The sequence below is a fragment of the Methylomicrobium album BG8 genome (assembly GCF_000214275.2).
Taxonomy (GTDB): Bacteria; Pseudomonadota; Gammaproteobacteria; order Methylococcales; family Methylomonadaceae; genus Methylomicrobium; species Methylomicrobium agile.
The window spans coordinates 1,087,844-1,144,087 of sequence record NZ_CM001475.1 but is presented as its reverse complement, the minus strand read 5'-3'; the positions used below and the strand labels follow the sequence as shown (position 1 = coordinate 1,144,087).

Here is a 56,244-nt window from a genome sequence, read left to right as displayed (position 1 = left end):
TTTAGTTCGGCCGTGATATGAGGGCTTAACTCCATGCTTCCGGCCTCTTCTTCATCGGTCATTGCCAAATGGATTACGTCCTGCTCTGGAAAATAGGTCATTTTGGGATTATTCATAAGTCAGCCTACCCGTTGTCAATCTGAATTTTATCTGCTGCCGCGTCGTTGCATGGATCGTAATAGGGATGATTTCAGCTTCATTTTCTTCATAAGGAATCATGACCAGCTTGTCACCCTGTTCACCTACCACAATCGGGCGTTGTGTTTCGGTATCGAAATACCGTTCGGACGAATAACGAAGGATATGCTCAATCCGAGTTAAATCGAAGCCGCGCAGCTCCGCCCTATACTGCAGATAATCGGTAAAAACACACGTTTTCATCGGAATTTTTCCGATATGTTTTATTTATTTTCACTAGGTATTTCCTGATTTTTCAGGCTCGCTTTCACTTCCGGCGGCATGTAATTCTCATCATGCTTGGCCAGCACTTCCTCAGCCACAAAAACACCCTGCCCGTTCAACTTGCCGTGCGCAACGATGCCCTGCCCTTCCCGGAACAGGTCGGGCAGAATGCCGGTATATTCGACCGGCACTTCCTTGCTGAAATCGGTCAGCGTGAATCGAACCGTCATGCCGTCGCCGGGCCGCGACACCGAGCCTTTGACCACCATCCCGCCCAGGCGGAACAAGGCGTCTTTGGGCGCCTTGCCGGCTACCACGTCGGTCGTCGAGAAAAAATACATCAGATTGTCGTTGAATGATTTCAGCGCGAAAAATGTCGCCGCGCCGATGCCGACGACCATCAGGCCGATCAGCAGCAATCGCTGTTTTCTGGCGGGGTTCATCCTTCCTTCCGTTTGTGCTTTGACAGTTGCCGGCGCAGCCATTGTTTGCGCTGCATCACCGGGATCAGGATATTGGCGGCGAGCACCGCCAGAGTAATCCCGTAAGCGGCCCAGACATAAAAGGCATAGCCTCCCATCGCGAAAAATTCTTGCAAACTCATGACGCCGTTCCAAAAAATTTGTTCCGTACCCACTGCGCGGACCTTTCGCGCTGCAAGACTTCAACGCGCGCCCGCTGCAGCATCGCGATCAGGTAATACGCCTTGAACGCCAGCGCCATCAACAGCAGCGGGATCAACATGCTGACATGGATCGACGGCTTGTCCAGCTTGGTGACCGTCGGTCCCTGATGCAGCGTATTCCACCATTCGACCGAATAATGGATGATCGGAATATTGACCACGCCGACCAGCGCCAGAATCGCAACGGCCTTGGAAGCGACGCGCTTGTCGTCGATCGCCCCATACAGCCCGATCACGCCGAGATACAGGAACAGCAGGATCAGTTCGGAAGTCAGCCGCGCGTCCCAGACCCACCAGGTCCCCCACATCGGCTTGCCCCACAACGAGCCGGTCACCAGGGCGATAAAGGTAAAACCGGCACCGACCGGCGCGCTGCTGATAGCGACCACCTCGGCCAGCTTGATCCGCCAGACCAGGCCGATCGCGCCGGCCGCGGCCATTACGGTATAAATGAACAAAGACATCCACGCGCTCGGCACATGGATATAGATGATCCGGTAACTGTCGCCCTGCTGGTAATCCGGCGGCGCGAGATACAAACCGCCGTACAGGCCGGATGCGGCCAGCAGAACGAAAAGGGCCGTCAGCCAGGGCATCAGGCGCTCGGTCAGCGCATAGAAATGCGGCGGTGAGGCCATGCGGTGAAAAAATCGGACGAATGAATCGGGAATCAGAAACATACAGGAAAAAGACTCAAGGCAAAGAGATCACAGCCAAAGCACAAACCGGATTCTCGGCTTGCGCTTCGTGATTCGTGCCCGGTTTCATAGTTTACAATACGAAGGCACCCAACTGCGCTCGATCAGGTGAGCGGATATGCCATTATAATCGAAAGACTCGCCGTCTTTAATCATCTGAGAGACATCAAACAACCGGCCTATTTCGGGAATATCTCTAAAAAACATCGTATAGAACGGCCTGACCAAGCGCTTCGATATTTTCACGCCTATCGGACCGATAAAATTCCTGCGCTGCCCGACATGCGCGATTTCGTCTATGGTAATCTCATCCAGCAGATCCTTTAAACGATCGCGGACTTCAGGCTCGTCGGCCAATACGTCGTCGAATAGGCGATTCAAATGGCAATAAAAAGTCACGCCCATCAATTCGGTGACAAACGCGGGCGTGTCCATTAAGAAACCGGGGAGTTTCGGAAACAGCTCGTAAACCCTTTCTTTAAAAGGGCTCAAAGGCACCCATTCCACCCGGTCCAGCCCGCAAGTACGCAGCATTTCGTCAAAAAGACGGACATGGCAAAATTCTTCGGCCAGATGCACGCGGCTGATTTTATCCTCGACCGTATGGGAATTGGCCATATCGGGCACTACATCCCACGCCCCCTTGATGCCGACCCATTCATGCCGGGCGAATTTATAAATACCGGTCAGCATCAAAGTCCTGCGATCCAGCGACCAGGGGTCGTCCCGCATATCGACATAATTGCGGTAAAACGCATCCGGATCGGCCAGCGGCTTGCGCAATTTGACGGGATTGTCCTGAAAATGTTCAAGCCGGGCCCGTTTTCTGGCCAAATCTCTATCCTGCTCGAACAATTCACCGCCGTGATGCTGGCTAAACTGCCAATAATCATCGAAATTTTCTTTTCTTTCCTGCCGAGTTGCGGGTGAAAAAACGGAACGGTACTTCACTGAACCCATATCCTTGTGCTCTAGATTGATGGTAGGAATTTCATTTTACGGGATACTGCTAATTAATACTCATCTTTAATGCCGCCGCGGCCGGCCAGGGCGCCAGCACCAGCGCCAGCAGCAGCATCGAGGTCAATATGCCGATCTGCGCATCGACGGGCAAGCCGCCGGCGGCCATCTGCACCGCATTGCCGGCGAAGATCAACACCGGCACATAGAGCGGCAACACCAGCAGCGACAGAATCATCCCTCCGCGCCGAAGTCCTACCGTCAACGCGACCCCGATCGCACCGATCAGGCTCAGCACCGGCGTGCCGAGCAGCAAAGTCAGCAGCAGCACGCCGAGCGCTTGGGTCGGCAGGCCCAAAAACACCGCCAGCAGCGGCGCGACCAATAATAGCGGCAGCCCCGTCACCAACCAGTGCGCGATCACTTTCGCCAGCACCAGCAACGAGGCCGGGTACGGGCTGAGCAGCATCTGTTCGAGCGAGCCGTCGTCGAAATCGGAGCGGAACAAACTGTCCAGCGACAGCATCGCCGCGAGCAATGCCGCGACCCAGATCACGCCCGGCGCGATCGCCTGCAGCAGGTTCGGCTGCGCGCCGATGCCGAGCGGGAACAGCGTAATCACCAGGATGAAAAACAGCAGCGGATTGATCATCTCCGCGCGCCGTCGGAACGCCAGCACCAGGTCGCGGCGGATGATCGCCAGAAAAGCTCGGGATAGAGTCATCAGGATAAATGAATGCGCTGCACGAGCGCATCGTGCAGGTCGATGTCATGGTGCGAAGTCAAAACGATCATCCCGCCGGCGGCGCAATGCTCGCGCATCAACGATTCGATCAGCGCGATGCCGGCCTTGTCGAGTGAAGTGAACGGTTCGTCCAGAATCCACAACGGATTGTGGGTGATCAACAGGCGCGCCAGCGACAGCCGCCGTTTCTGTCCGGCGGACAGACTTTGCGCCGGCACATCGTCATAGCCCGCCAGACGCACCTTCTCCAGCGCCTCGCCGATCGAAAAATACCCCGGACGTCCCAGCGCCAGCGACACGGCCAGATTTTCGAGCACGGTCAGTTCCTTCTTGATCCCGTCCAGATGGCCGACATAGGCCATGTCCGCATAATAACGACTGTCGTCGATTTCTTCGCCGCACCACAGCACGCGGCCCGCATCGGCCTCGCGAAAACCGCACAAAATCCTGAGCAGCGAGGTCTTGCCGCTGCCGTTCTTGCCTTCGAGCAATAAAACTTGCCCTTCAGTCAAGGTAAAACTGAGCGCTTCGAACAGCACGCGGTCGTCGCGGATACAGCTCAGCCGTTCGCCCGTCAGCGTGACCGGTTTTGCCGTCATCCCTGCATCCGCTGACGCAGCACTTCGTACAACAGCACCCCGGTCGCGACCGACAGATTCAGGCTTTCGACGCTGCCCCGCATCGGCAGCGCGACCAGCAGGTCGCAGGCTTCCTGGGTCAAGCGCCGGAGCCCCTTGCCTTCCGCGCCGACCACCAGCGCCATCGGTACGGTGAAATCGGATCGATAGGCGCTCTGCGCGGTATCGCCGGCCGCGCCGAACACCCAGATGCCCTGTTCCTTCAGCCAGCGCAGCGTGCGGGCCAGATTGGTCACCTGATAGACCGGCACCGTTTCGGCCGCGCCGCTCGCCACCTTGCAGACGGTCGGGGTAATCCCGGCCGCATTGTCCTTGGCGACGATCACGCCGTGCACGCCGGCGGCGTCGGCGGTGCGCAGGCAGGCGCCGAGATTGTGCGGGTCCTGCACCTGGTCGAGAACCAGGAACAGCGCCGGCGCACCGAGATTCTGCACCGCATTCTTCAATTCATGCTCCGGCAGTTCGCCCGGCAATTCGACTTCGACCACGATACCCTGATGCTGCCCGCCTTCGGCGAAGCGGTCGAGCCGCTTGCGGTCGGTTTTCTCGGGCCGGATGCCGAGCGCTTCCAGTTCGCCGAGCGCCCGCGCCAGTCGCTGGTCCTGCCGTTGCCCGTCGATCCAGGCCTGGGTGATTTTGTCCGGCGAATACTGTAAAGCCGACTGCACGGCATGCAGGCCGAAGATTTTGCTTAATTTCATCAAGTCGCGTAGGGTACGCTGTGCGTACCTTTTCAATGATTAAAGGGTCAAAGGCTGGAAAGGTACGCACTCGGCAATTGCTTCCCTGCATTACTCTCGATCGCGTGTTCCCAACGCGATCTACCTCCCGCATCCCTGCAGTCGTCGGCAATTGCTCCTGCATTGCCCTACCTCCTGCATCCCTGCAGTCGAGCATACTCTACCCGAAAATCGTGTAATTATACCAGTATGGCTTCGATTCGGGCGACTGTTCTACGCTTTCGGCCCGATCGACGGTAAAATAAGCCTTTTTGAAAACACGCGGATGCGCATTCATTTACTCCCAACCCAACTCGTCAACCAGATCGCGGCGGGCGAAGTGGTCGAAAGGCCCTCCTCGGTGGTCAAGGAACTGGTCGAAAACAGTTTCGACGCGGGCGCGCGGCAAATCCGAATCGACATCGAACAGGGCGGCGCGCGGCTGATCCGGGTTCGCGACGACGGCGGCGGGATCGACAAAGAGGACCTGCCGCTCGCCCTGTCCCGCCATGCGACCAGCAAAATCGCGACGCTCGCAGACCTCGAACACGTCGCCAGCATGGGCTTTCGCGGCGAAGCGCTGCCGAGCATCAGTTCGGTCGCGCGCCTGACGCTGATTTCCCGCACCGAAGGCAGCGATTGCGCTTGGCGGGTCGCCGCCGACGGCACCGAGCGCGACTTCGATCCGCAGCCCGACCCGCACCCTCGGGGCACCACGGTCGAGGTGCGCGATTTGTTTTACAACACACCGGCGCGCCGCAAATTCCTGAAATCCGAGAAAACCGAATTCGAGCACATCCAGACGCTGGTCGAACGGATGGCGCTGAGCCGTTTCGACATCGGCTTCCGGCTCACGCACAACCAGAAAGAAATCCTGAACCTGAAACCGGCCGAAACGCCGGCCGAACAGGAAAAGCGGATCGCCGGCATCTGCGGTTCGGCCTTCATCGACAATTGCGTAAAGATCGATTTCGCTTCTTCCGGGCTGGAACTGACCGGCTGGGTGGGGCTTCCGACCTTTTCGCGCAGCCAGCCGGACATGCAGTTTTTCTATGTGAACGGCCGCCTGATCAAGGACAAGCTGGTCGCGCACGCGGTCAAACAGGCTTATCAGGATGTGCTCTACCACGGCCGCCAGCCGGTGTTCGTGCTGTACCTGGCGCTCGATCCGGCGCTGGTCGACGTGAACGCGCACCCGGCCAAACTCGAAGTGCGTTTCCGGGAAGGCCGGCTGGTGCACGACTTCCTGTTCAGCGCGCTGCACCGCTCGCTGGCCGAAGTCCGTCCGGGCCAGCAGCAAAACGTGGTTACCCTCTCTGCCGTTGACTCGCCGCCCGCAGCGCCCGCCCAAACCCAACCAATGCCCGAACGCCGGCCGCCGGCATTTCAGCCGCGTCCACCGGAGCAGGCGATGCTGCCGCTGTCGGTGCAGGAAGAAATCCAGGCTTACGGGGCGCTGCACCCTGCCCCGACATTACAATCCCCTCCGGCCACACCATTGCCGCCGAGAACCGGACCGGAAAAAACCGGCATTCCGCCGCTGGGCTACGCGGTCGCGCATCTGCACAACATCTATATCCTGTCCGAAACTCCGAACGGGGTGATCTTGGTCGATGCGCACGCCGCGCACGAACGGGTCAGTTACGAACGGTTGAAAAAGCAATATGAACAAGGGGCGGTCGCGCAACAGCCGCTGCTGTTGCCGATCAAGATCGTGGTTACCTCGCGCGAGGCGGACATCGCCGAACAAGCGCACGAGTATTTCGCCGAATTGGGGCTGGAAGTAAACCGTTCAGGCCCCGAAACGCTGGTGTTGCGCTCGGTACCCGCCCTGTTGGCCGGATGCGATGCCGAAACGCTGCTGCGCGACGTGCTGGCCGATCTCTCCGAGCATGGAACAAGCCAACGGGTACAGCAGCGCACGAACGCGCTCCTGGCGACCATGGCCTGCCACGGTTCGGTCAGGGCGCACCGGCGGCTGACCGTGGGCGAGATGAATGCGTTGCTCAGGGATATGGAAGAAACCGAACGCAGCGGCCAGTGCAATCACGGCCGTCCGACCTGGATCGAATTGTCGACCCAGGAACTGGACAAGTTTTTCATGCGCGGTCAATAGCTAGGTAGGTTGGGTTGGAGCGGTAGCGGAAACCCGGCATTCAAGGTAAAAATGCGCTGGGTTTCCGCTACCGCTCCAACCCAGCCTACAACATCAACTTCTGAGCGCCTTCAGCACCGCCTGCAGCCTGTCGTTCGCATCGCCGAACAGCATCCGCGTATTCTCCATCACGAACAGCGGATTGCCGACGCCGGCATAGCCGGACGCCATGCTGCGCTTCATCGCGATCGTCATCCCTCCCTTCCAGCATTCCAGCACCGGCATCCCGGCGATCGGGCTGTTCGGATCGTCGAGCGCGGACGGATTGACGATGTCGTTCGCGCCGATCACCATCGTGATGTCGACGTTCGGAAAGTCCTCGTTGATTTCGTCCATTTCGTAGACGATGTCGTACGGCACCTTCGCTTCGGCCAGCAGTACGTTCATATGGCCGGGCATCCGCCCCGCAACCGGGTGAATTCCGAAGCGGACCTTCTTGCCTTTTTCGCGCAGCAGCTTGGTGATTTCGTTGACCGTATGCTGGGCCTGCGCGACCGCCATTCCGTAGCCCGGAATGATCATGATGTTTTTCGCGGCCAGGAGTTGCTGCGCGGTTTCTTCGGCGTCGATCGGCTGCACGTCGCCTTCGATGACCGCCGCCGGCCCGCCCGTACCGGTGCCGAAGCCGCCCGCGATCACGCTGACGAAGTTGCGGTTCATCGCCCGGCACATGATATAGCTCAGGATCGCGCCGCTGCTGCCGACCAGCGCCCCGGTCACGATCAACAGATCATTGCTCAGCATGAAACCGGTTGCGGCAGCGGCCCATCCGGAATAGCTGTTCAACATCGACACCACGACCGGCATGTCCGCGCCGCCGATCGCCATCACCATATGCACGCCGAACGCGAGCGAGATCGCGGTCATCACCGCCAGCGGCATCGTACCGCCGCCAGTTTCGGCTTGCTGCAGGAACAGGTAGCCGAAATAGGTCACCACGACCAACAGCCCCAGGTTCAGCCAGTGGCGGGCCGGCAACAGCATCGGCTTGCCGTCGATCCGGCCGCTCAGTTTGCCGAACGCGATCACCGACCCCGAAAAAGTTACCGCGCCGATCAGAATGCCGATATAGATTTCCACTTCATGGATGGTCTTTTCGATGCCGGTCAAGGTGCCGCTTTCGTCCATGAAATTCGCATAACCGACCAGCACCGCGGCCATCCCGACCAAGCTGTGCATGATCGCGACCAGCTCGGGCATTTGCGTCATCTCGACCTCTTTCGCGGCTTTATAGCCGATCGCGCCGCCGAACAGCAGGGCGGCGATCAGGATCGTATAAGCCGTGACCGAACCGCTCAGCACGGTCGCGACGATCGCGATCGCCATCCCGAGCATGCCGTAATAGTTGCCGCGCCGCGCGGTTTCCTGATTACTGAGGCCGCTCAAGCTCAAAATGAACAGTACCGTCGCGGCAATGTAAGACATTGTGACTAAACTTTGGGACATGGTTTTTCCTTTCTTCTTATTTTCTGAACATTTCGAGCATGCGTCGGGTGACCAAAAAGCCGCCCGCGATATTGATCGAGGCGATCAGGATCGCAAGGCCGGCCAGCACGCCGATCGTGATCGCCGGCGCGGAAACCTGCACCAGCGCACCGATCACGATGATGCCGCTGATCGCATTGGTCACGCTCATCAGCGGCGTATGCAGGGCCGGCGTCACGTTCCAGATCACCTGGTAGCCGATGAAGCAGGCCAGCACGAACACGGTGAAATGCGACATGAACGAGACCGGCGCGACGCTGCCGAGTCCGTAAAGCGCCAGCCCGCCCAGCACCAGTGGAATGAACGGCCTGACCGCCGCCGGAATCAGGCGGTGATTGGTCTTGGCTTTTTCCGTAACGCCCGGATTGGCAGGCGCTTCGGTCTGCGGCGCGGGCGCGGCCGACAGTTTCGGTGCCGGCGGCGGCCAAGTAATCTTGCCTTCCTTGATTACGGTCGCGCCGCGGATCACTTCGTCGTCCATGTTCACGTCGATTTCGCCGTTCTTTTCCGGGCTCAGTTCGGTCAGCAAATGCCGGAGATTCGTCGCATACAGCTGGCTGGACTGGTTCGCCAGCCGGCTCGGCAGATTGGTGTAACCGATGATCGTAACACCATGCTTGACCACCACTTCGTCCTTTTCGGTCAGCGCGCAGTTACCGCCCTGCTCGGCGGCCAGGTCGACGATCACGCTGCCCGGCTTCATCGATTCGACCATGCCCCGGGTAATCAACTCCGGCGCGGGTTTGCCCGGAATCAACGCGGTCGTGATGATAATGTCGACTTCCATCGCCTGGCGGGCGAACAAGGCCATTTCGGCCTCGATGAATTCCTTCGACATCGTTTTCGCATAGCCTCCGACGCCGCTGCCTTCTTCCTTGAAATCGAGCATCAGGAACTCGGCATCCATGCTCTCGATCTGCTCTTTCACTTCAGGACGCGTATCGAAGGCGCGGACAATGGCGCCCATGCTCTTCGCCGCACCGATCGCGGCCAGGCCGGCGACACCGGCGCCGATCACCAGCACTTTCGCGGGCGGAATCTTGCCGGCCGCGGTAATCTGGCCGGTGAAGAAGCGGCCGAAATGCTGCGCGGCCTCGATCACGGCCCGATAGCCCGCGATATTCGCCATCGAACTCAACGCATCGAGCTTTTGCGCGCGGGAAATTCGCGGCACACTGTCCATCGCCAGCACGGTCACGCCTCTGGCCGCCAGCTTCTGCATCAGCGCCTCGTTTTGCGCCGGCCAGATAAAGCTGATCAGGCGGCCGCCTTCCGGCAGCAAATCGGTTTCGTCTATCGCCAATTCAGGGTGGCGCTCCGGCGCCCTGACCTTCATCACAATGTCGGACTGCTTCCACAACGATTTCGCGTCGTCGACGATTTCGACCCCGGCTTCCTTGTAAGCCTCGTCCGAAATATTCGCCCCTTGTCCCGCCCCTTTTTCGATACAGACCGAAAAACCCAGCTTCATGATTTGTTCGGCGGTTTCGGGCGTCAGCGCGACGCGCTTCTCGCCTTGATGAATTTCTTTCGGTACACCAATCTTCATAGAGTCTCCTGTATCTGGAACGGGCATAAACAATCGAGTTTCATGGAACGGCTTCAACTCGAAGCCGGGTCAGCATAGAAGATTAGCTTATCCATTTCAATAAAAAACCGAAATTCCTCTCAACGGACCACAACGCCTGCTTGCAGCCTTTCCGCAATCAAGGCGGTCAACCGGTCGGCCAAGCGTTTTTTTCCGGTCATCGCCAGCGCTTCGCGGCCGCCTTTCCAGAAGACCTCCAGCGCGTTCCGGTCGCTGTCGAAGCCGCCTTCTGCCTGCCCGACCCAATTCGCCGCGATCATGTCGAGATTTTTGCGCGCCAGTTTGTCCAGCGCGTAAGCTTCCAGATCGACCGTTTCGGCCGCAAAGCCGACCGTAAAGGGGCGTTTCTCCAGGGCGGCCACTTCGGCCAGGATGTCCCGGGTTTTGCGCAGCACCAGGGTGGCCGTGTCGCCCCGTTTCTTGATCTTTTCGGACTGCGTTTCGGCAGGAGTGTAATCGGCGACCGCCGCAGCGCCGATATAAATATCCGAGGCTTCGGCGCGGGCGATGACCGCCTCGTACATCTCGGCGGCCGTTTCGACGCGCACCAGGTCGACCTGTGCCGGCGGCGGCAACTGCGTCGGCCCGGAAACGAGTATGACGCTTGCGCCCATGTCTCTCGCCGCCTCGGCCAGCGCATAGCCCATCTTGCCCGAACTGCGGTTGGTGAGGTAGCGCACCGGATCCAGGGGTTCGCGCGTCGGTCCGGCGCTGATCAGAACTTTCATGCCTTGCAGGGGCCGTTCGGCCGGCTCGCCCAACAGCGCAGCGCAGATAGCCTGCGGTTCCGACATCCGTCCGAAACCGGTTTCGCCGCAGGCCTGCTCGCCCTGGACGGGACCGATCAGGCGCACGCCGTGCCGCTGCAACGCCGCAACATTCTCCCGAGTCGCAGACTTGCCCCACATCGCCTGATTCATCGCCGGAGCGACATACACGGGGCAAGTCGCGGCCAGATACAGCGTCGTCAGCAGGTCGTCGGCCAGGCCGTGGCTCAGCTTCGCGATCAGGTTGGCCGTCGCCGGCGCGATGACGATGAGGTCAGCCCAGCGCGCCAAGCTGATATGGTCCATCGCATTTTCACTTTCGGCATCCAGCAGCTCGGTATGTACCGGATTGCCGGACAAGGCCTGAAACGTCAGCGGCGTGACGAACCGGGAAGCCGCCCGCGTCATCGCAACCCGCACTTCCGCCCCTTCTTTGCGCAGCAATCGCACCAGTTCCGCCGCTTTGTAGACGGCAATGCCGCCGCTGACGCCCAATAAAATTCGTTTCGCTTCGCTCATACCGCACAGAGTTGAAAAAAGCCGCATTATGGCAAGGATGAATGAATTCTTCTATGCTTAACATCCAAGCTTAATCGCTTTTTACCGAAAAGAGGAATACGCCATGGGAATCAAAGACTGGGCGGCGGAAGACCGGCCGCGGGAAAAATTGCTGCAGCGCGGCGCCGGCGCGCTGACCGATGCCGAACTGCTGGCGATTTTCCTGCGCACCGGCACGCCCGGCAAATCGGCGGTGGATCTGGCTCGCGAACTGCTGGCCGATTTCGGCTCGCTGAAAGCCCTGCTCGATGCGGACCAACAACGCTTTTGCCGGGCGAACGGGCTCGGCGACGCCAAATATGCACAAATGCAGGCGGTCATGGAAATGGCGCGGCGGCATTTCCGGGAAGTGCTGCAGCGCGGCAGCGCCCTGACCAGTCCGGAAGCGACCCGCGCTTATCTGAGCGCGCAACTGCGCGGCTACAGTTACGAAGTCTTCGCCTGCCTGTTTCTGGACAACCAGCACCGGGTAATTCAATTGGAAGAACTGTTCAAGGGCACGATCGACGGCGCGGCGGTGTATCCGCGCGAAGTCGCGAAAAAAGCGCTGTACCATAACGCGGCAGCGGTGATTTTCGCGCACAATCATCCCTCGGGCATCACCGAACCCAGCCACGCCGACCGGCAAATCACCGAAAAATTGAAGCAGTCCCTGTCGCTGTTCGATATCCGGGTGCTGGATCATTTCATCATCGGCGACGGAATGCCTTATTCGTTTGCGGAGCATGGATTGATTTGAGACGGCCCACAAAAGGCACGCGCAGCGTAACTCTACGGTTTTACAGTACTTCTACAGCCCGGTAGGGTACGCTGCGCGTGCCTTTCAAACTTCATCTTAAAGCTTCTGGAAAAGGTACGCACAGCGTACCCTACGGATTTACAGTCGCCGGCGGTGTTTTAGACGATACATCGCCGAGATGTCCTCATCGCCGTGCCCTTCGGCCATCAACCGTTCGTAATCCCTGACCGCCATCTCGCCGACCGGTATCTCGACGCCGGCTTCGGCCGCCATCGTTTGGCAGATTTTCAGATCCTTGTGGTGCAGCGCGAGCCGGAAGCCCGGCTTGAAAACGCCTTGCGTCATCGTCAGGCCGCGCTTTTCGAGAAACCAGTTGCCGGCCGCGCCGCCGGCGATCACTTCGATCACTTTGTCCATCGGCAGCTGCTGCGCTTCGGCGAAGGCCAGCGCTTCGGTGACCGCCTCGTTGATGCCCGCGCACATGATTTGGTTGACCGCCTTGGTGGCTTGTCCCGCGCCGGTCTGCCCCATGTATAAAATCCGTGTCGCCATCGCCGAAAGCACCGGCGCTGCACGCTCGAATACCGCCTCGCCGCCGCCGACCATCATCGCCAGTGTGCCGTTTTTTGCGCCTTCGACGCCGCCCGATACCGGCGCATCGAGAAAGAATGCGCGCTTTCCGGCCAATCGGCGGGCGGCTTCTTGTGCGGTCGCGCGGCTGACGGTGGACATGTCGACCACGATGGTGCCGGGCCTGGCCGTTGCCAGTATCGAGTCCACGACGGCCAGTACGTCCCGGTCGGCCGAGACGCAGATCAGCACGATATCGACCGCTTCGGCCAGGTCTTCGATGCGTTTGAAGGCGGTGACACGAAGATCTTCCGCGAGCGCTTCGGCGGTTGCGGCGGTACGGTTGTAGACGCCTTCCAACACATTCGCTTTTGCGAGATTCCGCGCCATCCCGGCGCCCATGCCGCCGAGCCCGATCATGCCCGCCTTCATGCTTTCTCCAGGTAAGTGTAAGAAGTCAAGCCGGCGCCGAGTTCCTGTTCGTACGCGTGCCGTTCCCGTTCGCTAAGGCCGCTCGCGGCCAGTTTTTCCCGGTAGGCGGCTTTCAGTTCTTCGGCGCGGATGTGTACATAATCGAGCAAGTCGGACACATGTTCGCCCTCCTGAAAGTCGTAGAAATGATAGCCGTGCTCGTCCAGTTCGATATTGATCGCATGGGTGTCGCCGAACAGGTTGTGCATGTCGCCGAGGATTTCCTGGTAGGCGCCGACCATGAAGAAGCCGATCAGGTACGGCTCGCGGCTGTCGATCGGATGCACCGGCAGCGTTTTTTCGATGTTCTGGCCGTCGATGTACTGATCGATCCGTCCGTCCGAATCGCAGGTCAAATCCTGCAGTACCGCGCGCCGGCCGGGGTATTCGTCCAGGCGGTGGATCGGCATGATCGGGAAGATTTGGTCGATGCCCCAGATGTCCGGCATCGACTGGAACAGCGAAAAATTGCAGAACACCTTATCGGCCAGTTTTTCGTTCAGCTCCTGCAGAATTGCCGCCTCGCTTTGGTAAGCCGGATTCAGCCGGCGCTGCAGCTGCCGGCACAGCAGCGCATAGGCGTTTTCGGCCCGTGCCAGCCCTTCGATATCGAGCGTGTCCTGCGCAAATTGGGCGCGCGCTTCCGCGAGCGCAAACTGGGCGTCATGGTACAGTTCGACCGGATTACAGCGCTCCGGCAAAGCGGGCGGCTCGCCGTCCTGGCAGGGCGATTCGATGTCGGTCACATTGGTGATCAAGACCGCATGGTGCGCGGTGATCGCCCGGCCCGATTCGGTAATGATGTCCGGTTCGGGCGCTTCCTTTTCGGCGCAGATTTCGGCAAAGCTGCGCACGATGTTCTGCGCGTATTCGTCGACGCTGTAATTCATCGACGATTCGCGCCGCGAACGGCTGCCGTCGTAATCGACGCCGAGGCCGCCGCCTGCGTCGACGATCCTGATCGGCGCGCCGAGCCGGCGCAGTTCGACGTAGAACTGGCCGGCTTCCTTCAGCGCGACCTTGATGTCGTGAATGTTGGCGATCTGCGAGCCCATGTGGAAATGCATCAGTTTCAGCGCGTCGAGCAGGTGTGTGTCTTTGAGGCGTTTGACCAGTTGCAGCAGTTCGTTGGCGTGTAGGCCGAATTTGGACTTTTCGCCGCCGCTGTTTTGCCATTTCCCGGCGCTGATGCTGGACAGGCGCACGCGCACGCCGATGTTCGGCCGGATGCCCAGTTTGCGGGATTCTTCGATGATCAGCTCCAGTTCGACCGGCTTTTCGATCACCAGATACAGGTCGAGTCCCATTTTCTGGCCGATCAGCGCGAGCCGGATGTAGGCCCGGTCCTTGTAGCCGTTGCAGATGACCACCTGTTGATCGGACAGGGCCATGATCGCCAGCAGTTCCGGCTTGCTGCCGGCTTCAAGCCCGATCGGGTTCGCTTTCAGAATGCCTTCGACGACCTGGCGCTGCTGGTTGACCTTGATCGGATACACCGGCGTGTAGCGGCCCGTATAACCGTATTTCGCGCAGGCGTTCCCGAATGCCCGGTTCAGCCGGTTGACCTTGTCCTTCAATATGTCGGTGAATCGCACCAGCACCGGCAGCGACAGGTTTCTTTCGTGCAGCGACCGGGCAATTTCGTAAAGATCCAGTTCGGCCGTTTGCTCCGAACGGGGCTTGACCGAGACATGGCCGGCCGCATTGATCCCGAAATAACCGTCTCCCCAGCTTTCGATCGCATAGGTTTCCGCGGCGTCTCGGAGGCTCCAATCGGGGTATTCAGTCGCATTCAAAGTTGATCTCCATGGTGTCGTATGTCCGGAATTCTAATATATAATGCGCCCTATTTTACCCGTTTATTCTTACAGGAACGCAAATGATGAATCCTTCCGAATGGTTTACCGAAGAAGCGCCCGGCGTCGCTTCGGCCTTTTCGCTGAAAGTCACGAAAAAGCTGCACGAAGAGCAGTCGCCGTTTCAGCATTTGGAAATTTACGAAACGGAGAGTTTCGGCAATCTGATGGTGATCGACGGCTGCACGATGGTGTCGACGCGCGATAATTTCTTCTATCACGAGATGATCAGCCATCCGGCGCTCTATACCCATCCCGACCCGAAGCGGGTCTGGATCATCGGCGGCGGCGATTGCGGGACATTGAAGGAAGTGCTGAAGCATCCGACGGTCGAAAAGGCGGTGCAGATCGACATCGACGAACGGGTTACGCGGCTGGCCGAAATTTATTTTCCGGAACTGTGCGAATCGAACGGCGATCCGCGCGCGGACCTGAAATTCATCGATGGGATCAAATGGGTCAAGGATGCGGAGCCGAATTCGGTCGATATCATCCTCGTCGACAGCACCGATCCGGCGGGTCCTGCCGAAGGCCTGTTCAGCGAGGCGTTTTACCGCGACTGCTTCAATTGCCTGTCCGAAAACGGCATGGTCGTGCAGCAAAGCGAATCGGCGCTGTTCTACATGAAGCTGATCGGCGAGATGCGCGGCGCGATGCAGGCGGCAGGCTTTCCGCATCTGCAGACGCTGTTCTTCCCGCAGTGCATTTACCCGTCCGGCTGGTGGAGCGCGACGATCGCGGGCAAACAGAGCCTGAAACAGTTCCGTGAACGGGACGCGGCGAATAAACCGTTCGACACGAATTTTTATAACGTCGACATCCACAAGGCGGCGCTGGCGCAGCCGGAATTCTTTAAAAAAGCGTTCGGCGGCTGACGGCCGGACTTAATCGCCTGCAACGGCGTCTATACTTGACACGACAGTCCGGAGCGGCTTGAGCCGCTCCATTCACCCCGGACGCCTTATGCCGTCCGCTTTCGCTACGGCGATATTCCTACGGAGCTTACCGATGTTTTTTGATGCCAAATCGATCGACGAAATCGCCAGCAAGCTGGCCAATACCATCCCGCCGGGCCTGAACCATTTGAAGGAAGACCTCGAAAAAAATTTTCACGCGGTGCTGCAAGGCGCCTTGAGCCGGCTGGATCTGGTCACCCGCGAAGAATTCGAAGTGCAGAAGCTGGTGCTGGCGAAAACCCGCGCGAACCTGGAAGCGCTGGAAAAACGCGTCGCCGCGCTCGAACGGCAGGCGCTGAGCAAGGAAGAGCTGTAGGCGCGGGCTTGGCTTGACGATGGCGCTGGCGATTGTTTACAGCCGGGGGCGCACCGGGATCGATGCGCCGCTGGTGACGGTCGAGGTCGATGTCGCCAACGGGCTGCCTTCGCTGAATATCGTCGGCTTGCCGGAGGCGGCGGTCAAGGAAAGCAAGGACCGGGTGCGCGGCGCGATTCAGAACTCGCGTTTCGAATTCCCGGCACAGCGGATTACGGTCAATCTGGCGCCGGCCGATCTGCCGAAGGAAGGCGGCCGCTTCGACCTTGCGATCGCGCTCGGGATTCTGGCCGGCTCGGGACAAATCCCGTTGTCGCTGCTTTCCGAAGTCGAATGCATCGGCGAGCTTTCGTTGGGCGGCGACCTGCGTTCGGTCGACGGCGTGCTGCCGGTCGCGATCCAGGCGCGCAACAACCGGCGAAAGTTGATTCTGCCCAAGGACAATACTGCCGAAGCGGCATTGATCAAAGGCATCGAAATCATTCCGGCGGTTCATCTGCTGGATGTCTGCGCGTTTCTTTCCGGGCAGAAATCGTTGGCGGCCGAATGCGCATACCACCCGCCGGACCGGCAGGCCGACGAGCTGGATTTTGCCGACGTGCACGGCCAATACCATGTGAAGCGGGCCTTCGAAATCGCCGCGGCCGGGGCGCACAATATTCTGATGCTGGGGCCGCCGGGCACCGGCAAATCGATGCTGGCCTCACGGCTGCCCACCATTTTGCCGCTGTTGACCGAACGGCAGGCCCAGGAAACCGCCGCCATCGCCTCGGTCAGCGACCAGGGGCTCGATGTGGCGAACTGGCTTCGGCCGCCTTTTCGGGCCCCGCATCATAGCGCGTCGGCTGCGGCGTTGGTTGGCGGCGGCAGCAATCCCCGTCCCGGCGAAATCTCGCTCGCGCATAACGGCACGCTATTTTTAGACGAATTGCCGGAGTTCGACCGGAAAGTGCTCGAAGTGCTGCGCGAGCCGCTCGAAACCGGCCACATCACCATTTCGCGCGCGAACCGCCAGGCCGATTTTCCGGCTCGCTTCCAACTGGTCGCGGCGATGAATCCATGCCCCTGCGGCTATCTGGGCGACGCCTCGGGCCGCTGCCATTGCACCTCGGAGCAGGTGATGCGTTACCGGGCACGCATTTCGGGGCCGCTGCTGGATAGGATCGACATGCATCTGGAAGTGCCGCGGGTGCCGCACGAAGTGTTGCGCAAGGGTTCGCCCGAAGGGGAAGAGAGCAGCGCCGCCATCAGGGCGCGAGTCGAGGCGGCCCGCCAACGGGCGGTTGCGCGTACCGGCAAGGCCAATTCGGCGATGACGGCGAAGGAAGTCAAACAGTTCTGCGCCTTGTCCGAGCCCGGCCACCGCTTGCTGGAGCAGGCGATGGACAAATTCGGCCTGTCGAATCGCGCGTATCACCGGATATTGAAGCTGGCGCGCACGATCGCGGATTTGGGGGAGTCCGAAACGATAGAGATAGCGCACTTGAGCGAGGCCATCGGCTACCGCAAGCTGGATCGGCGGTCCTGAGAGCGCCGCCGATCGAGCACAGACAGAGAGATTATTTAATCTTGACCAATTCCTTGCCGTCGCTGGAGAAATGGCAGATGCCCGCCGCAAAATGGCCGCAGTCGGTCGATTGTTCGATTTTCGCACCGTTCGGGCTCAATTTGATTTTGAGTTCGCAATAATCGGCCTGCCCTTCGATATGCTTTCTCATCAGCAATTCGTTCTCGCCGGTGACCTTGGCTTCGCCCGAAACGCCGGCCGAACAGGCATGCGCGTCCTTTTCATCGGCATTCGGTTCGAAATCGACGTCGGTGCTGACTTTGATTTCGTCGTTCAGTTTGGTGATTTTCAAATGGTGGACGTGGTTGCCTTCGCGCAGCAAATAATGATCGGTGGCCGCGAACGCAGAGCCGGAAGCCAGCAAGGCTGCCGCCAGAAACACATTTTTTTTCATCGGGTTATCTCGTATTGAGTGGTTGAAATCGGGGGTTGAAGGCCGGCAGGAATGCGATCTTGCCGGCCTTGCCGCTGTTGTAGCTCATTCGACCGAAGCGTGCAGCCTTACATTTTACCTCATCCCGCGGATTTGCCCAAAGCCGGGGCGGCCGCCGTTTTATCGGAAACCGTTTCACCGGGGTCCGTAGGGGGGGCAGCAGCCATATTCGGTCGGCGTATCGGTGTAAAATTCGACATGGCCCGTTTCGACATCGTACATGCCGCCGACGATGTCGATTTGTCCCGCCTTTTCCATTGCCTCCAGCAGCGGGCTTTGCTTCCGGATTTGCTCGACGGTCAACTGCACGTTGCGTTCGGCAACCCTTTGCACGAGCAGGATCTTATCCGCCGCCGTCTCTTCGCCCAGCTCCTCGCGCGCGGCGTGCACTGCCGGTTTGATCTTTTGCAGCAGGCCGGTCAAATGGTCCAGTTCCACATCGGCGCAGGCGCCCTTGATCGCGCCGCAAAGGCTGTGGCCGAGCACGACGATCAATTTCGAACCGGCCAGCTTGCAGGCGAATTCCATGCTGCCGAGAATGTCGTCATTGACGATGTTGCCGGCGACCCTGGCGCTGAATACGTCGCCCAGCCCCAGGTCGAAGATCAGTTCGACCGAGGTTCTGGAATCGATGCAGCTTAAAATGATCGCGATCGGGAACTGGCCTTTCCGGGTGTCGTTGACCTGTTCGAGCAGGTTGCGGTTCGATTTCAGATTGTTGACGAAGCGCTCGTTGCCTTCTTTCAGGATTGTCAACACCTCGGCCGGGGTCAGCGACTGCTGGGAGTCGTAGGTTTGTGCGCGAACCGTTTCGGGCGGCGGCAACGTGCCGAATCCGCGCAGGTTTTCGATGGTCAGCTTGATGTTCTTGATTTGGGCTTCCGAGCGGAAGTTCTGGATGATTTCGTAAATATCGTAGTCGATGAATTTCGAGCGCGTCGCATCGATCACGATTTCCGAGCCCGGCGGCAATTGTTTCAGAGTCCGCTGCACATTGGCCTTGTTCAAAAACGAAACCTGTTCGGAAAGGCGCAGCACGGTCTTGTTGCCGAGGTGCGTTTCGCGCATATAGAACGAGCCGCGGTAATTTTCGATCAGAATCGCCAACAACGCGATCGTCATGCCGATCGCGATGCCGGTCAGCAGGTCGGTCAATACGAGACCGAGCACCGTCGCGCAGAACGGGATGAAATGGTAGCGGCCGGCCAAGTACATGTTTTCGAATTTTTGAGGCCGCGCCAGCCGGTAGCCGGCCAGCAGCAGGACGCTGGCCAAGCTCGCCAGCGGCACGAGATTGAACACGGCCGGGATGAAAAGCACGGTAAACAGCAATAACAGCCCGTGAATGAAGGACGAGGCCCGGGTTTTTGCTCCGGACTCGATGTTGACCGAACTGCGGATGATCAGTTGCGTCATCGGCAAACCGCCGATAAAACCGGCGCAGATATTGCCGATGCCCTGCACGATCAGTTCGCGGCTGGTCGGGGTAATCCGTTTGTACGGGTCGAGCTTGTCTACGGCTTCCACCGCCAGCAGGGTTTCCAGGCTCGCAACCAGCGCGATCGTCAGCGCAAACCAGTAGATTTTCGGGTCGAGTAATCGGCTGTAGTCGGGAAAATAAATCTGGCGGAGGATGTCCGCCGGATGTTCGAAGATCGGAATCGTCACCAGGTGGGAACCGCTCAGTGCCCAGTCCGGATAAAATTTTCCGAGCAGAAAATTGCTCAGCACGCCGACCAGCAGGGCGACCAGGCCGCCCTGCATCAAGCGCAGCCCCGGATATTTTTTCTTGATCCAGAACTCCCAGGCCAGCAGGCTTGCCAGCGAGAGCGAAGAAATCAGCACCGCACCCGGCGAAATGCTGCCGAACAGGTGGAACAGTTCAGAAAACGAGGAATATTGGTCGTTCTGAAAAAAAGTCTCGTCGCCTTCGTAGTCCCGGTCGTAGCCGACCGCATGCGGAAGCTGTTTCAGGAACAGGATGATGCCGATACCGAACAGCATGCCGTTGACCACCGAGGAGGGAAAATAATAGGCGATCACCCCGGCTCTCAAAATGCCCATTGCGACCTGGATCATGCCGGCCAGCACCACGGTCAAAAGAAAGGCATTGAACCCCAGTTGTTGAATCGCCGCGAGAATGATCACGGTCAGCCCCGCCGCCGTGCCGCTGATTCCCAGGGTCGAACCGCTGATCTGCGAGATGAGCAGGCCGCCGATGATGCCGGTGATCAGGCCGGACAAGGGAGGCGCCCCGGAGGCCATCGCAATGCCCAGTGAAAGCGGAACGGTGACCAGAAAAACGGCAATGCCGGCGGAAATATCGTCTTTTAAATTTTTGGATAACGAGCTGAACATTGTTTTTCGTCCCGATGATCGGTTGAAAGCAGATGGATGTCGAGTAAAAAGGCGTTAAGATAGTTTTGAATCGAAACTATATTGCCCGATATCTTGGTTTTGTCAACACGAGCTTAAGATAAAACGCTCAAGGTCGAGCGTTGCCCGGCATGGGCGCCGGAATTAGAGGTTCGCGGCCCGGAGGTTTGGCGATGGATCCTGTCCGGGCGGCTTGAATGTGTTCCGAAATGGCTAGAGCATTTTCGCTTGGGTATATGGCCTTCGTAAGGAAAGCACGTCATTCCGGCAGAGCCCGCCCCGGCCAGGACTGCCAGACGACTGCCCCCGTAGGGTACGCTGTGCGTACCTTTCGACATTGAGGGTACGCACAGCGTACCCTACGGGGCTTGAATGTGTTCTGAAACGGCTAGCGGTTGCCGGGCATGCCTTTTATCAGCCAGGACAGAAAGGTTTCGCGGTTGCGCGAGCAGATGACGACCTTGCCTTCGCCGGAAAATCTGAGCACTATCCCTTCGCCGCTGGCGACGCTGTTGACCAGTTGACCCAGCAGGCCGCCGCTCCGCTGGGTGGCGACCGAAATCTCGTGACGCAGACGGCTGTCCCAGGCGACTACGTGCGCATTGTCGATCACGACATCCTTGCCGGGCTCGACGTCGAGTATGAAACTGGAACCGAAGCCCGATACGGCCACTTTGCCGCGGCCCGACGCCTCGCAGATGAAAAAACCGCCGGTCTGCCCGAACAGCGCCGATCCGACGCCCTGGGTGCGCACGTTCAGGTTCACGTTGTAATCGGCCGCGACGAAGGCGCCGTCGCTGATCAGGTAATTGGCCTCGCCGACGTCCAGTATCTGAATCGCGCCCGGCAGGGTCGGCGAGAGCAGGCAATCGCCGGCGCCGCGGACCGCTTCGATATGCTGCTGGAAAAACGACTCGTCATTGGCCAGCCGCCGCATGAGCGCGCCTCCGAGCCCGCCGGTCATCTTGCCCTTCAGCTCCAGCGTATCTTCCATCATCACCATCGCGTTCGATTCGCAATAGATCTTTTCGCCGCCGGCCAGGCTGACATGCAGGAAGGGATCGACATCCCCGGTGACGGTGAATTGAGCCATACGGTCCTATCTCATCTCAGATCATTTTTTCGCGATCGCATTCCATGCGGCCAGCCAGGTTTGCGACTGGTAGGCGTCGGCTTTCCGGTCGAGCGCCCCGAGCAATACCATCCGCAAGGTATGATTGACGATCCCGAAAAAATAGGCAAAGCATAATGGCGGCGCCAGATTCCGGATTTCCCCGCTTTTTACGCCGGCCTGGAAAATTTTGAGGATTTTTGCGAACGGTGCGGTGTCGAGCAGCGGTTTCTCGTCCGGCAATATCTCGTTCATGTTCAGCACCAACAGCAACTGCATCACATCCGGCGCATCGTCGGCCAGCCTGAACAACAGATCGACGATGCTGCGCAACTGTTCGGAAGGCTTCGGGTTCTTACGGCGAATATCGTCGATCGACACGTTCAAACTGTCGAAGATGCTCGCATAAAGCGCCGCGGCGATCATCTGCTTGTTTTTGAAATGGTGGTAAATGCCGCTGGTGCCCTTGACGCCGGCCGCCTCGGCGATGTCGGTCAGCGAGGTGTTGAAATAGCCCTTTTCGGCGAACAGTTTCAGCGCTGCGAGCAGAATCTCGTCCTGCGTGTCGGCTTTGGTCTGGGTATCTTCTTTTTCCTGGTCCATTGTTATTCTTTCACAGCCGATTCAATGGGCTGTATCTTAGGTTGATTGGCGTCCCGGAACGAAAAGGCGTTCGGAACTTAAACATTCAGCTTTCCCTGATCGCGGTAATCGCCGCGGCCAGATAGTTGATCATCGACCACAACGTCAATACCGCGGCAATGTACAGCAAGACATAGCCGATCGCATTGACCGGAATGCCGAACAGATCCTCGCGGTAAAGCAGCATCCCGATCGCCACCATCTGCGCCGTCGTTTTCCATTTGCCGAGCAGGGAAACCTTGACTTTCGCGCGCTGGCCGATTTCGGCCATCCATTCCCGGAGCGAGGCGATGGTAATCTCGCGGCCGATGATGATCGCGGCCGGTACCGCCAGATAGGGGTTGGCTTGTTGCTGTACGATCAACACCAGTACGAAGGCCACCATCAATTTGTCGGCGACCGGGTCCAGAAACGCGCCGAACGGCGTCTCCAACTGCATTTTTCTGGCCAGATAGCCGTCCAGCCAGTCGGTAATGCCCGCCGCGATGAAGATGGCGGTGCAGGCGATATTCGTATAAGGCCAGGGCAGATAAAATACGACCATCAACAAGGGAATCAGCGCGATCCGCAGCAAGGTCAGGTTCGTCGGTATGTTGAATTCAATGGTCATCTGGTTGATGAAAGCTGTCGTATATTCGTTGCGCCAATTGACGGCTGATGCCGTCTATGCTGGAAAGCGCGTCCACACCCGCCTGGGTTACGCCTTGCAGCCCCCCGAATTGTTTTAGTAATGATTGCCGCCGTTTGGGTCCCAGTCCCTCGATCGATTCCAATACCGAGCGTTTTTTGACCTTGCCCAGCCTTTGCCGATGCCCAGTGATCGCAAAACGGTGCGCCTCGTCGCGAATATGCTGGATCAGCAGCAGGCCACCTGCGCCCGGATTGACCGCAAGCGGTTGATTCTGGTCGGCAAGGATCAGTTTTTCCATGCCGGGCTTCCGGTCCGGGCCTTTTGAAACGCCGACTATCATAACACTGTTTATGTCCAATTCCGCCAGTGCCTTTTGCGCTTCGCGCACCTGCCCTTTGCCGCCGTCGATGAAGAGAATGTCCGGCGCTTCGTGTTCGCCCTGCTTCAGACGCTTGAAACGCCGCATGACGGCCTGATGGATCGCCGCATAATCGTCGCCCGGCGTGACGCCCTCGATATTGAAACGCCGGTAGGCCGATTTGACCGGGCCGTCCCGGTCGAACACCACGCAGGAGGCGACCGTTTGCTCGCCCTGGTGGTGGCTGATGTCGAAACATTCGAGCCGTTTCGGCAATTCCACGAGGCTAAGTTCGTCCTGAAGGCTCAGGAAACGCGCGTACAGGCCCTGTTTGTCGGCCAGCTTGTTCCGCAGCGAGGTTTCCGCATTCTCCACGGCCATTTGCAGCCATTTCAGCCGTTCGCCGCGGACGTTCGCGCTGATCGCGACCTGATGCTTGGCCTGATTGGCCAACACCTCGGCGATCAGCTCGCTCTCTTCGAGCGCATGGCTGACGATCAATTCGTGCGGCGGCGGCCGCTCCAGATAATATTGCGCAATGAACGCCTGCAGGATCGCGGCCGGATCGTGTTCGTCCGACATCTTCGGAAAGAATGGCTTGTTGCCCAGATGCTGGCCGCCCCGGATGAAAAACACCTGAATGCAGGCCATGTTCGCTTTTGCCGCGCAGGCGATGATGTCGACATCGCCGCGTTCCCCGTGCACGAAATTCCTTTCGAGAATCGCGCGCAATTTGACGATCTGGTCGCGGTATTGCGCCGCCCGTTCGAATTCCAGCGCGGACGCCGCCTGTTCCATTTTCGCGATCAATCGCTCGATCAGCAATTCGCCCTTGCCTTCGAGAAACAGGATCGTGCCTTCGACATCCTGCGCATAGCCGGGTTTGTCGATCAGGCCGACGCAAGGCGCGGTGCAGCGTTCGATCTGATGCTGCAGGCAGGGCCGGGCGCGGTTTTGAAAGACCGAATCCTCGCATTGCCGCACCGGAAAGATTTTCTGCAGCAGTTTCAGGCACTCCCGGACCGCGCCGACGCTCGGATACGGCCCGAAATATTTGCCCGGCCGCTTTTTGGCCCCGCGGTGAAAAGTCAACTGCGGAAAAGCGTGTTCGCTGGAGAGATAAATATAAGGATAGGACTTGTCGTCGCGCAGGCAAATGTTGTAACGCGGCTTGTAGCGTTTGATCAGTTGCGATTCGAGCAGCAAGGCCTCGCCTTCGGTATGGGTGACGGTCACTTCGACCGCGGCGACTTTCGCCACCATCGTCTGCTGCTTGATGGAGGCCGTTTTGTTGTTGAAATAAGTCGAGACGCGGTTTTTGAGATTCTTGGCCTTGCCGATATAGAGGATTTCGCCGTCGGCGTCGAGCATGCAATAAACGCCGGGACGCGTGGTCAGGTTTTTAACGAAGAATTTGGCGTCGAAAGCCGTTTCAGTCGGTTTGAGATTCATAAAGTAAACGAGTGCCGGCCCGTTATTTTAAGAAAGGTGCCGGACAAGGCCGGTTGAAATACTCCGACAGGCTTTCGACTTCGGCATTGCAGATATTGCGGTTCTGTTTGAAAAAACCGTCTCGTACGAATGAAGGCTGCGGCCGCCAAAGTCGAAGCCGGTATTGGGGCGCTCGATCACGCGGACATTGGGTTGCGAAGGAAATTCGACCGAGCGTTCTGCCTTGCCGTAAATTGCCCGTTTAATTTGCACGAGATTACCTTTTTATAGAGATGGTTTTTTGATAAGGAAAGCGTTTTGTCCGCCGGTGGAATGTTCCGGAAATGGCGCGTGCGATTGCCTGAGTATGAGCTCGCCATTATAATCGCGGAGTCTTTCAACTTTACCCCTAATCCAGTTTTATTTTATGCCAACCGCAAACGTAAAAGTATTGTTTATCGGTAAAACATGGGATGTTCCTTACGACGTCAAGGCATGCAAGCAGTTAAATAATCTCTTTTCGATCATCGCGATCTTTCAGCCCCAGGTGATCGTGACCAGCGAGTTTATTCCGGCGTCGCTCAATGTCGCGCCTTTCGAAATTCGCAAAAAGTGGATTCACGTCGATCCTCTCGTTTCGAAGGAAGACCTGATTGCGGCGATCGAAAATTGCTATTCCAGCAACCTTTGGGGGCATGTTCTGCAAGACAGGCACCCTTTGGTCAGCGTGTATACGAGCGTTTACAATACCGGCGATTTTTTGAGGGATACTTACCAGTCGCTTCGCGAGCAAACTTACAACAATTGGGAATGGGTCGTCGTCGATGACGAAAGCACCGACGAGACCTGGGAGCGGCTGCAGGCGATCGCGCGGGAAGACATTCGGGTCAGGCCGGTCCGCATCAAGCATAGCGGCAGCATCGGCACAGTCAAAGACATTGCCACCCGGCTTGCCTACGGTCCGTATCTGGTCGAACTGGACCATGACGACAGGCTGACCGATTTCGCATTGGAAGAGATAAAAAACGCGTTCGAGGCCGACCCCGAAGTCGGCATGGTGTATTCCAATTTCGCCGAATTTTATGCGGACGGCAGTCCGCACCGCTACGAAGACGCCTTTTGGAAGGACCGCTACCGCGAGACGGTCTATCACAACAGAACCTACCTCGAATGCCGGGCGCCGAATGTCTATGACGCTTTCGGCCCCGCCTTTACGGATCAGTTCGCGTGGTATCTGACGGTCGGCCCCAATCACGTGCGGGCCTATCGGGCCAGTGAGTTGCGGCGATTGGGCGGCTACTCGCACAATTTGCCGGTAGCGGACGATTGGGACTTGTTTGCCCGCTTCTATTTGTACTCCAAGATTCGGCACCTCGATAAACTGCTGTATCTGTACCGTTTACTGGACAGAAGCGGAAATACGACTTTTGTCCGCAATAAATCGATTCAGGACCATCTGGAACTGGCCCGGGCGCATTATTCCGCGGCTTTTATCGAGGCGAATGAAAAGCGTCTGCGGCGGGAGCACGCGGAGGAAGTGCTGGAGTAAAATCCCCCTGCCCCTCTTTAATTTAAAGGAGGAGAGGAAAACCGAGTAGGTCGGGCACGCTTTTTGTGCCCGACATTACGGGGATTTCTCGTTCCTACGTTGGAGCGTGAGAAGCAAGATTGCCCCCGAATGTCGGGCAACGATGAAGCTGTTGCCCGACCTACCTGGCTTTTTTAAAGAGGGGAAGGAAAACCGAGTAGGTCGGGCACGCTTTTTGTGCCCAACATTGCGGGGATTTCTCGTTCCTACGTTGGAACATGGGAAGCAAGATTGCCCCCGAATGTCGGGCAACGATGAAGCGGTTGCCCGACCTACCCGGCTTTTTTAAAGAGGGGAAGGAAAACCGAGTAGGTCGGGCACGCTTTTTGTGCCCGACATTGCGGGGACTTCTCGTTCCTACGTTGGAGCGTGGGAAGCAAGATTGCCCCCGAATGCCGGGCAACGATGAAGCGGTTGCCCGACCTACCCGGCTCGATAAAGCCGTTCTACCGATTAAGAGTCCGCCGGTTGGCCGCAGAGCGCGTAGACAGTATATGGCTGGGTGGGGGCGGCCGTTGGTAGTGGCAACAGGCTATTCACAATGCCGGCGACTTGTCCGGTGATTGCTGTATTTTCGAGCGACCCGGTAAGGCCGCCAAGTATTGCGCCGAGAATATCTACAACTCCACTAACCAAGTTACCGGTAACATTAGTATTCAACAAGCCGAACGCTCCCGACCAGCCGGTCGCCTGCCCGCTGCCGTTTAGTAGGGGGGCGTTGATCAGCGGCAACACGTTTGCCAGCACGGGAGTCAATAGGCCACCGCCAACCAGAATTTGCCCCGGATCGCAAGTCGCGTTTATAAGTTGTCCGGCTACCGGGTTCAAGATTTCAGTTGTTTTCACGACAGTGCCAAGCAACTGACCGATGGGGCCTTGCGGACCGATCAGACCTTGCACGCCTTGCGGGCCGATTACGCCTTGCAAACCTTGCGGACCGACCAAACCTTGCAGCCCTTGCGGACCGACCAAACCTTGCAGCCCTTGCGGACCGATCGCGCCTTGCAGCCCTTGCGGACCGATCGCGCCTGCCAGCCCTTGCGGACCGACCAAGCCTTGCAGCCCTTGCGGACCGACCAAGCCTTGCAGCCCTTGCGGACCGATCGCGCCTTCCAAGCCTTGCGGGCCGATCGCGCCTGCCAAGCCTTGCGGACCGATCAAGCCTTGCAGCCCTTGCGGACCGATCGCGCCTGCCAAGCCTTGCGGACCGATCGCGCCTGCCAAGCCTTGCGGACCGATCGCGCCTGCCAAACCTTGCGGACCGATCAAGCCTTGCAGCCCTTGCGGACCGATCGCGCCGGCCGGACCTTGCGGACCCACTGCGCCTTGCGGACCTTGCGGACCTACCGAGCCTGCGCCGCCGCCGGCCGGACCTTGCGGACCCACTGCGCCTTGCGGACCTTGCGGACCTACCGAGCCTGCGCCGCCGCCGGCCGGACCTTGCGGGCCCACTGCGCCTTGCGGACCAGCGGCGCCTTGCGGACCGATGGTTCCCGGCGCTCCCGCCGTTCCTACCGTGGAATAAACGATATTCAAGGTGGCCGCATGTCCGGACGCTTTGCTTTCCTTGCTTTCGAGGCTGAGGCTAAGCGTATCGGTACTGATCAGCGCGAAGGCGATTAATTTGTCGGGCGTATCTTTTTCTATGGCGAGTTTGAGCGCGTCGGTCACGTCAAATTCCAGCCATTGGTTGACCTTGGCGGTATTGACCCCCGGAATTTCGGTGACGATATCGCCGAGAGCGAGATTGGAGCCGGCGTTCAGATTTGTTTCCGAAATATCGTTGAGCGCGTTCTGATCGAGATTGATCGCCTGGATTTGCAACTTGCCGGCCGACTTTCCTTTGACCTTGGTAACGAAGACTCTCAGCGTGGCCCTGGAAACGGAAGCGGTGGCCGGCGTGGATTTTTCCAGATCGAATTCGAGCACGCCTTTGGTGCTGCCGGCCACGATCAGGAGTTGATTCTTTTTGCCGAAATTTTTGGAGACACCGGTTTTGATGTAGGTGTCGCCCACTAGCGTCGGCTCGCCGAGCGCGGTTGGCGAAGCCGCCATCGCGGCGAGCGAAACCATCAGCGCTAACGGTTTAGAGGCGTTATTTTTTAAAGTATATCGGGGGGGGGGAGTGTCATGGCAATTCTCCAGTTATACAAGATATTACGGTAAACTCTAGCCGTTATCGGTATCGAGCGACATTTTCAATACATCGTTTTCAGTTAAACAAAAAATGGAATTCTTTGTTTTCTTGAGAAAATAAATTTAACGAGAGTGTTTTCTGGGGGCTTTGAAATTAATCCTTTTTGATGAAAAATCTATTTAGATTCCGGTGCTCCCGGATTGTGAAATATATTGTATATCCTAATGATTTTAAAATATAAATCATACAAATTGCATTGTTGTCTAACTGAAATGGCATCATGGAAAAAGTTTGATATTCATTACTAAATACACGATAGCCACGGCATTGAACCGGTAACGGATATGGCACGGTTAATTTGGGCTAAATAATAACGCAATAATAACTTAATACATTAAATTAATCTTAAATATATTAATCGTTTCGCTAAATTTGTCTTAAGCGACCATGACATTTTTATTGACAATGAATGAGAAATGTTCTCATTGCTGTTGGATATGAATACTGTTGTATTCGTCATCGAGGCCATATTCTTATACTTATGCAGACCTACACATAAATTCGTCATTCCGGCATACTTCTTAAGTAGCCGCAGAGTCAATGCCGTTAAGCCGGGCAACAGCTTCATCGTTGCCCGACATTCGGGGGCAATCTTGCTTACCAAACTTCAGCATGAGCATGAGAAATCCCCGCAATGTCGGGCACAAAAAGCGTGCCCGACCTACCCGGCTCCAGCGTGGGAAGCATACGGACGACCTATCAATGCCGGGCCGTTTGTTTGTTCACCGGCCTTTCCGGCGCGCTTCTCGCGCTGAATTAATGGTAAAATGCGGCGCTTTGAATTTCTTTAGCGAGGCGCCATGAACGCTCCGGCAGCACTTTACCAATCGGCCTTAACCTCTCTCCCCCTTCGCGCCCGCGGCAAGGTGCGCGATATTTACGACATCGACGACCGGCACATGCTGATCGTGGCGACCGACCGGCTGTCCGCCTTCGATGTGATCCTGCCCGATCCGATTCCGGGCAAAGGGCGCGTGCTGACGCATATCTCGAATTTCTGGTTTGCGAAAATGCGGCACGTGATTCCGAATCATCTGGTCGATATCCCGCTCGAACGGGTCATTCCCGATTCGGACGAACGCGCCCAAGTCGAGGGCCGCTCGATTGTGGCGAGGAAGCTCAAGCCGCTGCCGGTCGAAGCGATCGTGCGCGGTTATCTGATCGGCTCGGGCTGGAAGGACTATCTGAAAACCGGCGCCGTCTGCGGCATCCTTCTGCCCGAAGGGCTGCGGCAGGCCGAGCGGTTGCCGGAGCCGATCTATACGCCTTCGACCAAGGCCGAGGCCGGCGCGCACGACGAAAACGTGACCTTCGCCAGAACGGTCGAACTGATCGGCGAAGATCTGGCCCATCAGGTGCGCGAAACCAGCCTCAAGCTCTATAAGGAAGCCGCCGCCTATGCGCAGGAACGCGGGATCATCATCGCCGACACCAAGTTCGAATTCGGCGCCGACGAACAGGGCGCGCTGTTTTTGATCGACGAGATTCTAACCCCGGATTCCTCCCGCTTCTGGCCGGTCGACCAATACCGGGTCGGCATCAGCCCGCCGAGCTTCGACAAGCAATACGTGCGCGATTACCTGGAAACGCTCGATTGGGACAAGACCGCGCCGGGTCCGTCCCTGCCTGCCGAGGTGGCGGAATACTGCGCGGCCAAGTACCGGGAGGCGGAAATCCGGCTGACGCAATGAAAATCGTTTCTTGGAATGTAAACGGCATCCGCGCGGTGCAGGGCAAGGGGTTCGCCGAGACGCTGGCGCGGCTCGACGCGGACTGCCTGCTGCTGCAGGAAACCAAGGCGCAGGTCGATCAGATCGAGAAAGTAACGGCGGACATCGACGGCTATCACATTTATTCGAACTGCGCCGAGCGCAAGGGTTATTCTGGGGTGTCGCTGATGTCGCGCGCCGAGCCGCTGGCGGTGGTCAAGGATATCGGCATCGCCGAGCACGACCGCGAAGGCCGGGTCATTGCGGCCGAATTCGAGCATTTCCATTTGGTGAACGTGTATGTGCCCAATTCGGGCCAGGAGCTGGTCCGGCTCGATTACCGGAGAACCTGGGACGCCGAATTTCTGACTTATCTGTTGAAGCTGGAGAGCCGGAAGCCGGTCATCGTGTGCGGCGATTTCAACGTCGCGCACCGCGAAATCGATATCGCGCGGCCGAAGGCGAATTACAACAAATCGGCGGGCTATACGCAGGCCGAAATCGACGGATTCAGCCGTTTCCTCGACGCCGGATTCGTCGATACGTTCCGCCATCATCATCCGGATACGGTCGCTTACAGTTGGTGGAGTTTCCGGGCGAATGCCCGCGCCAACAACATCGGGTGGCGGATCGATTACGCGCTGGCCAGCCGGGCGCTGGCCGACAAGGTCAAGCAGGCGTTCATCCTTCCCGAGGTTACCGGCTCGGACCATTGCCCGGTCGGCATCGAGATTGATTTATAACCGATGCCGATGCAGGAAGAACAGATGCGGGCGCACCGGGTTGCGCTCGCGGCGTGCAAAAAATGCCCACTGATGATCGGTCCGGTGGTCAGCGGCAGTCCGGTCTTTTCGCCGATCCTGCTGATCGGCCAGGCGCCCGGCGACAAGGAAGGCGGCTTCGGCAAGCCGTTCGCCTGGACGGCCGGCAAGACGCTATTCAAATGGTTCGAGCGAATCGGACTGGATGAAGAATCCTTCAGAAGCCGCGTCTACATGGCGGCCGTGTGCCGCTGTTTTCCGGGTAAAAATCCGAAAGGCGGCGACCGCGTGCCGAGCACGGAGGAAATCGGCAATTGCGCGGGCTGGCTCCAGGCTGAAATCGAACTGCTCAAGCCGGCGCTGATCCTGCCGGTCGGCAAGCTTGCGATCAGCCAGTTGATGGCGGTCAACAAGCTGAACGAGGTGATCGGCAAACTGCACAAGGTCACTTTTCACGGCCATCCAGCCGAAGCAATCCCGTTGCCGCATCCGTCCGGCGCTTCGACCTGGCACCGGACGGAGCCGGGCATCGGCTTGCTGGAGTCGGCCCTGTCGCTCTTGGAGGCGCATCCGGCCTGGCGGCAGATTCGTGACGCAGAGCGTCAAGGGCCGCATTCCCACGCCGGAGCGTCACCGCCATTAAGTTAAGGGAAAGCTCGTCATTCCGGCAGGATTGCCGGAATCCAGTTGCCAAGGATGGCAAGCTTTAACACATCCCTGTACTCTGGATCCCGGCAATCCCTGCCGGGATGACGGCTTAACTTAAATGGCGATGACGCCGGAGCGTGGGAACGATGAAACCCATGATTTCCATACTCCGGTGAGGGGTGGGTCGTAGGGTACGCTGCGCGTACCTTTCAAATTTTCATCCCAAGACTCTCGTAAAAGGTACGCGCAGCGTACCCTACCGGACCGTAGAAGTGCTACCCTACAGGCCGCTCAAGCATCCGTTTCGGTTTGGCCCCGCTCCGTCTCGGGCGAGGTTTCGGCAGCGTCTTCTTCCGAAGCTTTTGCGGCGGCTTCCTGCTTTTTGTTCCGCGACTCCAGCAATTCGATAAACCAGGCTTGATCCTGCACGCCCGCCATGTCCGGATCGTTCAGAATATCCTGGGTGTCGGGCAGGCTGCCTTTGTCGCGCGCGTTTTCGAGCGCCTTCAGGCAATCCTCGTTCTCGCCGCGCAACGCATGAATGCAGGCGAGATTGTAGGAGGCCGCGCCGGCCTGAATCGAATTGGCGCGTTCGAACTCCCGCTGGGCTTTCTCGTACAGTTCGGAATTTTTCGCCGCACCTTCCAGCCGGGCCATGTCCATGTAGCACACGCCGCCGTCGATCGCGGCCGCCAGATAATTCGGCTCCAGGGTCAGGCAAAAGGCGAATTTCAGGATCGCATCGCGGTAAAGAGCCAACGCTTCGTCACCGGTTTTGGTCTTGGCCTGGTGCAATAGCGCATGGCCCCAGAAATACAGCGCTTCCGCGCGCAGAGGATCGTCGTGCACGATGTCGGCATAGTCTTCGTAGACTTTCTTGAACAGATAATCCGCTTTATTGCCTTCGCTCTTGCGCGCTTCCTTGGTTTGCTTGATCGCGGAATTCAGGCGCGAGCGCTTGGTTAACGAATTCAAAATCGACATCGAATGCCTCCTCGGTAATAGTTGTCAAATTCCGATAGGATAACAACAGGCTTTCGGAAAGATCAAGATAAAATCCCTTCTCTCGTGGGGATTTTACGGCGCAAGCAAGCCTTACCGGCTACCGCCGCGCCGCGGCTTTGGGGCCGCCGGTTTGCCGCCGCGCTTCGGCGTTTTCTTGTGGTGCCGGTAATCCTTTTTGCCGGACGGATTTTTCGGCGCCTTGGAATTCGGACTGTCCGTCACTTTCAAGGATACCGGCGCGTAACCGGTATCGGCGACTCGGGGAATTTCGCGGCCGAGCAGCTTTTCGATCTGGGCGAGCTGATAGGCTTCTTCGGGACAGACCAGCGACACCGCCTCCCCGTTCGCGCCGGCGCGGCCGGTCCTGCCGATCCGGTGGATGTAGTCTTCCGGCACCTGCGGCAGGTCGAAATTGATCACGTGCGGCAGCTCGTCGATGTCGAGCCCGCGCGCGGCAATGTCGGTCGCGACCAGCGCGGCGACCTGCCCGGTCTTGAAATAGTCCAGCGCCCTCGTCCGCGCCCCCTGCGATTTGTCGCCGTGCAGCGCGGCGGTCCGGATGCCGTCCTTGACCAACTGCTTTTCGAGCCGGTCCGCGCCGTGCTTGGTGCGCACGAAAACCAGCACCTGCTTCCAGTTGTTGCTGCCGATCAGGTACGACAACAGCCCGCGCTTGCGCTCCTTGGCAATTCCGTAGCACAGCTCCTTGATGTTGTCCGCGGTGGTATTGTGCGGCGCCACCGAGACTTCGGCCGGCTCGTGCAGCAGCTGTTTGGCGAGTCCCCGGATTTCCTCGGGAAAAGTCGCCGAAAACAGCAGGCTCTGCTTCTGTCTGGGCAAATGTCCGATGATTTTGCGGATGTCGGGCAGGAATCCCATGTCGAGCATCCGGTCGGCCTCGTCGAGCACCAGTATTTCGAGATGCGACAGTTCGATATTTTTTTGCAGCAGATGGTCGAGCAAACGCCCCGGCGTCGCGACGACGATGTCGCAGCCCCGTTGCAGGCTGCGGATCTGGCCGTTGATGCTGACGCCGCCGACCACGACTTCGGCGAACAAAGGCAGATGCTTGCCGTAGGCCCTGACGCTGTCATGCACCTGGGCGGCCAGCTCGCGGGTCGGCGCCAAAATCAGCGCGCGGATCTTGCGCGGTTTTTGCGGCTTGTCGTTCGATTCGGCCAAACGCTGCAGCAGCGGCAGCGTGAAGCTGGCGGTTTTGCCGGTGCCGGTCTGGGCGCCGGCCAGTACGTCCCGGCCGTCGAGAATCAGGGGGATCGTTTGTTGCTGGATCGGGGTCGGAGTGACATAGCCCTGCTCCGCGACCGCTTTCAGGAGCGGCGCGGCAAGGCCCAGTTGTGCGAAAGACATCAAAAAGGCTCGATTGAAATAAAGAAAAGGGAGGCGAACGGCTAACCGCCGGTCATGTTCATGTAGCGCAGGATCACCGGCCGCTCCTGCATGTTGAATTCGTGCCGAAGCGGCTTGATCCGCATCGCATCGATCAGGGCCCGCTTCAGCGCGTCGATATCGCCCGGCTGCGTACGGACCACTTTTTTCAGGTCGACCGAATGCTCGTTGCCGAGGCAGAGCAGCAGGCGGCCCTCGGCGGTCAGGCGGACCCGGTTGCAGGCGCCGCAGAAATTATGGCTGTGCGGCGAAATGAAACCGACGCGGGTATCGGTCCCGGCTATCCGGAAATAGTGCGAAGGACCGCCGGTTTTTTCGGGTGTGGCGAGCAGCATAAAACGCGTTTCCAAATCCTTTTTGATCCGATCGCTCGAATAATAAACCAGCGCACGATCGTGGTGATCGACGACGCCGAGCGGCATTTCCTCGATGAAGCTGATGTCGATTTCGCTGTCGACCGCAAATTGCGCCAGCTCGCAGACTTCCTCGTGATTGCTGCCTTTCAGCACGACCGTGTTGAGCTTGATGCGTTCGAAGCCTTGGGCTTTCGCGGCCGCGATCCCGTTCAACACGGCCCGAAGATTGCCGACGCGGGTAATCGCCTTGAATTTGGCGGGATCGAGCGAATCGAGGCTGATGTTGATGCGCTTGACGCCGGCTTGTTTCAAAGCCGGCGCCATCGATTCGAGCTGCGCGCCGTTGGTGGTGATGACCAGCTCCTTCAGCCCCTGAAGCTTGCCGAGATTTTCCAGCAGATCCAGCGCACCTTTGCGGACCAGCGGCTCGCCGCCGGTAATCCTAATCTTTTTGACGCCGAGTTCGGTAAAGGCCCGGGCGATCGTTTCGATCTCTTCGAGCGTCAGAATCTGCGCTCGCGGCAGGAACGTCATATCCTCGGCCATGCAATAGACGCAGCGAAAGTCGCAGCGGTCGGTAATCGAGATCCGCAAATAATCGATCTTTCTACCGAAACGGTCTATCAGTTGGCCGGCTTGGGGAAGGTTTGACATCGCGTCGCGTAGCTCAAAATGGCCGGGGCCGCGCGCAGCAGCGCCGGCTCGTCGTAATAATCGTCATCGAACCGTACAATTCTACCATAAATCCAACAGGCGGTTTCGCCGCGCCCCGGCAGTTCTCCATTTTCCGGATAAGGGCAAAAGTCCGCCGTCGCCTTGCCGGCACGACAAAGTTTTTCATTCGATTCCCCGCCCATAAGACCGGGGGCCAGAGCCCACGTTCAATGCGCAGCGCCCGCGCATGACCGATCGAAACGGCAAGGATTCAAAACGGCATCAACGCGGATAAGCGACATGGCGCATTTGCCCGAGAATCCATTGCTGCCGCGCGCGGACGTAGGCGGACGGAGAAGCCGCCTTGAAACGGAGCGGATTCGGCAGCGTCGCCGCCAGCAGGGCGGCCTGGGCGCGGCTCAATCTGGCGGACGGAATCCCGAAATAACGCCGGCTGGCCGCCTCGACCCCGAACAGATGGTCGCCGAATTCGGCGATGTTCAGATACACGGTCAGAATGCGCTCTTTGCTCCAGCACGCTTCCAGAAGAAGCGTGAACCAGATTTCAAAGGCTTTGCGGATAAAACTTTTGGACGGACTCAAAAACAGATTCTTCGCGACCTGCTGCGAAATCGTGCTGGCGCCCCGGAGGCGGCGGCCATCGAAATAATTGTCGACCGCCGTTTCAATCTCGCGGAAATCGAAACCTGCATGCTCGAAAAAACGCTGGTCTTCGGATGCGATCACCGCCTGATAAGCCGCAGGCGAGATTTTTTTGGCGCCCACCCAACGGTAATCGATCGGTTTGAACGTCGTCTCGTAGCGGAAGTCCTCGACGTACCGGCTCAGCATGAAAGCCGTCGTCGGCAGCGGCAGCCAGCGGAACAGCAGGCAAAACCCGACCGACGAGGCAATGAAAATGCCGGCGGCCTGCCAGGCGAACCGGTAAAGGATTGGGCGAAGCGGCAGCGGCCGGCGGGCCGTTTTCAAACGGCGTTTTTTTCGGATCAAGGGGAGTAGAGAAAAGGAGGCAGACAAAATGAGAGACGGAAATTTCAGACGCATATGATAAATCCTTTGGCCTCGCTTGAATACCTGCGCATTTCCAAACCGGTATCCGGTTAGGTAATCGTACCAATAGCCAATGGCGGAGCTTTTGCCCACAATAGCTTCATTGCTTCCAAACACCGTAAATCATCGAGGATTGAACTATGACGAACACATGGGTAATTGCCGCAGACCATACACGGGCGCGCGTTTTTCAGACCGAATCGTCTTCCGCGCCGCTGGAGGAGATCGATACGCTGATCCACGAGGAAGGCCGGATGCATGACCGGGACATCACTTCGGACCTGCCCGGCAAGGTCAAAAATCCGGGCGGACTGGGCGGCGGGCATGCCTTCGAGCAGGAAACCGACCCGAAAAAACACGAAGCCGACGTGTTTGCGGCGGGCATCGTGCACTACCTCGAACAGGCGCGTAACGCCAACCGCTTCGACCGGCTGATCGTGGTCGCCGACCCGTCGGTGCTGGGCCTGATCAGGCGGCACATGCCGGGCCCGTTAAATAGCCTCGTCAGCCTGGAACTGGACAAAAACCTGGCGGGCATGACGGCGGCCGAAATCAGAAGCCATCTGCCGGAATATCTGCCGCGGTAAGCGCATCGGTCCGCCGCTCGGACACTGGACAAACGCACCCCGCACCTTAAGCCGCACGGGCATTGAAACGGCCGTGCACCCCTTCCGATCACTGCGGCTCCGCGTACCCTCCTGAGGCGCGGAGCGGCTTCCCGCCTTACTCGGGCTCGGGCAACGCGAGCGGCGCCAGCTCGCTTTCGATACCCAGCACTTCCACGCCGCGCAGCTTCCTCTCCATCGCCGCTGTCCTCGTCGTTTTCAGCCGCTCCAGCGAGTTGGAGGCCGTGGTGATCTGCTTGTACACCGTATCGAGCAGTTCGGAATATTTGCCGAATTCGGTCTTCACCTCGGCCAGCACTTTCCAGACTTCGCTGCTGCGCTGCTGCACCGCCAGGGTCCGGAAACCCATGTGCAGGCTGTTCAGCAACGCCGACAAGGTGGTCGGCCCGGTGATCGTGACCCGGTAAGTGCGCTGCAGCTTCTCGAACAGTTCGGGGGAACGCAGGACTTCCGCGTACAGGCTTTCGACCGGCAGAAACATGATCGCGAAATCGGTCGTATGCGGCGGGTCCAGGTATTTGCCGGCGATGTCCTTCGCGAAGCTTTCGATCGCTTTCAGCAGTTGTTTTTGCGCCTGATCCACCAAGGCCGGATTGCCTTCGTCGAGCGCGCCGAGCAGCGATTGGTAGCTTTCGAGCGGAAATTTCGAGTCGATCGGCAGCCAGACAACCTTGTCGTCGGCTTTGCCCGGCAGTTTGACCGCATATTCGACGTTCGCCTGGCTGCCCTTCCGGGTCGCCACATTCACGCCGTATTGATCGGGCGACAGGATTTGCTCCAGGATGTTGCCGAGCTGGTATTCGCCGAGAATGCCGCGGGTTTTGACGTTGGACAGCACCCTCTTCAAATCGCCGACCCCGACCGCCAGATTCTGCATCTCGCCGAGTCCCTTGTGCACCTGATCCAGCCGGTCGCTGACCAGCTTGAACGACTCGCCGAGGCGCTGCTCCAGCGTATTGTGCAGTTTCTCGTCGACGGTCCGGCGCATCTCGTTCAACTGCCGGGTGTTGTCTTCCCGTATCAAATGCAGATATTTTTCGATCGATTCGCGAATTTCGTTGATGCCGGCCTTCGCCAGTTGATTCGCCTCCTGCTGCTGCCGGTTCAAATCGCCGAAGCGGAGCCGGAGCTGTTCGTTGAACTCCCTGATGCCTTCGGCGAATTTGCCTTCGAACGAACCGAGGCCGGCGGCCAGTTCCTGGCGGTTTTCCTTCGCATCGGCCTCGATGCCTTCCTGAAACTGCTTCAGCGTCTCGGCGGTTTTGTCCCGGAAATCGTCCTGTTTCCGGTTCAGCGACTCGCCGGTCGCCTGAAACGACCGGTTCACGCTCTCCTTGAGTTCGCTGGCGTTATGGATCAGTTTTTCGGACATGCCGGCCAATCCGCTCTTGAACGCTTCCATCTGCGCATTGTGGAGATGGTGGTTTTCGGCGACCCGATTGAGCAGCGTATCCTGCAGGCTTTTGAAAGCCTCCTGCAACTCACGCCGATTTTCCGCGCTAACCTCGCGAAGCTCCCTCCGGGACTCGGTAAAACCTTGCTGCACAGCGGCTTCCTGAACCTTCAACGTCAGCAGCAGCTCCTGCAGGCTGCCGTCCGGCGCAGCAGCCTTCAATAAAACCTGTAAGCGCCTGAGCGCGATCCATTGCAAAACCGCAATCGATACCAGCAACAGCCCGGCGACGATGACCGCCGGCATCCAATCAAACCCCATACGCTTCCTCTTTCGTTGATTGCGCCTGATCCTTCGGATCCCGGCTCAGCACCCGTTCAGGGATTTTTCACCCGAGGCACCAACTATAACTCGACGCGAATGCCGAGCTCAATGACCCGGTCGACCGGAATTTTGAAAAACTCGATCGGGCTCGAAGCGTTACGAAACAAAAACAGAAACAAGCCCCGCCGCCATTTCGGCATCGGGCTGCGGGCCCGAAACGAAACGCGCTCGCTGCCGATGAAAAACGAAGTCTTCTTGGGATCGAAAACCAGTCCTTCGCGCATCAACAAATCCAGCGCCCGGCGCACATCCGCGTTCTGCTTGAATCCGTAATAGAGCTTGACGCGATAGAATTCGCGCTCCTGACCGAACTTGCGGATTTTGACCCGGTGTGCTTCATCCACAAACGGTTCATCCTTCGTGGCGATCGTCAGTACGATAATCTGCTCGTGCAGCACATGGTTATGTTCGAGGTTGTGCAGCAGTACGGGAGGTACCCCATGCAGCGTTCTGGCCAGATAGATCGCGGTCCCCTCGACCGTCGCCAGATTCTCCCTGATGTCCTGTTCCAGCTCTTCAAACAATACGTGCCGTTCTTCCATGTGCTCGTGCAGCAGCGCGCGTCCCTTGATCCAGGTCGTGATGATCAGAAACAGCACGGTGGCGACCGCGAGCGGCAGCCAGCCGCCGGTCGGGATTTTCAGGGTGTTGGATGAGAAGAACAGGAAATCGATGATCAGAAATGCCGACAAAAATACGATGCTGGTCGCCCGGTTCCATTTCCAGAGCGCCTGGATCACGATATAGGCCAATACCGTATCGACGATCATCGTGCCGGTCACCGCGATACCGTAAGCCGAAGCCAGCGCCGACGACGACTGAAAGCTCAGCACCAGAATGAATACCGAAATCATCAATATCCAGTTCACGGCCGGCACATAGACCTGACCCTTTTCGTCGTCCGAGGTGTGGCGAATGGCCATGCGCGGGCAATAGCCCAACTGGATTGCCTGCCGGGTGACCGAAAAGGCGCCTGAAATGACCGCCTGCGAAGCGATCACGGTCGCCATCGTCGACAAGACCAGCAAGGGATACATCGCCCAGCCCGGCGCGAGCAGATAGAAGGGATTGCGTATCGCATCGGGTTGGGCGAGCAGCAAGGCGCCCTGTCCGAAATAATTCAGCAGCAGCGCCGGAAACACGAAACCGAACCAGGCATAACGGATCGGCTTCAGGCCGAAATGCCCCATGTCCGCATAGAGCGCTTCGGCGCCGGTGATCGCCAGGACGACCGCCCCCATGATCAAAAACCCTTCCCAGCCGGTTTCGATCAGCAAACTCACGGCATAATAAGGATTGACCGCCCGCAACACGCCCGGCTGATGGACCATATTGGCCAGCCCCATCACCGCCAGAGAGCCGAACCAGAAACACATGATCGGCGCGAACATCCTGCCGACCCTGCCGGTCCCTTTGGCTTGAATGACAAACAGCCCGGCGAGCACCGTGATGGCGATCGGCAACACATAGCCGGCCAAGGGAGGCGCCACGACCTGCAGGCCCTCCACGGCGCTGAGCACCGAAATGGCCGGCGTAATGATGCTGTCGCCGTAAAACAACGAAGCGCCGAGCAGCCCGAGCGTGAGAATAAAAGCCATCCTGCGCGGATAATCCCGAGCCCCGTGCAGAGCCAGGGTCATCAGCGCCATAATCCCGCCTTCGCCTTTGTTGTCGGCGCGCATGATGAAGATCGCGTATTTGATCGTAACCACCAGCGTCAAGGACCAGAAGATCAGCGACAGGACGCCAAGCACATGAAATTCGTCGATCGGCATGCCGCTATGAAAAACCTCTTTAAGCGCGTACAAGGGGCTGGTGCCGATATCGCCAAAGACCACGCCGACCGCGCCGAGCGCTAGCCCTGCCAGTTGTGTGTGAGTTTGGTTTTGTGAATTTGCAGACATGACCATTACCTTAAGGGAATGAGTAATGCGGAAGGAAAGGAAGCGAAGCCGATCCGGAATGGAATCGCGAAAAACGACAGGTTGCCGGAAAGGCCGGCAGCCTCATTTTCGGCCGGTCGCCCGGAGCGAGGGGATGGCTCCGGGCGACCGGCCCGGGATTTACATATGATCGAGAATCGCCCGTTTGACCGAGTCGAGTTCCGCTTCGATCGTCAAGGTGCGCGCGGAAGCGCATTGTTTGATCGCGGTATCGGGATCTTTCAGGCCGGTTCCGGTCAGCGTACAGACGATTTTGCTGCCTTCCGGAATCTTGCCGCTGCGGATATCGCGCCAGGCGCCGGCGACCGAGGTTGCGGAAGCCGGCTCACAGAAAATGCCTTCGTATCGCGACAACATCTTCTGCGCTTCGAGAATTTCCTCGTCGGTGAATTTGTCGAACCAGCCGCCGGATTCCTTCTGCGCGGCCCAGGCATAGTCCCAGGACTGCGGATTGCCGATCCGGATTGCGGTCGCAATCGTCTCCGGATGCTCGATCGGATGGCCGGCTAGGAACGGGGCGGCGCCGGCCGCCTGATAACCGCACATGACCGGGCGCTTCGAAGTCACCGCCTTGTGCGTGTCGCTGTCGGCCGAATATTCCTTGTAGCCTTTCCAGTAGGCGGTGATATTGCCCGCGTTGCCGACCGGCAGGCAGTGGTAGTCCGGCGCCTCGCCAAGCGCGTCGATGATCTCGAACGAAGCGGTCTTCTGGCCGTCGATCCGGTACGGATTGATCGAATTGACGATCGTAACCGGCGCCAGCTCTGCCACTTCCTTGACCAGATTCATGCCCTGGTCGAAATTGCCCCGAATCTGGATGATCGTCGCATCGTACATCAAGGTTTGCGCGAGCTTGCCGAGCGCGATTTTGCCTTCCGGAATGATCACGAACGCCTTGATCCCGGCGCGGGCGGCATAGGCGGCCGCCGAAGCCGAAGTGTTGCCGGTCGAGGCGCAGATGATCGCGCGGCTGTCCTCTTCGACCGCCTTGGTGACCGCCATCGTCATGCCGCGGTCCTTGAACGAACCGGTCGGGTTCAGGCCTTCGAACTTGACGTAAATGTCGACCTCCTTGCCCGCCAGGCGCGGAATGTTTTGCAATTGGATCAAGGGAGTGTTGCCTTCGTTCAGGCTGATCACGCGCGTCGAGGCGCTGACCGGCAAACGGTCGCGGTAACGGTCGATCAGACCGGTGTAATGTTTTGCTGTAGACATGGGGTGGTTATCCTAAGGTTTCCAGGCGAATCCGGCAGACCTGGCCGGTCACGGTCGGCAAGGCCTCGATCTTGGCGATCGCGTCGTTCATTTCTTTTTCGAGCGTGACCTGCGTCAGCAGAATGATCGGCACCGCTTTTTCGTTTGCCGGCGGCTCTTTCTGAATGATCGCCTCGATGCTGATCCGGTGGTCGGCCAGGATTTTGGTCACATCGGCCAATACGCCGGGTTTGTCTTCGGCGTTCAGGCGCAGGTAATAGGCGGACTTGAAGCGGTCCGGGGCCAAAATCGGGATGTCCTTGATCGCCTCGGGCTGGAAGGCCAGATGCGGCACCCGGTTTTCCGGATCGCTGGTCAGGGCCCGCGTCACGTCGACCACGTCCGCGACCACCGCCGAGGCGGTCGGATCGGCCCCCGCGCCGGCGCCGTAATACAAAGTCGGGCCGACCGCGTCGCCCTTGACCAGCACCGCGTTCATCACCCCGTTCACGTTCGCGATCAGCCGGCGCTCCGGGATCAGGGTCGGATGCACGCGCAGTTCGATGCCTTCGCCGGTCTTGCGCGCGATGCCCAAATGCTTGATCCGGTAGCCCAGTTTTTCCGCATAATCGACATCGAGCCGGGTAATCTTGGTGATGCCTTCGGTGTAAACTTTTTCGAATTGCAGCGGAATCCCGAATGCGATGGATGCCAGGATCGTCAGCTTGTGCGCCGCATCGATCCCTTCGACATCGAAGGTCGGATCGGCTTCGGCATAGCCCAAAGCCTGCGCTTCGGCCAATACGTCCGCAAAATCGCGGCCTTTCTCGCGCATTTCGGTCAGGATGAAATTGCCGGTGCCGTTGATGATGCCGGCCAGCCATTGAATTTGGTTGCCGCTAAGCCCTTCGCGGATCGCCTTGATGATCGGAATCCCGCCGGCGACCGCCGCTTCGAAGGCGACGATCACACCCTTCTCGCTGGCCTTCGCGAAAATCTCGTTACCGTGCAGCGCGATCAGCGACTTGTTCGCGGTGACCACATGCTTGCCGTTCGCGATCGCGGCCAGCACCATATCCTTGACAGGGCCGGCGCCGCCGATCAATTCGAGCACGATGTCGATTTCGGGATCGTTGATCACATCGTAAGGATCGGCCGTGACCGCGATGCCTTCGGTACTGCAAATGCGCGGCTTGCCGAGATCTCGGCTCGACGCGCGGGTTACGATGATTTCGCGCCCGGCCCGGCGGGCAATCTCGGCCGCATTGCGTTTGAGCACATTGACCGTACCGCCGCCGACCGTCCCTAGTCCCAATATTCCGACTTTTACCGGTTTCAAAACACACTCCCGTAGGGTACGCTGCGCGTACCGTTTTATCTGAATTAATTCGCAAAGGTACGCACAGCGTACCCTACAACGCCTCAAAAAGCCGGCTATTATACAACCTTGTCTTTCTTCATCATATGGCGAATGCCGCGCACCGCCTGCCGGGTCCGGTGCTCGTTCTCGATCAGCCCGAAGCGGACATGGTCGTCGCCGTACTGGCCGAAGCCGATGCCGGGCGCGACCGCGACTTTCGCCTCGATCAGCAGCTTTTTCGAAAACTCCAGAGATCCCATTTCCTTGTAAGGTTCGGGGATCGGCGCCCAGACGAACATCGTCGCCTTCGGCTTCTCGACCGGCCAGCCGGCCGCGTTCAGGCCTTCGCAGAGCACGTCCCGCCGCCTTTGGTACATGGCGGCGATTTCGTGCACGCAGTCCTGCGGCCCTTCGAGCGCGCTGATCGCGGCGATCTGGATCGGCGTGAAGGTGCCGTAGTCGAGATAGGACTTGATCCGTGCCAGCGCGCCGACCAGTTTTTTGTTCCCGCACATGAAGCCGACACGCCAGCCCGGCATGTTGTAGCTTTTCGACAGCGAGAAAAATTCGACCGCGATGTCTTTCGCGCCCTCGACCTGCAGGATCGAAGGGGCCTTGTAGCCGTCGAAGACGATGTCGATATAGGCGATGTCGTGCACGACCCAGATCTTGTGCTCTTTCGCCAGCGCGATGATCTTCTCGAAAAAGTCCAGCTCGACGCACTGGCTGGTCGGATTGCCCGGAAAATTCAAAATCAGCATTTTCGGCTTCGGCCACGACTCGACGATCGCGCGCTGCAGTTCCTCGATGAAGTCGACACCCGGAATCAACGGCACGTGGCGAAGGTCTGCGCCCGCAATCACGACCCCGTAGGGATGGATCGGATAGGCCGGATTCGGCACCAGCACCACGTCGCCCGGCCCGAGCGTCGCCAACGCCAGATGCGCAAGGCCTTCCTTGGAGCCGATCGTGACGATCGCCTCGGATTCCGGATCCAGATCGACGTCGAAACGGTTCTCGTACCAGGTGCAGATGGCCTTGCGCAGCCGGGGAATGCCTTTCGACATCGAATAACGGTGCGTATCCGGCCGCTTCGCCGCTTCGAGCATCTTGTTCACGATATGCTCCGGCGTCGGCTGGTCCGGATTGCCCATGCCGAAATCGATGATGTCCTCGCCCGCCGCTCGCGCTTTGGCCTTCAGTTCGTTCACGATATTGAAAACATAGGGGGGCAAGCGGCTGATGCGTGGAAATTGGTCCATTTACGTTCTTTCAGATAAACAATTGAGACAAATAAATTTTTCATCCCGCTTCGCGGGTAAATAACGGACGTAGGGCGGATGCCGTCAGGCGATCCGCCTGGTTGCGGCGGAACCGAAGGTCGGCGGAACCGCTGGCGCGTTCCGCCCTACATAGCAATGCTCAAAAACTCTTCGACACGCTGCAAATCTTCGAACGTATCGACGCCGGCGGGCGGCACCTTGTCGACCACCTTGACCGCGATCGCTTCGCCCTGCCATAAAATACGGAGCTGTTCGAGCGATTCGGTTTTCTCCAAATCGGAAGCTTCCCAACCGCAGTACCGGCGCAAAAAGTCGACCGTATAGGCATACATGCCGATATGCCGGTAATAGGGCATTCTGCCGGACAAGAGCTTCCGGCCTTCGGCGAATCCATCCCGATCCCACGGGATCGGCGCGCGGCTGAAATACAGCGCATGGCCGTGCCGGTTCAATACGACCTTGACCGCGTTCGGATTGAAGATCTCCTCGCCGTCGTGGATTTCGGCCGCCAGCGTCGCGATGCCCGCCTGCCGCTGGCCGGCCAACACCGCCGCCGTTTCGCGCAGATACGCTGGATCGATCAACGGCTCGTCGCCCTGCAGGTTCACGATGATCTCGCCGCCTGCCCAGCCCCGCTGCTCGACGACTTCCGCAATCCTCTCGGTGCCGCTTTGATGATCGGCGCGCGTCATTACCGCCTCGATGCCCAATGCACGGACTGCTTGGCATATACGATCGTCGTCGGTCGCGACGACGATCTCGTCCGCCCCGGCCTCGCGGGCGCGTTCGCAGACATGCGCGATCATCGGCCTGCCGGCGATCGGCAGCAAGGGTTTGCCGGGCAGCCGGGTCGAACCATAGCGGGCCGGAATCACGACTTTAAAGCGGACGCTCATTGGAATGCCTCTGCCGGCAGGCCAAAACCCGCTTTTATAGGGGCGCAGCCATAGACCTGCCAAGTTTTAAAAACCTGGCAGGTCTTCGGTTTGGAAATCGCCGTTAAAACGGAGGTCATTTTTTCAGCGCGTCGACTTCTTCGAGGCTAAGCGCGCGCGCTTCGTCTTCGAGCATGACCGGAATGTCGTCGCGGATCGGAAACGCCAGCCGGTCGGGCTTGCAGATCAGTTCCTGCCTGTCCTTGTCGTAAATCAGCGAACTTTTGCAGATCGGACAAGCCAGGATGTCGAGCAGTTTTTTATCTATCATGCTTCTCACTCAATAATTCGATTAACCGCGCCGCGAAAGCGGAATCCATGTTCGCTTCCACCGGAACGGCCCAAAGCCTTTCGTCGGCAAACGCCCCGCATTTTACCGCATCCTTCTCGGTCATTAGAACCGGAAACGTATCGCCGAAGTCGAGATCCTCCGGCCGGAACGCGAAATGGTCAGGAAAATCGTGCGGAATACACCCCAGCCCCGCCATTTCCAGGTGCCTGAAAAACCGCTCGGGATGCCCGATGCCGGCCACCGCATGGCAGGGCGCCGCTTTAAACGCGGCCAAGGGTTTACGCATTCCGGTCAGCAAATTGACCGCCTCCGCCCCCGCCAATTGCATCGAAAATTCGTTCGGCCGCGCCAAGCCGCCGTTCACCACGATCAAGTCCACGTCCTTCAGTCTGGCCTCAGGTTCCCTGAGCGGTCCGGCCGGCAGGCACCAGCCGTTGCCGAAGCGGCGCTCGCCGTCGATCACCGCGATTTCGAGCGTTCTGCCGAGTGCATAATGCTGCAGGCCGTCGTCGGACAGCAGCACGTCGCAATCGGCCCTGTCCAGCAGCAGCCGGCAAGCATCTGTCCGAACCGGAGATACCGCCATCGGGCAGCCGGTGCGGGCCGCGATCAAGAGCGCCTCGTCGCCGACCTCGCCCGCCCGGCTGTCGGCATCGACCCACTGCGGATACAGGGCGGCGCGTCCGCCGTAGCCCCGGCTGACGATGCCCGGCCGGAAGCCTTTTTCCTTCAAAAACCGGGCCAGCCAGATGATCAGCGGCGTTTTGCCGGCGCCGCCGACCGTAAGATTGCCGACCACGATCACCGGAACCGGGAAAACCGTGGTTTTCAGCCATCCGCAACGATAACAGGCCCTGCGCAGCCTGGCGATGCCTTCGAACAGTTTGCCGAAAGGCCACAGCAACAGGCCGGCGCCGGTTTTCCGATACCAGATGCGCGCCGCCAGCCGCGGCAGCTTTGTCTCGATCATTCGGTTTTCGGCTGTTGCGCTTCGAAGGTGATATGCGTGAACCCTGCCCTGCCGGCGGCATCGAGCGCGCTGATCACCGCCTGATGCGGCGTCTTGCCGTCCGCGCTGATGATGAACGGGACATCGGTGCCGCGCGCGGCCATTTTCCGCAACTCCCTGAGCAGGGTTTCGGGCTTTTGATCGACCAACTGGCGCAGCATCTCATCCCCGCCTTTCACATAATACAGGCCGTCGGCGTCGATCACCAAGGTAATCGATGCCGGCGGGGCTTCCGCTTCGGAGCCTGCCGCTTCGGGCAACTTTATCCTGACTTGCGTCTGCCGGTTGAACGTTGTCGAGACCATAAAAAAAAGCAAAAGCACGAACAGCACATCGATCATCGATATCAGCGTAATATCGATTTTTCGCCTCTTTTTACGATGGAAGTTCATAAACTCGCCTCGCGCTCGCCGTGCATCATCTCGATCAGCCGCAATGCCTCGGCTTCCATGTTGATCACGTATTCGTCGACTCGTCTCAGAAAATAGCGGTGGAAAATCAGGCTCGGAATCGCCACGGACAAACCGGTCGCGGTCGTGATCAGCGCAACCGAAATACCGCCCGCCAGCACGGTCGGGTCGCCCGCCCCGTGCTGCATCAGTTGGGAGAAAATCTCGATCATCCCGAATACCGTGCCCAACAAGCCCAGCAAGGGCGATACCTCGGCGATCAGCCCCAGCGCATCCAGGAAGCGCTCCAGGTCGTGCATGACCTGGCGTCCGACATCCTCGATCGACTCTTTCATGATTTCCCGCCCGTGCGCGCTATTGCCGACCCCGGCCGCAATGATCCGTCCCAGCGGCGAACTGGCTTTTAGGCGGCGCAACATCGCGTCGTCCAGTTTGTTGTCTTTGTGTAACCTCCAGACCTGCACGACCAGATCTTCGGGGATGATCCTGCTCTTGCGCAGGGTCCAGAAACGCTCCGCAATAATCGCCATCGCCCCGATCGAACAAATCATCAGCGGCCACATCATCCAGCCGCCGCTCTTAATTATTTCAAACACATTACACCTTGTGGTTCAAAGCCAAAGAATTATTTTTCTCAGCCGGCTATTTTAGACGCGCCGCCGCTTTTTCGCCATGATCCCGCGCCAATCCGAAACAGGCGATCAGGTAAGCGAGAAAGCACGCCAACGCCGCGGCGCCGAATATCGTCCGCGGCCCCAGCACATCCCAGTAATAGCCGCTGAACAAGCTTCCTCCCATGCCGCCGAGCCCGAAACTGAAGCTGCTGTAGAGCGCCTGGCCTTTGCTCTGGTGTCGTTCGCCGAAATGGCGCTGCACCAGATGGATCGCGGCAATGTGCGCCGCGCCGAAACTCGCCGCATGCAGCAGTTGGGCCAAGACCAGAAACGCCGTTTGGGCAAGCCAGCCGATCAACAGCCAGCGTACCGCGGCCAGCAGCAGACTCCAAAGCAGAATGCTCCGCAGGCTCAAAAGGCCGAGCAAGCTCCGCATGAAAATAAAAAGAACGATCTCGGCGCATACCCCCGCCGCCCACAGACTGCCGGTGGCGGCGGCCGAATAACCCAGTTGCTGGAGATAAATCGAATAAAAAACGTAATAAGGCCCGTGCGCCGCCTGCAGCAGCATCGATACCACCAGAAAAGCCAGCACTTCCGGGCGTTTCAAGACCGACAGCACGCGGGAAGGCTCTCTATGCGGCCGGCGCGGCGCCGGATTCGGCAGCATCAGCGTCACGATCCAGTTCAACAGCAACAGCGTCACGACGAACAACCGCAACTGCTCGATCGGCTGGCGGTCGAACCACCACCCGAGCCCCTGCACCGCTACGATGAAGCCGACCGAACCCCAGAGCCGTATCCGGCTGTAGCGGTGCGCGTCGTCGCGCAGATGCGCCAGGGTCACCGCCTCGAAAAGCGGCAGCGATGCGTTCCAGAATACCCCGAAGCCGAAAGTGCAGAGCGCCAGCTCGACGTAACCGCGCGCGGCCAGAAACCCCGAGAAAGCCGCCGCCGAAAAAAACAGCGTCAGCCGGATCAGGCGCAGGTTCTTGCCGGTCCGGTCCGCGATCCAGCCCCAAAAATTCGGCGCGATAATCCGGCTCCCGACCAGCACCGCCGACAGATTGCCGATTTGCGCCGCATCGAGGCCGAGATGCTTGAGGTACAGGTTCCAGTAGGGCAAAAAGCCGCCGAGCGTCGCGAAATAGAACAGGTAAAAACCCGACAGGCGCCAGTAAGGGACGGACATTGGATAAAATTGCTGGGTTAGATGCATGGAAACATAGACTGTAACGGAAGGCGCGCCGGCTTTGCGCGTCACGGCTAATGCCCTGCTCCTAGGCCACCCTTCAACTCACTACTGAATCCGTGTGAATCCGTGTAAGGCGGAACGCGGCAGCGGTTCCGCCGGAGGATGGCCGCTCACCGGCGGATCGCCTGGCGGCATCCGCCCTACTGAACTGCACGAACCCACGTAAGGCGGAACGCGGCAGCGGTTCCGCCGGAGGATGGCCGCTCACCGGCGGATCGCCTGACGGCATCCGCCCTACTGAACTGCACGAACCCACGTAAGGCGGAACGCGGCAGCGGTTCCGCCGAAGGATGGCCGCTCACCGGCGGATCGCCTGACGGCATCCGCCCTACTGAACTGCACGAACCCACGTAAGGCGGAACGCGGCAGCGGTTCCGCCGGAGGATGGCCGCTCACCGGCGGATCGCCTGGCGGCATCCGCCCTACTGAACTGCACGAACCCACGTAAGGCGGAACGCGGCAGCGGTTCCGCCGGAGGATGGCCGCTCACCGGCGGATCGCCTGACGGCATCCGCCCTACTGAATTCATGCAATCGTAATCCACCCCACAGTTCTTATCTCAAAACCGGCAAACCGGAGCGCACATCGCTATTCTGCGCCCGGTGCCGGAGATAGTGGTCCATGATCACAAGCGCCGTCATTGCCTCCGCGATCGGCGTCGCGCGGATCCCGACGCAGGGATCGTGGCGCCCTTCGGTCACCACTTCGATCGGTTCGCCGCGCACATTGATCGACCGTCCCGGCAGGCGCAGGCTCGAGGTCGGCTTCAGCGCGATGCTGGCGACGATGTCCTGGCCGCTCGAAATGCCGCCCAGGATGCCGCCGGCATGGTTGCTCAGGAAACCCGCCGGCGTGATCTCGTCGCGGAATTGAGTGCCCTTGCTTTCGATGCAGCCGAAGCCGTCGCCGATTTCAACGCCCTTGACCGCATTGATGCTCATCAACGCATGGGCGAGATCCGCATCCAGCCGGTCGAAGATCGGTTCGCCAAGGCCCGGCGGCACGTTCGTCGCGACGATATTGATGCGCGCCCCGATCGACTCGCCCTCCTTGCGCAGCGCGTCCATGTAGCTTTCGAGTTCCGGCACGCGTTCGGGATCGCCGCAAAAAAACGGGTTCGTGTTCACGGCCGACCAGTCCAGCCTGTCGATTTTGATCGGTCCCAACTGCGCCAGAAAACCCCGAATCTCGATCCCGGCCTTTTCCTTCAAATATTTTTTCGCAATCGCCGCCGCCGCAACCCGCATCGCGGTTTCGCGCGCGGACGAACGGCCGCCGCCGCGGTAATCGCGGAAACCGTATTTCTGCTGATAGGTATAATCGGCATGGCCGGGCCGGAACGATTCGGCGATTTTCGTGTAATCCTTCGAACGCTGGTCGGTGTTTTCGATCAACAGGCCGATCGGCGTGCCGGTGGTTCTGCCTTCGAACACGCCGGACAAAATCTTCACTTCGTCCGCTTCGCGCCGCTGCGTCGTATGCCGGGAAGTCCCGGGCTTGCGGCGGTCGAGGTCGTGCTGGATATCGGCCTCGCCGAGTTCGAGTCCCGGCGGACAGCCGTCGACGATGCAGCCGAGTGCGGGCCCGTGGCTTTCGCCGAAGGTGGTGACGGTAAACAGTTTTCCGAAGGTATTGCCAGACATATCAATCCAAAGCCGCGATAAATTGGTCGTGATAGAGCGCGAGCTGCTCGCCGGTCAGTAAAAACACGCCGTCGCCGCCGCGCTCGAAATCGAGCCAGTAGAAAGGAATGTCCGGAAACCGGTCCTGCAGCGTCTGCGCACTGCTGCCGACTTCGACGACCAGGATGCCCTGTTCGCTCAGAAAGCCTTTCGCCTGCGCCAGAATCCGCAGTACGATGTCCAGCCCGGTCTTGCCGCCGGTAAAGCCCATCTCCGGCTCGGCATGGTATTCGGGCGGTAGGTTTTCCCATTCGGCGACCGCGACATAGGGCGGATTGCTGACGATAATGTCGTAGCGGTGCCCCGGCAGGCTCTCGAACAGATCGGACCGGTACAACGCCACCGAATCTTCGGACTGATGCTTGGCGACGTTGATTCCGGCGACCGCCAGCGCCTCGGGCGACAAGTCGACCGCATCGACCGCCGCGGTCGGAAACGCATAGGCGCAGGCGATCGCGATACAGCCGCTGCCGGTGCACAAATCCAGAATCCGGTCGACATTGTCCTCGTCGACCCACGGCGCGAAGCGCTGTTCAATCAGTTCCGCGATCGGCGACCTGGGCACCAGCACCCGTTCGTCGACATAAAACGGCAATCCCGCGAAAACGGCTTCGTGCGTCAGGTAGGCGGCAGGCTTTCTCTCGTTGACACGGCGCTCGACGATGTCGATCACCGCCTGCCGTTCCGGCCGGATCAGGACCGCCTCCAGGTAAAACGGCGAAACGTTGTAAGGCAGATGCAGCGTATGCAATACTAAACCCGCCGCCTCGTCGATGGCGGTCAGGGAGCCGTGGCCGAAGTAGACCTGGGCCTCGGTAAAGCGGCTGGCCGCCCAGCGAATATAATCCCTGATAGTAGTTAAAGTATCGATGACCTCGGTCGAAATGGATTGCATGGCTGGAAATTCCTGGCCGGCCGGCCTCTGCGCAAAGAGACGAATTCTAAACTAAACTTGCCTTACTGTCCGATTTTTAAAACCTTTACCCATGGAAGCCGCCGAACCGTCAACCACCTCTTCCTCAACCGGCCAGGCCGAAAATAAGCTGCTGCTGGCGTGTTACCGCCATTTCGAAAAAAACCAGCTGATCCTGCCGACGATCCCCGAGGTCGCTTTTAAAATCCGCCGCGTGATCAATGACGAGAAAGCCAACAGCGCCAAGATCGCTCGCACCATGCAGGCCGACCCTTCGCTCACCGCGCGCCTGATCAAGATTTCGAACAGCGCCCTTTACCGCGGCCGCAAAACGATCGAAAGCTGTCCGGAAGCGATTACCCGGCTCGGCCTGAAAGCCGTGCAGGACATCGTCACGGCGTTTTCGCTAAAGTCGGTATTCACTGCCCAATCGCCTTCCATCCGCCAACGAATGGTCGAATTATGGGCGCACAGCAGTTTCGTCGCCGCGATCAGCGCCGTACTGGCGCACAAGGCGAAAGGCTTCGATCCCGACCGCGCGATGCTGGCCGGCTTGATTCACGACATCGGCAAGATCCCGATTCTGGCCTTTGCCGATCAACACATCGACCTGGTCGCGAACACCGCCCATCTCACCGAAACGATCGACAAGCTGCACGGCATGATCGGCCTGAATATCATCCGCAAATGGAATTTTCCGGACGACTTCGAGAATGTCGTACTCCATTCGGAAAACTGGCAGCGCGATACCGGCGAACATCTCGATTACGCCGACATCGTGATGCTGGCGCAATTCCACAGCCTGATCGGCAAGGTCGACATCAAAACCCTGCCGAAACTCGATACGCTGCCTGCCTATCAAAAAATCGCCCGCCGCCTCGACGCGAGCGGCAGTCTCGAAATTCTGGACATTGCCAAGGAGGAAATCGAAGCGATCCGGCAAATGCTCGGGTGAATCCGTTTTGGCCGCCGTCAATCGCCCGAAGCCTGCCGCTTCCCGATGAAAAGTGGTAAGCGGCAGCCACTGATACCTTGAATCGCCCTGGAAAACATCCCTTATAGCAATTTATTTTTTCACCATTCGTTGCCGCCTATTGACTATACCGTCCAGACGGTACAGTATATGAATTTATGAAACGCATGCAAAAGACGAACACTCGAGAACGCCTGCTCGATGCCGCCGAAGCCGTCGTGATAGAGCAAGGCGTCAGTGCCATGACCTTGGATGCGGTTGCCGCAAAGGCCGGCCTTAGCAAAGGCGGGCTCCTTTATCACTTCCCCACCAAAGACGCCATCGTGCTGGGCATGGTTTCGCGCATCGCTTCCATCGCACAGGAAAGGTTTGCCGCCGGTTTGGCTGGCGAGCCGCCTGGGCGAGGGCGACATGCCAGGACGATGCTGCATATGATGTTGGATACCGAGGGTTCCCTGTTTCCCCGGCTCCAACGGGTGGCCGGCCCATTGCTGGGCGCGGTATCCAGCAATCCGAAAATGCTGGAGCCGATGCGGCGCTTCTTCCAGGGAGTATATCAAGGCATGCTGGATGACGGCTTGCCTGCCGATCGCAGTTGGCTGATTCTTGCCACACTGGACGGTCTCAAATTTTGGAGAATTTTCGGCATCCTGCATCCTTCGGAAGAAGACCTGGCAGGGCTTCGGCGGTTGTTGACGCAGATCATCGATGAGGCATCATTGTGAAAAAGATCATCCTCTTTGCCATCGTTTTGCTGGTCATTGCGGGGAGTGCAAGCTGGATTTATCGCACGTTCCGCGGTGGAGACAGGACCACGCCGACACTTTACGGCAACGTGGACATACGCGAAGTCACGCTCGGTTTCCGCGTTCCCGGCAAGCTGGCGAAACTTCTTTACGACGAGGGGGACAAGGTCAAAGCGGGCGAAGTGATGGCCAGGCTGGACGACGAGCCCTATCGCAATCAGCGGGCCAGCGCCCAGGCCCAGGTGGACTCGTTGCGGGCGCGCCTGAAGTTGCGTGAAACCGGCAACCGTCCGGAAGAGATCGCGCAAGCCCGGTCGCTCGTCCGTGAGCGCGAAGCCGCCGCCGTCAATGCCGAACGCTTGTTCAAACGGGCCGAAGAACTGCTGGCCGACAAAGGCGTCTCGGTCCAGGAACGCGACAACGCCGAGGCCAACCACAAAGAAGCCAGGGCAAGACTCAAATCGGCGCGCGCCAACCTGGCGCTCCTCGAAGCCGGGTTTCGCGCCGAGGATATCGCCCAAGCCAAAGCCGATCTTGCGCAAACCGAAGCGGCACTGGCCACCGCCCGCCTCCAGTTGAGCGATACGGTATTGGCCGCGCCGTCCGATGGCGTCATTCTTACCCGGGCGCAAGAAGCCGGCGCCATCCTGCAAGCGGGCTCTCCGGTTTTCACGCTGTCCCTGGTGAATCCGGTTTGGGTTCGCGCCTATGTCCATGAGCCCGACCTGGGCCGCCTACATCCGGGCATGAAGGTTGAAATCCGCACCGATGCCCTTGACGGCAAACCTTACAGAGGCCAGATCGGCTACATTTCCCCGCGCGCCGAATTCACGCCGAAGACCGTGGAAACGGCGGAACTGCGTACCGCGCTCGTCTACCGGTTACGCATCGTCGTCGAGAATCCCGATGACGGGCTGCGCCAGGGCATGCCGGTCACCGTCATTCTCGCCGGCAGCGCATCAAGCACGCCGGCCCCGTTATGAGCGATGCCCTGGTCATACTCGATTCCGTCCGGAAAATCTTTCCGCACGCGAAGAAGCCCGCGCTGGAAGGCGTCTCGGCCGTGTTGAGGCCCGGCCGGATTACCGGACTGGTGGGACCGGACGGGGCCGGCAAGACAACGCTCATCCGGCTGATGGCCGGATTGCTCGCGCCGACTTCCGGCACCATTTCCGTAGATCATTGCGACCCGGTTCGCGACACGGACAAGCTGCGCCCGGTCATTGGCTACATGCCGCAAAAATTCGGCCTCTACGAAGATCTGTCCGTTGTCGAAAATCTCGAATTCCACGCCGATCTTAGGGACCTGACAGGTGAAGAACGCGCCGCCACCTTCAAACGCCTGCTGGAATTTACCGATCTTGCCCGGTTCACCGCCCGATTGGCCGGAAAACTGTCCGGCGGCATGAAGCAGAAGCTCGGCCTGGCCTGCGCGCTGCTGGGTCGGCCAAGGTTGCTGCTGCTGGACGAACCGAGCGTGGGCGTCGATCCGATTTCGCGCCGCGAATTGTGGAAGATGGTCCATGAACTGATTGCCCAGGGCATGGCGGTCGTATGGAGCACGGCGTATCTGGATGAAGCCGAATTATGCGCGGAGGTGCTGTTGATGAACGACGGCCGGTTGATCTTCTCGGGCAAGCCCGCGGATCTCACGGACCGAATCCATGGCCGAAGCCTGCAAATCAGGCATCTGACCGGCAACCGCCGGCAATTGCTCGCGCGGGCGCTGCGCCGGCCTGAAGTCATGGACGGGGTCATTCAGGGCCATGCGGTCCGCCTGGTGCTCCGCCAAGGAGCGGTCCGACCCAACCTCAAGGAGCTCGATGCCGGGATTGATGCGGAATTCGTGCCGGTCGCGCCCCGTTTCGAGGATGCGTTCATTGAAGCCCTCGGGGGCGGCCCGGGCGGCGATTCGGCTCTTGCGCAACGCCTGCGGCCGGTGCCCGGCAATGACGATACGGTTGTGGAAGCGGTGGCGTTAACCAAACGCTTCGGCGATTTCACCGCAACCGATGATGTGAATTTCAGCGTCAAGCGCGGGGAGATCTTCGGCCTGCTCGGCCCGAACGGCGCCGGCAAGTCGACGACGTTCCGGATGATGTGCGGGCTGCTTGCGCCGACATCCGGTACGGCGCGAGTCATGGGCATCGACCTCAAAACCAGCGCCAGCGAAGCCCGCCAGCGCCTGGGTTACATGGCGCAGAAGTTTTCGCTGTACGGCAATCTCACGATCGAACAGAACCTGAAGTTCTTCTCCGGTGTTTACGGTTTACGCGGCGTCCGGCAGAAAACCGCCATCGCGGACATGGTCGAGGTCTTCAAGCTGCAGCCTTTCCTCGGCACCACGCCCGATGCCCTTCCGCTCGGTTTCAAGCAGCGCCTGGCGTTGGCCTGCGCGGTCATGCACGAGCCGGCGATTCTGTTTCTGGACGAACCGACCTCCGGCGTCGACCCGGTGACGCGCCGCGAGTTTTGGACGCATATCAACGGCCTCGTCGAAAAAGGCGTTACCGTGATGGTCACAACACACTTCATGGACGAAGCCGAATATTGCGACCGCATCGCGTTGGTGTTCCGCGGCAAAATCATCGCGGCCGGCTCCCCGGACCGGCTCAAGGAACAAGCCGTGTCCCCCCGGAATCCCGACCCCTCGATGGAAGATGCGTTCATTTCCCTGGTGCAGCAACATACTTCAGAGGTCTCGATATGAAATCGCCTGTGTCCTTCCGCCGCCTGTACGCCCTTTGCCGAAAGGAGACCTGGCAAATCCTGCGCGATCCGAGCAGTAATCTGATCGCCTTCGTGCTGCCGGTAGTGATGCTGTTCATTTTCGGTTACGGCATCAACCTCGACTCTACCGCGGTGAATATCGGTCTGGTGCTCGAAGACGCCAGTCCCGAGGCCAGACATTTCGCGGACAATCTTTACGGCTCGCGCTACTTCGTCGTTCATCCCGCCGAGACGCAGGCGGAGATCGGG

At 59.0% G+C, this 56,244-nt stretch carries 55 protein-coding genes (2 of these 55 only partly in view); 15 read left to right on the top strand and 40 right to left on the bottom strand.

The genetic code is table 11. From position 1 onward, the window contains the following. From METAL_RS05015 to rlmB, 9 genes are all read right to left on the bottom strand, one after another. On the bottom strand, nt 1-116 hold the 5' portion of the coding sequence (locus METAL_RS05015; protein ID WP_005370227.1) for a DUF2283 domain-containing protein. The gene continues 115 nt to the left of window position 1, outside the view; 116 of the gene's 231 nt are visible here — the first part of the coding sequence; the start codon lies at nt 114-116; the stop codon falls past the left edge of the window. Next, entirely contained in the window at nt 109-381 is a 273-nt protein-coding gene (locus tag METAL_RS05010) for a hypothetical protein (RefSeq protein ID WP_005370225.1), read from the bottom strand. Before METAL_RS05010 ends, METAL_RS05015 begins: the two co-directional genes overlap by 8 nt. A gap of 20 nt (nt 382-401) precedes the next feature. Next, nucleotides 402-845, bottom strand: coding sequence for a cytochrome c maturation protein CcmE (gene ccmE, locus METAL_RS05005; RefSeq protein ID WP_005370224.1), 444 nt, complete (start codon nt 843-845; stop codon nt 402-404). After that, nucleotides 842-1,006, bottom strand: a complete 165-nt coding sequence (ccmD, locus tag METAL_RS05000) for a heme exporter protein CcmD (RefSeq protein WP_005370222.1) — start codon at nt 1,004-1,006, stop codon at nt 842-844. Before ccmD ends, ccmE begins: the two co-directional genes overlap by 4 nt. Continuing rightward, nucleotides 1,003-1,767, bottom strand: coding sequence for a heme ABC transporter permease (locus METAL_RS04995; protein ID WP_005370220.1), 765 nt, complete (start codon nt 1,765-1,767; stop codon nt 1,003-1,005). Before METAL_RS04995 ends, ccmD begins: the two co-directional genes overlap by 4 nt. 84 nt (nt 1,768-1,851) lie before the next feature. Further along, the gene (locus tag METAL_RS04990; protein ID WP_005370219.1) at nt 1,852-2,745 is read right to left on the bottom strand and encodes a hypothetical protein; all 894 of its coding nucleotides are present in this window, start codon (nt 2,743-2,745) and stop codon (nt 1,852-1,854) included. Between the two features lie 49 nt (nt 2,746-2,794). After that, nucleotides 2,795-3,469, bottom strand: coding sequence for a heme exporter protein CcmB (gene ccmB / locus METAL_RS04985; RefSeq protein ID WP_005370218.1), 675 nt, complete (start codon nt 3,467-3,469; stop codon nt 2,795-2,797). Beyond that, nucleotides 3,469-4,089: a cytochrome c biogenesis heme-transporting ATPase CcmA gene (gene ccmA, locus METAL_RS04980; protein WP_005370217.1), complete on the bottom strand. Its 621-nt coding sequence runs from the start codon at nt 4,087-4,089 to the stop codon at nt 3,469-3,471. The genes ccmB and ccmA overlap by 1 nt, the downstream gene beginning before the upstream one ends. Continuing rightward, complete coding sequence (rlmB, locus tag METAL_RS04975) at nt 4,086-4,829, bottom strand: 23S rRNA (guanosine(2251)-2'-O)-methyltransferase RlmB (RefSeq protein WP_005370216.1); 744 nt, start codon at nt 4,827-4,829, stop codon at nt 4,086-4,088. Before rlmB ends, ccmA begins: the two co-directional genes overlap by 4 nt. Nucleotides 4,830-5,133: 304 nt before the next feature. Here rlmB and mutL point away from each other — a divergent pair, with 304 nt between their 5' ends. After that, nucleotides 5,134-6,963 (top strand): DNA mismatch repair endonuclease MutL, encoded by a 1,830-nt coding sequence (mutL, locus tag METAL_RS04970; RefSeq protein WP_005370214.1) that lies wholly within the window; start codon nt 5,134-5,136, stop codon nt 6,961-6,963. A gap of 93 nt (nt 6,964-7,056) precedes the next feature. Here the strand turns inward: mutL and pntB are convergent, their stop codons facing one another. The 3 genes from pntB to coaBC all read right to left on the bottom strand — a co-directional run bounded on the left by pntB (nt 7,057) and on the right by coaBC (nt 11,361). After that, nucleotides 7,057-8,448, bottom strand: coding sequence for a Re/Si-specific NAD(P)(+) transhydrogenase subunit beta (pntB, locus tag METAL_RS04965; protein WP_005370212.1), 1,392 nt, complete (start codon nt 8,446-8,448; stop codon nt 7,057-7,059). Between the two features lie 16 nt (nt 8,449-8,464). Then, nucleotides 8,465-10,036 carry a Re/Si-specific NAD(P)(+) transhydrogenase subunit alpha gene (locus METAL_RS04960; RefSeq protein ID WP_005370210.1) on the bottom strand — a complete coding sequence of 524 codons (1,572 nt, stop codon included), beginning with the start codon at nt 10,034-10,036 and terminating at the stop codon, nt 8,465-8,467. A 119-nt stretch (nt 10,037-10,155) separates the two neighbouring features. Then, nucleotides 10,156-11,361 (bottom strand): bifunctional phosphopantothenoylcysteine decarboxylase/phosphopantothenate--cysteine ligase CoaBC, encoded by a 1,206-nt coding sequence (gene coaBC / locus METAL_RS04955; protein WP_031431066.1) that lies wholly within the window; start codon nt 11,359-11,361, stop codon nt 10,156-10,158. A gap of 103 nt (nt 11,362-11,464) precedes the next feature. Here coaBC and radC point away from each other — a divergent pair, with 103 nt between their 5' ends. Continuing rightward, nucleotides 11,465-12,139: a RadC family protein gene (radC, locus tag METAL_RS04950; RefSeq protein ID WP_005370206.1), complete on the top strand. Its 675-nt coding sequence runs from the start codon at nt 11,465-11,467 to the stop codon at nt 12,137-12,139. A 138-nt stretch (nt 12,140-12,277) separates the two neighbouring features. Here radC and METAL_RS04945 read toward each other — a convergent pair whose 3' ends face one another. Together METAL_RS04945 and speA are read right to left on the bottom strand one after the other, a co-directional pair. Beyond that, on the bottom strand, nt 12,278-13,141 hold the full coding sequence (locus METAL_RS04945; RefSeq protein WP_005370204.1) for an NAD(P)-dependent oxidoreductase: 864 nt from the start codon (nt 13,139-13,141) through the stop codon (nt 12,278-12,280). Beyond that, nucleotides 13,138-14,976 carry a biosynthetic arginine decarboxylase gene (gene speA, locus METAL_RS04940; protein ID WP_005370202.1) on the bottom strand — a complete coding sequence of 613 codons (1,839 nt, stop codon included), beginning with the start codon at nt 14,974-14,976 and terminating at the stop codon, nt 13,138-13,140. The genes METAL_RS04945 and speA overlap by 4 nt, the downstream gene beginning before the upstream one ends. An 83-nt stretch (nt 14,977-15,059) precedes the next feature. Here speA and speE point away from each other — a divergent pair, with 83 nt between their 5' ends. The 3 genes from speE (at nt 15,060) to METAL_RS04925 (ending at nt 17,836) form a co-directional block, all read left to right on the top strand. Beyond that, nucleotides 15,060-15,911, top strand: coding sequence for a polyamine aminopropyltransferase (speE, locus tag METAL_RS04935; protein ID WP_005370200.1), 852 nt, complete (start codon nt 15,060-15,062; stop codon nt 15,909-15,911). Nucleotides 15,912-16,044: 133 nt separating this feature from the next. Next, complete coding sequence (locus METAL_RS04930) at nt 16,045-16,308, top strand: accessory factor UbiK family protein (protein ID WP_005370198.1); 264 nt, start codon at nt 16,045-16,047, stop codon at nt 16,306-16,308. A gap of 19 nt (nt 16,309-16,327) precedes the next feature. Next, on the top strand, nt 16,328-17,836 hold the full coding sequence (locus tag METAL_RS04925; protein ID WP_005370196.1) for a YifB family Mg chelatase-like AAA ATPase: 1,509 nt from the start codon (nt 16,328-16,330) through the stop codon (nt 17,834-17,836). Between the two features lie 31 nt (nt 17,837-17,867). On the opposite strand, the gene METAL_RS04920 is transcribed toward METAL_RS04925, so the two are convergent. The 7 genes from METAL_RS04920 to METAL_RS20490 all read right to left on the bottom strand — a co-directional run bounded on the left by METAL_RS04920 (nt 17,868) and on the right by METAL_RS20490 (nt 25,130). Further along, nucleotides 17,868-18,269 carry a hypothetical protein gene (locus METAL_RS04920; RefSeq protein WP_005370194.1) on the bottom strand — a complete coding sequence of 134 codons (402 nt, stop codon included), beginning with the start codon at nt 18,267-18,269 and terminating at the stop codon, nt 17,868-17,870. A gap of 174 nt (nt 18,270-18,443) precedes the next feature. Beyond that, the gene (locus METAL_RS04915) at nt 18,444-20,666 is read right to left on the bottom strand and encodes a bifunctional SulP family inorganic anion transporter/carbonic anhydrase (RefSeq protein ID WP_005370192.1); all 2,223 of its coding nucleotides are present in this window, start codon (nt 20,664-20,666) and stop codon (nt 18,444-18,446) included. A gap of 406 nt (nt 20,667-21,072) precedes the next feature. Then, nucleotides 21,073-21,777: a TIGR00266 family protein gene (locus METAL_RS04910; RefSeq protein WP_005370190.1), complete on the bottom strand. Its 705-nt coding sequence runs from the start codon at nt 21,775-21,777 to the stop codon at nt 21,073-21,075. A gap of 21 nt (nt 21,778-21,798) precedes the next feature. Continuing rightward, nucleotides 21,799-22,398, bottom strand: a complete 600-nt coding sequence (locus METAL_RS04905; protein ID WP_005370188.1) for a TetR/AcrR family transcriptional regulator — start codon at nt 22,396-22,398, stop codon at nt 21,799-21,801. Nucleotides 22,399-22,483: 85 nt separating this feature from the next. Next, a complete protein-coding gene (gene pgsA, locus METAL_RS04900; protein ID WP_005370186.1) occupies nt 22,484-23,047 on the bottom strand; it encodes a CDP-diacylglycerol--glycerol-3-phosphate 3-phosphatidyltransferase in 564 nt (187 codons plus the stop codon). Next, on the bottom strand, nt 23,037-24,878 hold the full coding sequence (uvrC, locus tag METAL_RS04895; RefSeq protein WP_005370184.1) for an excinuclease ABC subunit UvrC: 1,842 nt from the start codon (nt 24,876-24,878) through the stop codon (nt 23,037-23,039). The genes pgsA and uvrC overlap by 11 nt, the downstream gene beginning before the upstream one ends. A gap of 27 nt (nt 24,879-24,905) precedes the next feature. Further along, complete coding sequence (locus tag METAL_RS20490; protein WP_157203428.1) at nt 24,906-25,130, bottom strand: hypothetical protein; 225 nt, start codon at nt 25,128-25,130, stop codon at nt 24,906-24,908. A gap of 154 nt (nt 25,131-25,284) precedes the next feature. Here METAL_RS20490 and METAL_RS04890 point away from each other — a divergent pair, with 154 nt between their 5' ends. Further along, entirely contained in the window at nt 25,285-26,406 is a 1,122-nt protein-coding gene (locus tag METAL_RS04890) for a glycosyltransferase (RefSeq protein ID WP_005370182.1), read from the top strand. 492 nt (nt 26,407-26,898) lie between these two features. Here METAL_RS04890 and METAL_RS19820 read toward each other — a convergent pair whose 3' ends face one another. Then, complete coding sequence (locus METAL_RS19820) at nt 26,899-28,518, bottom strand: CBM96 family carbohydrate-binding protein (RefSeq protein WP_005370180.1); 1,620 nt, start codon at nt 28,516-28,518, stop codon at nt 26,899-26,901. A gap of 924 nt (nt 28,519-29,442) precedes the next feature. Between METAL_RS19820 and METAL_RS04880 the strand changes: the two genes are divergently transcribed. Genes METAL_RS04880 through METAL_RS04870 form a run of 3 tightly spaced genes read left to right on the top strand, consistent with a single transcriptional unit; the run spans nt 29,443 to nt 31,760 of the window. Beyond that, complete coding sequence (locus METAL_RS04880; protein WP_005370178.1) at nt 29,443-30,333, top strand: phosphoribosylaminoimidazolesuccinocarboxamide synthase; 891 nt, start codon at nt 29,443-29,445, stop codon at nt 30,331-30,333. Continuing rightward, the gene (locus METAL_RS04875) at nt 30,330-31,094 is read left to right on the top strand and encodes an exodeoxyribonuclease III (protein ID WP_005370176.1); all 765 of its coding nucleotides are present in this window, start codon (nt 30,330-30,332) and stop codon (nt 31,092-31,094) included. Before METAL_RS04880 ends, METAL_RS04875 begins: the two co-directional genes overlap by 4 nt. Before the next feature lie 24 nt (nt 31,095-31,118). Continuing rightward, nucleotides 31,119-31,760 (top strand): uracil-DNA glycosylase family protein, encoded by a 642-nt coding sequence (locus METAL_RS04870; protein ID WP_005370173.1) that lies wholly within the window; start codon nt 31,119-31,121, stop codon nt 31,758-31,760. A 291-nt stretch (nt 31,761-32,051) separates the two neighbouring features. Here the strand turns inward: METAL_RS04870 and METAL_RS04865 are convergent, their stop codons facing one another. The 5 genes from METAL_RS04865 to mtgA form a co-directional block, all read right to left on the bottom strand. Beyond that, complete coding sequence (locus METAL_RS04865; protein ID WP_005370170.1) at nt 32,052-32,744, bottom strand: TPR end-of-group domain-containing protein; 693 nt, start codon at nt 32,742-32,744, stop codon at nt 32,052-32,054. A 111-nt stretch (nt 32,745-32,855) separates the two neighbouring features. Next, nucleotides 32,856-34,133, bottom strand: coding sequence for a DEAD/DEAH box helicase (locus tag METAL_RS04860; protein WP_005370169.1), 1,278 nt, complete (start codon nt 34,131-34,133; stop codon nt 32,856-32,858). A 41-nt stretch (nt 34,134-34,174) separates the two neighbouring features. Continuing rightward, nucleotides 34,175-35,182 carry a GTP 3',8-cyclase MoaA gene (moaA, locus tag METAL_RS04855; protein WP_005370167.1) on the bottom strand — a complete coding sequence of 336 codons (1,008 nt, stop codon included), beginning with the start codon at nt 35,180-35,182 and terminating at the stop codon, nt 34,175-34,177. Further along, the gene (locus METAL_RS04850; protein ID WP_005370165.1) at nt 35,152-35,385 is read right to left on the bottom strand and encodes a hypothetical protein; all 234 of its coding nucleotides are present in this window, start codon (nt 35,383-35,385) and stop codon (nt 35,152-35,154) included. Before METAL_RS04850 ends, moaA begins: the two co-directional genes overlap by 31 nt. A gap of 79 nt (nt 35,386-35,464) precedes the next feature. Beyond that, nucleotides 35,465-36,193: a monofunctional biosynthetic peptidoglycan transglycosylase gene (gene mtgA, locus METAL_RS04845; protein WP_245549469.1), complete on the bottom strand. Its 729-nt coding sequence runs from the start codon at nt 36,191-36,193 to the stop codon at nt 35,465-35,467. Between the two features lie 200 nt (nt 36,194-36,393). Between mtgA and METAL_RS04840 the strand changes: the two genes are divergently transcribed. Next, nucleotides 36,394-36,840: a host attachment protein gene (locus tag METAL_RS04840; protein ID WP_005370161.1), complete on the top strand. Its 447-nt coding sequence runs from the start codon at nt 36,394-36,396 to the stop codon at nt 36,838-36,840. 136 nt (nt 36,841-36,976) lie between these two features. Here METAL_RS04840 and METAL_RS04835 read toward each other — a convergent pair whose 3' ends face one another. From METAL_RS04835 to prmB, 13 genes are all read right to left on the bottom strand, one after another. Continuing rightward, complete coding sequence (locus METAL_RS04835) at nt 36,977-38,593, bottom strand: DNA recombination protein RmuC (protein WP_005370159.1); 1,617 nt, start codon at nt 38,591-38,593, stop codon at nt 36,977-36,979. An 83-nt stretch (nt 38,594-38,676) separates the two neighbouring features. Further along, a complete protein-coding gene (locus METAL_RS04830) occupies nt 38,677-40,560 on the bottom strand; it encodes a potassium transporter Kup (RefSeq protein ID WP_005370158.1) in 1,884 nt (627 codons plus the stop codon). A 159-nt stretch (nt 40,561-40,719) separates the two neighbouring features. Next, on the bottom strand, nt 40,720-41,814 hold the full coding sequence (thrC, locus tag METAL_RS04825) for a threonine synthase (protein WP_005370157.1): 1,095 nt from the start codon (nt 41,812-41,814) through the stop codon (nt 40,720-40,722). 7 nt (nt 41,815-41,821) lie between these two features. After that, nucleotides 41,822-43,132, bottom strand: coding sequence for a homoserine dehydrogenase (locus METAL_RS04820; RefSeq protein ID WP_005370156.1), 1,311 nt, complete (start codon nt 43,130-43,132; stop codon nt 41,822-41,824). A gap of 98 nt (nt 43,133-43,230) precedes the next feature. Beyond that, nucleotides 43,231-44,415, bottom strand: coding sequence for an alanine transaminase (gene alaC / locus METAL_RS04815; RefSeq protein ID WP_005370155.1), 1,185 nt, complete (start codon nt 44,413-44,415; stop codon nt 43,231-43,233). 146 nt (nt 44,416-44,561) lie between these two features. Continuing rightward, the gene (gene kdsB / locus METAL_RS04810) at nt 44,562-45,332 is read right to left on the bottom strand and encodes a 3-deoxy-manno-octulosonate cytidylyltransferase (RefSeq protein WP_005370154.1); all 771 of its coding nucleotides are present in this window, start codon (nt 45,330-45,332) and stop codon (nt 44,562-44,564) included. A gap of 115 nt (nt 45,333-45,447) precedes the next feature. Next, on the bottom strand, nt 45,448-45,642 hold the full coding sequence (locus METAL_RS04805) for a Trm112 family protein (protein ID WP_005370153.1): 195 nt from the start codon (nt 45,640-45,642) through the stop codon (nt 45,448-45,450). Beyond that, entirely contained in the window at nt 45,632-46,633 is a 1,002-nt protein-coding gene (gene lpxK / locus METAL_RS04800) for a tetraacyldisaccharide 4'-kinase (protein ID WP_005370145.1), read from the bottom strand. The genes METAL_RS04805 and lpxK overlap by 11 nt, the downstream gene beginning before the upstream one ends. Beyond that, nucleotides 46,630-47,064 carry an ExbD/TolR family protein gene (locus METAL_RS04795; protein WP_005370144.1) on the bottom strand — a complete coding sequence of 145 codons (435 nt, stop codon included), beginning with the start codon at nt 47,062-47,064 and terminating at the stop codon, nt 46,630-46,632. The genes lpxK and METAL_RS04795 overlap by 4 nt, the downstream gene beginning before the upstream one ends. Continuing rightward, on the bottom strand, nt 47,061-47,678 hold the full coding sequence (locus METAL_RS04790) for a MotA/TolQ/ExbB proton channel family protein (RefSeq protein ID WP_005370143.1): 618 nt from the start codon (nt 47,676-47,678) through the stop codon (nt 47,061-47,063). Before METAL_RS04790 ends, METAL_RS04795 begins: the two co-directional genes overlap by 4 nt. Nucleotides 47,679-47,724: 46 nt before the next feature. Continuing rightward, the gene (locus tag METAL_RS04785; RefSeq protein WP_005370142.1) at nt 47,725-48,888 is read right to left on the bottom strand and encodes an MFS transporter; all 1,164 of its coding nucleotides are present in this window, start codon (nt 48,886-48,888) and stop codon (nt 47,725-47,727) included. Nucleotides 48,889-49,505: 617 nt separating this feature from the next. After that, entirely contained in the window at nt 49,506-50,594 is a 1,089-nt protein-coding gene (gene aroC / locus METAL_RS04780; RefSeq protein WP_005370141.1) for a chorismate synthase, read from the bottom strand. Nucleotide 50,595: 1 nt separating this feature from the next. Beyond that, nucleotides 50,596-51,528 carry a 50S ribosomal protein L3 N(5)-glutamine methyltransferase gene (gene prmB / locus METAL_RS04775; RefSeq protein WP_005370140.1) on the bottom strand — a complete coding sequence of 311 codons (933 nt, stop codon included), beginning with the start codon at nt 51,526-51,528 and terminating at the stop codon, nt 50,596-50,598. 91 nt (nt 51,529-51,619) lie between these two features. Between prmB and METAL_RS04770 the strand changes: the two genes are divergently transcribed. The 5 genes from METAL_RS04770 to METAL_RS04750 form a co-directional block, all read left to right on the top strand. Beyond that, the gene (locus tag METAL_RS04770) at nt 51,620-52,501 is read left to right on the top strand and encodes an HDOD domain-containing protein (protein WP_005370139.1); all 882 of its coding nucleotides are present in this window, start codon (nt 51,620-51,622) and stop codon (nt 52,499-52,501) included. A gap of 176 nt (nt 52,502-52,677) precedes the next feature. Next, nucleotides 52,678-53,244 (top strand): TetR/AcrR family transcriptional regulator, encoded by a 567-nt coding sequence (locus tag METAL_RS04765; RefSeq protein ID WP_005370138.1) that lies wholly within the window; start codon nt 52,678-52,680, stop codon nt 53,242-53,244. Continuing rightward, complete coding sequence (gene hlyD, locus METAL_RS04760) at nt 53,241-54,248, top strand: secretion protein HlyD (protein ID WP_005370136.1); 1,008 nt, start codon at nt 53,241-53,243, stop codon at nt 54,246-54,248. Before METAL_RS04765 ends, hlyD begins: the two co-directional genes overlap by 4 nt. After that, complete coding sequence (locus METAL_RS04755; RefSeq protein ID WP_005370134.1) at nt 54,245-55,975, top strand: ATP-binding cassette domain-containing protein; 1,731 nt, start codon at nt 54,245-54,247, stop codon at nt 55,973-55,975. Before hlyD ends, METAL_RS04755 begins: the two co-directional genes overlap by 4 nt. Further along, a protein-coding gene (locus METAL_RS04750; RefSeq protein ID WP_005370132.1) for an ABC transporter permease crosses the window boundary here: on the top strand, nt 55,972-56,244 show its 5' end (the start). 858 nt of this gene lie beyond the right edge of the window; only the first 273 of its 1,131 coding nucleotides appear in the window; the start codon lies at nt 55,972-55,974; the stop codon falls past the right edge of the window. The genes METAL_RS04755 and METAL_RS04750 overlap by 4 nt, the downstream gene beginning before the upstream one ends.

What these genes read in the sequence shown, in the direction of transcription:
- mutL (WP_005370214.1), top strand. Translation starts at nt 5,134, where the DNA reads ATGCGCATTCATTTACTCCCAACCCAACTCGTCAACCAGATCGCGGCG.
- METAL_RS19820 (WP_005370180.1), bottom strand. Translation starts at nt 28,518, where the DNA reads ATGGTTTCGCTCGCCGCGATGGCGGCTTCGCCAACCGCGCTCGGCGAG.
- METAL_RS04875 (WP_005370176.1), top strand. Translation starts at nt 30,330, where the DNA reads ATGAAAATCGTTTCTTGGAATGTAAACGGCATCCGCGCGGTGCAGGGC.
- radC (WP_005370206.1), top strand. Translation starts at nt 11,465, where the DNA reads ATGGGAATCAAAGACTGGGCGGCGGAAGACCGGCCGCGGGAAAAATTG.
- METAL_RS04865 (WP_005370170.1), bottom strand. Translation starts at nt 32,744, where the DNA reads ATGTCGATTTTGAATTCGTTAACCAAGCGCTCGCGCCTGAATTCCGCG.
- METAL_RS04905 (WP_005370188.1), bottom strand. Translation starts at nt 22,398, where the DNA reads ATGGACCAGGAAAAAGAAGATACCCAGACCAAAGCCGACACGCAGGAC.
- METAL_RS04945 (WP_005370204.1), bottom strand. Translation starts at nt 13,141, where the DNA reads ATGAAGGCGGGCATGATCGGGCTCGGCGGCATGGGCGCCGGGATGGCG.
- lpxK (WP_005370145.1), bottom strand. Translation starts at nt 46,633, where the DNA reads ATGATCGAGACAAAGCTGCCGCGGCTGGCGGCGCGCATCTGGTATCGG.
- coaBC (WP_031431066.1), bottom strand. Translation starts at nt 11,361, where the DNA reads ATGAGCGAAGCGAAACGAATTTTATTGGGCGTCAGCGGCGGCATTGCC.
- moaA (WP_005370167.1), bottom strand. Translation starts at nt 35,182, where the DNA reads ATGTCAAACCTTCCCCAAGCCGGCCAACTGATAGACCGTTTCGGTAGA.
- METAL_RS04995 (WP_005370220.1), bottom strand. Translation starts at nt 1,767, where the DNA reads ATGTTTCTGATTCCCGATTCATTCGTCCGATTTTTTCACCGCATGGCC.
- METAL_RS04795 (WP_005370144.1), bottom strand. Translation starts at nt 47,064, where the DNA reads ATGAACTTCCATCGTAAAAAGAGGCGAAAAATCGATATTACGCTGATA.
- METAL_RS04805 (WP_005370153.1), bottom strand. Translation starts at nt 45,642, where the DNA reads ATGATAGATAAAAAACTGCTCGACATCCTGGCTTGTCCGATCTGCAAA.
- METAL_RS04770 (WP_005370139.1), top strand. Translation starts at nt 51,620, where the DNA reads ATGGAAGCCGCCGAACCGTCAACCACCTCTTCCTCAACCGGCCAGGCC.
- pntB (WP_005370212.1), bottom strand. Translation starts at nt 8,448, where the DNA reads ATGTCCCAAAGTTTAGTCACAATGTCTTACATTGCCGCGACGGTACTG.
- METAL_RS04910 (WP_005370190.1), bottom strand. Translation starts at nt 21,777, where the DNA reads ATGGCTCAATTCACCGTCACCGGGGATGTCGATCCCTTCCTGCATGTC.
- METAL_RS04755 (WP_005370134.1), top strand. Translation starts at nt 54,245, where the DNA reads ATGAGCGATGCCCTGGTCATACTCGATTCCGTCCGGAAAATCTTTCCG.
- ccmA (WP_005370217.1), bottom strand. Translation starts at nt 4,089, where the DNA reads ATGACGGCAAAACCGGTCACGCTGACGGGCGAACGGCTGAGCTGTATC.
- METAL_RS04880 (WP_005370178.1), top strand. Translation starts at nt 29,443, where the DNA reads ATGAACGCTCCGGCAGCACTTTACCAATCGGCCTTAACCTCTCTCCCC.
- METAL_RS04915 (WP_005370192.1), bottom strand. Translation starts at nt 20,666, where the DNA reads ATGTTCAGCTCGTTATCCAAAAATTTAAAAGACGATATTTCCGCCGGC.
- METAL_RS04840 (WP_005370161.1), top strand. Translation starts at nt 36,394, where the DNA reads ATGACGAACACATGGGTAATTGCCGCAGACCATACACGGGCGCGCGTT.
- kdsB (WP_005370154.1), bottom strand. Translation starts at nt 45,332, where the DNA reads ATGAGCGTCCGCTTTAAAGTCGTGATTCCGGCCCGCTATGGTTCGACC.
- METAL_RS04835 (WP_005370159.1), bottom strand. Translation starts at nt 38,593, where the DNA reads ATGGGGTTTGATTGGATGCCGGCGGTCATCGTCGCCGGGCTGTTGCTG.
- METAL_RS04765 (WP_005370138.1), top strand. Translation starts at nt 52,678, where the DNA reads ATGAAACGCATGCAAAAGACGAACACTCGAGAACGCCTGCTCGATGCC.
- METAL_RS04890 (WP_005370182.1), top strand. Translation starts at nt 25,285, where the DNA reads ATGCCAACCGCAAACGTAAAAGTATTGTTTATCGGTAAAACATGGGAT.
- METAL_RS04870 (WP_005370173.1), top strand. Translation starts at nt 31,119, where the DNA reads ATGCGGGCGCACCGGGTTGCGCTCGCGGCGTGCAAAAAATGCCCACTG.
- ccmE (WP_005370224.1), bottom strand. Translation starts at nt 845, where the DNA reads ATGAACCCCGCCAGAAAACAGCGATTGCTGCTGATCGGCCTGATGGTC.
- METAL_RS04830 (WP_005370158.1), bottom strand. Translation starts at nt 40,560, where the DNA reads ATGTCTGCAAATTCACAAAACCAAACTCACACACAACTGGCAGGGCTA.
- uvrC (WP_005370184.1), bottom strand. Translation starts at nt 24,878, where the DNA reads ATGAATCTCAAACCGACTGAAACGGCTTTCGACGCCAAATTCTTCGTT.
- METAL_RS04930 (WP_005370198.1), top strand. Translation starts at nt 16,045, where the DNA reads ATGTTTTTTGATGCCAAATCGATCGACGAAATCGCCAGCAAGCTGGCC.
- speE (WP_005370200.1), top strand. Translation starts at nt 15,060, where the DNA reads ATGATGAATCCTTCCGAATGGTTTACCGAAGAAGCGCCCGGCGTCGCT.
- METAL_RS04785 (WP_005370142.1), bottom strand. Translation starts at nt 48,888, where the DNA reads ATGTCCGTCCCTTACTGGCGCCTGTCGGGTTTTTACCTGTTCTATTTC.
- prmB (WP_005370140.1), bottom strand. Translation starts at nt 51,528, where the DNA reads ATGCAATCCATTTCGACCGAGGTCATCGATACTTTAACTACTATCAGG.
- aroC (WP_005370141.1), bottom strand. Translation starts at nt 50,594, where the DNA reads ATGTCTGGCAATACCTTCGGAAAACTGTTTACCGTCACCACCTTCGGC.
- METAL_RS05010 (WP_005370225.1), bottom strand. Translation starts at nt 381, where the DNA reads ATGAAAACGTGTGTTTTTACCGATTATCTGCAGTATAGGGCGGAGCTG.
- METAL_RS04860 (WP_005370169.1), bottom strand. Translation starts at nt 34,133, where the DNA reads ATGTCTTTCGCACAACTGGGCCTTGCCGCGCCGCTCCTGAAAGCGGTC.
- METAL_RS04960 (WP_005370210.1), bottom strand. Translation starts at nt 10,036, where the DNA reads ATGAAGATTGGTGTACCGAAAGAAATTCATCAAGGCGAGAAGCGCGTC.
- ccmB (WP_005370218.1), bottom strand. Translation starts at nt 3,469, where the DNA reads ATGACTCTATCCCGAGCTTTTCTGGCGATCATCCGCCGCGACCTGGTG.
- alaC (WP_005370155.1), bottom strand. Translation starts at nt 44,415, where the DNA reads ATGGACCAATTTCCACGCATCAGCCGCTTGCCCCCCTATGTTTTCAAT.
- METAL_RS04920 (WP_005370194.1), bottom strand. Translation starts at nt 18,269, where the DNA reads ATGAAAAAAAATGTGTTTCTGGCGGCAGCCTTGCTGGCTTCCGGCTCT.
- METAL_RS04850 (WP_005370165.1), bottom strand. Translation starts at nt 35,385, where the DNA reads ATGGGCGGGGAATCGAATGAAAAACTTTGTCGTGCCGGCAAGGCGACG.
- METAL_RS04990 (WP_005370219.1), bottom strand. Translation starts at nt 2,745, where the DNA reads ATGGGTTCAGTGAAGTACCGTTCCGTTTTTTCACCCGCAACTCGGCAG.
- pgsA (WP_005370186.1), bottom strand. Translation starts at nt 23,047, where the DNA reads ATGACCATTGAATTCAACATACCGACGAACCTGACCTTGCTGCGGATC.
- METAL_RS04925 (WP_005370196.1), top strand. Translation starts at nt 16,328, where the DNA reads ATGGCGCTGGCGATTGTTTACAGCCGGGGGCGCACCGGGATCGATGCG.
- rlmB (WP_005370216.1), bottom strand. Translation starts at nt 4,829, where the DNA reads ATGAAATTAAGCAAAATCTTCGGCCTGCATGCCGTGCAGTCGGCTTTA.
- ccmD (WP_005370222.1), bottom strand. Translation starts at nt 1,006, where the DNA reads ATGAGTTTGCAAGAATTTTTCGCGATGGGAGGCTATGCCTTTTATGTC.
- thrC (WP_005370157.1), bottom strand. Translation starts at nt 41,814, where the DNA reads ATGTCTACAGCAAAACATTACACCGGTCTGATCGACCGTTACCGCGAC.